Raw genomic sequence first — 57671 nt, 5'->3', positions numbered from 1 at the left:
CCAATGACAGCTTATCAACTAGCTGGATTAACATCAGCAGGTAGCATAAATATAATTGAGATTGTATTATTCATAGTATTTACACTAGCTCTATTATGTGCAGTAATATACTTATCATTAGCAGAGAGAAGAGTACCAGTACACTATGCTGGTAAATCAGTTGGGAATAAAGTTTATAAAGGGCAAAATACTCACATTCCTTTAAGTATTATCGGAACAACAGTAATAGCAATTATATTTGCAATGTCAGTAATGAGTTTCCCTAGTGCGGTAGCAAGATTTTTCCCAAATAACTCAGTATCTCAATGGATAACAGCAGCTCAATGGAGCCCATTCAATGAGAGTGGGATACTTTATCCAATTTGTTATGCAGTATTGACTATTTTCTTTACATGGTTCTATACTCAAATAACTTTTAAGCCAGATGAAATGGCTGAAAATATGCATAAGTCTTCAGGATTTATACCAGGTATAAGACCAGGTCAAGAAACAGCAATCTATCTTGAGAAACTTTTAAATAGGGTTTCATTTATAGGTGGAATATTTGCTGCAATACTAGCAGTTATGCCAGTTGTGATAAATAATTATACTCCATTTAAAGGAGTACAATTTGGTGGAACATCATTATTAATTCTTGTTTCAGTATCATTAGAAATAATGAGACAACTTGAAACACAATTAACAATGAGACACTACAAAGGATTTCTTAAATAATAGAATGTATGGAGATGATGCCCGTGAAGATAGTATTATTGGGTCCTCCTGGTGCAGGTAAGGGAACACAGGCAAAATCAATAAGTAATAGATATTCTATTCCACATATATCAACAGGAGATATTTTCAGAAAGAATATTTCAGAAAATACACCATTAGGTATAGAAGCTAAAAAATATATCGACAATGGTCAGTTAGTTCCTGATGAAGTAACAATTAATATGGTTAAAGATAGATTAACACATGATGATTGTAGAGAAGGATATTTATTAGATGGTTTTCCAAGAACTGTTCAACAAGCGGAAGCTTTAGAGGAATTCCTTCATAATAGAAGTGAAAAAATAGATACAGCTCTTTTAATAGACGTTCCTATGAGTTTTATACTTGAGAGAATGACTGGAAGAAGAGTGTGCCCTTCATGTGGTGCGAGCTATCATGTAAAGTTCAATCCACCAAGCACTGAAGGCAAATGTGATGTTTGTGGAAGCGATGTTATTCAAAGAAAAGATGATACAGAAGAAACTGTATCAGAAAGACTTGATGTATATCAAAAGCAAACTCAACCATTAATAGATTTTTATAAAAATAGAGAACAACTTTCCGTAGTAGATGGAACAAAAGCAATTAATGAGGTCTTTGAAAGTATCTGTGATATCTTAGGGAGCGATAAATAATGATTACTATTAAAAATGAAATAGAAATCGAGCTTATGAGACGAGCAGGAAGAGTTGTTGGAGAAACACTTAACTTGCTAGAGCAGAATGTAAGACCAGGTATTACTACTGCAGAATTAGATAGAATAGCTGAAGAGTTTATAATTAAGCAAGGAGCAATACCATCCTTTAAAGGATTGTATGGTTTTCCAGCTTCAGTATGTATATCTGTTAACAATGAGGTAGTTCATGGTATACCTGGAGGATATACTCTAAAAGAAGGAGATATTGTTTCTCTTGATTGTGGTGCATGTCTTAATGGTTTCCATGGAGATGCAGCAAGAACATTCCCAGTAGGTAATGTATCTGAGGAAGCTAAAAAACTTATTGAAGTTACAGAAGCTTCTTTCTTCAAAGGTATAGAACATGCTAAAGTTGGCAATAAATTAACAGATGTATCTCATGCAATACAACAGTATGTTGAAGAAAATGGATTTTCTGTTGTAAGAGATTTTGTTGGTCATGGAATTGGCCGCAAAGTTCATGAAAGTCCAGATGTGCCTAATTTCGGAAGACCAGGCAGAGGTCCTAGATTAGTTGAAGGAATGGCTTTAGCTATAGAACCTATGGTCAATGTTGGTAAATATCACGTTGAAACAGCCAGTAACGATTGGACTGTATTAACTGTAGATGGTTCGCTTTCTGCACATTATGAAAATACAGTTGTAATATTACCAGACGGTCCTGAGATTTTGACACTAGTGAAATAATTCAAATGTGTTGCTTAGTTATAAATTCATATTTTATTTAAGTAGTATGTAATTTATGGCTAAGGTAATCGTTGAGGTGAACAGTTTGCAAAATAAAGACTTAATTGGCAGATTAGTTATATCAATTGCTGGAAGAGATAAAGGAAGCTGTTATGTTGTTCTTGAAAGTTTAAGCGATAATTTATTGCTTTTAGTAAATGGATCAAGCAAAACTATATTATTGCCAAAAAAGAAAAAGTTAAAACATTTAACATTAACTAATGTGATTGATGGCGAAGTAAGAGATTCAATTCTTTCACAAAGCAGAAATGCAGATTTAATAATAAAAAGATTTATAAAGCTAAATGGCACCAAGGAGGTTTGATTACCTTATGTCAAAAGAAGATGTAATAGAAATGCAAGGTACGGTTTTAGAAGCGTTACCTAATGCAACATTTAAAGTAAAATTAGAAAGTGGGCATGAAATAATGGCTCATATTTCTGGAAAGTTAAGAATGAACTTCATAAGAATTCTACCTGGTGATAAAGTTACAATAGAACTTTCACCATATGATCTTTCAAAAGGTAGAATAACTTGGAGAGCAAAATAAGGAGGGTTACCGATGAAAGTAAGACCATCAGTTAAGCCTATTTGCGAAAAGTGCAAGGTTATAAAAAGAAAAGGAAGAGTAATGGTAATCTGTGAAAATCCTAAGCACAAGCAAAAACAAGGCTAAAATTTAAATAACCTTAATAATTTTTAGTTGAATTGGGAGTCAATTTTTATTGACTTTTCCATTAAACTAAAATATGATTATATAGGCGTTCTATTCAAATGAGTTAGTAAATTTTAGGAGCGGCTGAAATATCTTAATGATATTATCCTAAAATTTAATATATATTTATTATAAAAAACTACAATTACAAAAATTAATCGAATGATTAATTTTAAGCATTTCAATACCAGGAGGTGTAAAGATTAATGGCAAGAATAGCAGGTGTTGACCTACCAAGAGAAAAAAGAGTTGAAATAGGTCTAACTTATATATATGGTATAGGATTACCAACAGCAAAGAAAATTCTTGAAGTTACTGGAATAAACGGTGACATCAGAGTTAAAGATCTTACTGAAGATCAAGTTAATGAAATCAGAACTTACATCAACGGAAACTTCACAGTTGAAGGTGATTTAAGAAGAGAAGTAGCTCTTAACATTAAGAGATTAGTAGAAATTGGTTCTTACAGAGGAATAAGACACAGAAGAGGTCTTCCAGTAAGAGGTCAAAAAACTAAAACAAATGCTAGAACTAGAAAAGGTCCTAAGAAGACAATAGCTAACAAGAAGAAATAGTTAAGGAGGGAAGGCAATGGCAGCTCAAAAAGTTAAAAAGACTAGAAGAAGAAGAGACAGAAAAAATGTTGAGCATGGTGCTGCACACATCCAATCAACATTTAATAACTCAATAGTTACTTTAACTGATGAAAGAGGTAACGCATTAGCATGGGCAAGTGCTGGTGGACTTGGTTTCAAAGGTTCAAAGAAGAGTACTCCATTTGCAGCTCAAATGGCAGCAGAAACTGCAGCTAAAGCAGCTATGGAACATGGATTAAAAAGCGTAGAGGTTTACGTTAAAGGACCAGGTGCTGGAAGAGAAGCAGCTATAAGAAGCTTACAAGCAGCTGGATTAGAAGTTACTTTAATAAAAGATGTAACTCCAATTCCTCACAACGGATGTAGACCACCAAAAAGAAGAAGAGTATAGTAAGCTAACGGGAGGTGTAATTAATGGCAAGATATACTGGCGCAACCTGCAAACTTTGCAGAAGAGAAGGTATGAAATTATTCCTAAAAGGGGATAGATGCTACACAGATAAATGTGCATTCGTAAAAAGAAGTTACGCACCAGGACAACATGGGGCTAGCAGAAAGAAAGTTTCTGAGTACGGAATGCAATTAAGAGAAAAGCAAAAAGCTAAAAGAATATATGGTGTTTTAGAAACTCAATTCAGAAACACTTATGAAAGAGCTGAAAAAATTAAAGGTGTTACAGGTGAAAACCTATTAAGACTTTTAGAAATGAGATTAGATAACGTGGTATTCAGATTAGGATTCGCTTCATCAAGAGTTGAAGCTAGACAATTAGTTAACCACGGACATTTCTTAGTAAATGGTAAAAAAGTTGATATCGCATCATACAAAGTATCAGTTAATGATGTAATATCAGTAAGAGAAAAAAGTAGAGCAAGCGAAAAGTTCAAAACTTTCGTTGAAAATCCAAAAGCTTTACCTCAATGGTTAACAGCTAACTTAGAAAACTTTGAAGGAAAAGTTGTTGCTGAACCAAGTAGAGAAGACATTGACGTTCCAGTAAATGAAACTCTAATTGTTGAGTTATACAGCAAATAGTAATTAATTTAAAGATTAATTTAAGATGGATCAGTTGCCCTCAAATAAGGTTGCCATTTTAATATTAAGGAGGGTTTGCCAATGTTAGAAATCGAAAAGCCAGTTATTCAATGTATAGAGTCAAATGAAGATGGTACTTATGGTAAATTTGCTATAGAACCACTTGAAAGAGGATATGGAACTACTCTTGGGAATGCATTAAGAAGAATATTACTTTCTTCTTTACCAGGAGTTGCACCAACTTCTGTTAAAATTGACACAGTTCTTCATGAGTTTTCAACTATAGCTGGAGTTAAGGAAGATGTTACTGAAATAATATTAAACCTTAAAGCTTTAGCTTTAACAATGGAAGGTGAAGGACCAAAAACAATTTATATAGATGCAAAAGGACCAGGTGTGGTTACTGGAGCAGATATAACTACAGATGGAGATGTAGAAGTTGTAAATAAAGATTTACATATAGCTACATTAGATGAAGACGGTAAGTTATACATGGAGATAACAGTTAATAGAGGAAGAGGATATGTTACTCAAAACAAGAATAAAACAGAAGATCTTCCACTATCAGCTATAGCAATAGATTCTATTTATACTCCAGTAAAGAGAGTTAATTTTTCAATAGAAAATACAAGAGTTGGTCAAATCACAGATTATGATAGATTAACTTTAGAAGTATGGACTAATGGAACTATAAAAATAGAAGAAGCGATTTCTTTATCAGCTAAAATTCTTATTGAACACTTTAAATTATTCATGACTTTAACTGATAACACTAATGATGTTGAAATCATGATAGAAAAAGAAGAAGATAAGAAAGAAAAAGCTTTAGAAATGACTATCGAGGAACTTGACTTATCAGTAAGATCATACAACTGTTTAAAGAGAGCAGGTATCAATACTGTTCAAGAATTAGCAGCTAAGAGTATGGATGATATGATGAAGGTAAGAAACCTTGGTAAGAAATCTCTAGAAGAAGTAGAAAAGAAATTAATCGAATTAGGTTTAAACCTAAGAATAAACGAAGAGTAGTTAGGAGGTATAGCCATGGCAGGATATCGTAAGTTAGGTCGTCCTACAGATCAAAGAAGAGCTATGTTAAGAAATCTAGTTACTAGCTTTTTAAAGCATGGGAAGATAGAAACAACTGTAACAAGAGCAAAAGAAACTAGAAGTCTTGCAGAAAAAATGATCACTCTTGCAAAAAGAGGAGATTTACACGCTAGAAGACAAGTTTTATCATTCGTAACAGAAGAGGATGTAGTTAAAGATTTATTTGACAACATCGCTCCAAAGTACGCTGAAAGAAACGGTGGATATACTAGAATGTATAAAGTTGGTCCTAGAAGGGGCGACGCTGCAGAAGTAGTTATACTTGAATTAGTATAATATATAGGGGATTAAGTACTAACTTAATCCCCATTTTTGCAATTAAAAATACTTTAATTATAAAATAAATTGGTGAAATCTTAAAGGTTCAGTAATAATATTATTATAGTTACTTTGTAAACTAAGACTTAATTCAGATAGTGTTAAAATACTATCTGAATTTTAGTGAAAGTTATCTAGAGATGTGTGCCTGTTTATCTCCAATTTGTAGAAGATTGGAGCATTACAGGCACTAGTCATCAGATAAAATATAATTTTAAATAATTATTCTAATGCACTATAAGGTTTATATATGCCTAATTCTTCAAAAAATAGAATCAAGAATATATTAAGAAAAAGGAATTACCGTGTATATATAAGTAGTTATCTCTTTACAAAATAAAATTAAAAATAGTATTATTTTATAAGAAGATAATTTAATCTTAATTATTTCATATCTATCCAATCTAAAGTCCTATCTTTTTATAAGAGAAAAGTATTAATTATATAAGATACAATCTATTAAAAATTCAGTGAGAGTTTAAAAGTTTTGGATTTAAGATTAAAAGGAAAATGGAGTATTATAGCACATAGCTATTAGATAATTATTATCCGAAAAATTTGGAGGTGAAGAATTTAATGAAAAATATTATAGAGACTAAAAATTTAACCTTTAAATATATTAATGAAGAAGAAAAAAAGGAAAAAGTAGCTTTAGATTCAGTATCTATTGATGTTAAAGAAGGGGAATTTTTAGTTATATTAGGTCATAATGGTTCAGGAAAGTCTACTATGGCAAAACATATGAATGCATTATTAATTCCTACTGAAGGAACTATATATGTTGCTGGTTTAGACACAAAGGATGAAAATAATTTATGGGATGTTAGAAGTAGTGCAGGAATGGTATTCCAAAATCCTGATAACCAACTAGTAGCAACTATTGTTGAAGAAGATGTAGCATTTGGACCAGAAAATTTAGGTGTTCCACCAGAAGAAATAAAAAAGAGGGTGGAAGAAAGCTTAAAAAAGGTAGGAATGTATGAATATAGAGAACATGCACCACATTTATTATCAGGTGGTCAAAAACAAAGAATCGCTATAGCAGGTATATTAGCAATGATGCCTAAATGTATAATTTTTGATGAGCCTACAGCTATGTTAGACCCTTCAGGAAGAAAAGAAGTATTAAAAACAATGAAGGATGTAAATAAAAATCTAGGTATAACTGTAATACTTATTACACATTACATGGATGAAGCAGCTCAAGCAGATAGAGTTATAGTTATGGATCAAGGAAAAGTAAAGCTTACTGGAACACCAAGGGAAGTTTTTTCAGAGGTTAAAAAAATGAAAGATATTGGACTTGATGTACCACAGGTAACAGAGCTTGCTTATGAATTGCAACAGGAAGGTTTAAATATATCTACAGATATATTAAATATAGATGAGATGGTGAATGCGTTATGTCAATTAAAGTAGAAAATTTAACACATGTTTATATGCCTAAGAGTCCATTTGAAAAGGTTGCGTTAGATAATATAAATTTTGAAATAGAAGATGGTGATTTTGTTGCTCTTATTGGACATACAGGATCAGGAAAATCAACATTAATACAACATCTAAATGGATTACTTAAGGCTACATCAGGAAATATAATTGTTGATAATATGGACTTAAGTGATAAAAAAACTAAGCTTAGTGATATAAGAAAAAAAGTAGGGCTTGTTTTCCAATATCCAGAATATCAATTGTTTGAAGAAACTATAGAGAAGGATATAGAATATGGTCCTAGAAACCTTGGGTTAGAGCAAGAGGAAATTACAATTAGAGTAAAAAGAGCTATGGAAATGGTTGGTCTTGATTATGAAAAATATAAAGATCTTTCTCCTTTTGAATTAAGTGGAGGGCAAAAAAGAAGAGTAGCTATAGCTGGAGTTATAGCTATGGAACCTAAGGTTCTTATTTTAGATGAACCTACAGCAGGATTAGACCCTCATGGAAGAGATGAAATATTAGCACAAATAAAAAAATTACATGAGCAATATAAAATGACTGTAATATTAGTAAGTCACAGTATGGAAGATGTTGCGAAAATAGCTAATAGAGTAATTGTTATGAATAAAGGTAAAATAGCTTTAGATGGAACTGTTGCTGAAGTATTTAAAGAAATTGACACCTTAGAAAATATAGGTCTTGCAGTTCCTCAAGTTACGTATTTGATTAAAGCTCTTAGAGATAAGGGATTTAATATATCAGATGATATTTTTACTATTGAAGATGCAAAAAATGCTTTAGTTAAAATATTAAAGAGTGATAAATAGGAGGACGTAGAATGATAAAGGATATAACCATAGGTCAGTATATACCGGGAAAATCCTACATCCATAAATTGGATCCTAGAACAAAAATAATGATAACATTACTTTTTGTAATTGATTTATTTATTATTAATAAATTTTATGGATATATATTTATATTCTTATTTTTAGGAACTGCCGTAGCATTATCAAAAGTTCCAGTAAGATATTTATATAATGGGTTAAAACCTATATTGATATTAATAGTTATTACTGCAGTATTTAATATTTTTATGATAAAAGGAACTCCAGATACACTAATATGGCAATGGAAATTCCTACATATATATACTAATGGAATACGAGTTGCAATTTTTATGATTTTAAGATTAGTATTTTTAATAATGGGAACATCATTATTAACTTTAACAACATCGCCAATAGAACTTACTGATGGAATAGAAAATTTATTAAGTCCTTTCAAAAAAATAGGTTTTCCAGCACATGAGTTAGCTATGATGATGACCATAGCATTAAGATTTATTCCAACTTTAATAGATGAAACAGATAAAATAATGAAAGCACAAAAAGCTAGAGGTGCAGATTTTGAGTCAGGCAATTTAATTCAAAAAGCTAAGAGTTTAGTACCATTATTAGTACCATTATTTATTAGTTCATTTAGAAGAGCTGATGAATTAGCTATGGCTATGGAAGCTAGATGTTATAGAGGTGGTTCTGGAAGAACAAGAATGAAACAGCTTAAATATAGTAGTAGAGATGTTGTTTCATATATTGCATTAGTAATATTAATAGTAATAACAATAGGAATAAGATTTATATAAACTTATATAATAAAATAATAAATTTCAACTGAGTTTTTGTGCGACTAAGCATTCAGATGGAGTCAAAACTCCACCTGAATTAAGTCTACGTTTATCTAAGTGTTACTATAGATATACTAATTCTCAGTATTAAAAGCTAATTTGCTAAAATAGTCAAATGCATAAACTGATACTTAATTTGGATAGAGTTAAAGCATATGGACATTAGTAATTTAGCTTTTTTAATTTAATTGATAATATAAATTAAGACTTAATTTAGAGAGAGTTAAAGTTAAAGCTCCATTTGAATTTTAGAGAACGTTGTTTAGGAACTTATCTTTGTTTAGTTTTAAAATGGAGTGTTATAGATGCTAATTATAAGATAAAGGAGATTTAATATGAGAAATATCAAGTTAATAATAGAATATGATGGTACGAATTTTTGTGGATGGCAACGACAAAATGATCAAAGAACTGTGCAAGGTGTTTTAGAAAAAGCCATTAGTAAAATAATAAATGAAGAAATAGAACTTATAGGAAGTAGTAGAACAGATTCAGGGGTTCACGCTAAAGGATATGTAGCTAATTTTAAGACAAATTCCAAAATACCTGGAAATAAGTTTAAAGATGCTATAAATACTAAAATACCAGAGGATGTAGTTATTTTAGATTCAGAAGAGGTTTCAGAAGACTTTCATGCAAGATATTGTTCAAAGGGAAAAACCTATTGTTATACTATTTTAAATAGATATGAGCCATCAGCCTTAGAAAGAAATTATGTTAATCATTTTAGAGGAAGATTAAATATAGAAGCAATGAAGGAAGCGTGTACTTATTTTATAGGGAAGCATGATTTTGCAGCTTTTAGAAGTCTTGGCAGCTCAGTAACAACAACTACAAGAACAATTACTGATTTACATATTGAAATAGATGGAGAAAAAATAAAGATTTTTGTTTCAGCTGATGGGTTTTTATATAATATGGTTAGAATAATAGTGGGTACGTTAATTGCAGTTGGAATAGGTAAAATAAATGCAGAATCAATAAAGGATATAATTAATTCAAAGGATAGGAATAAAGCAGGAAAATGCGTTACTGGTCAAGGATTATGCCTTGAAAAAGTTTTTTATTAAAAATAAAATAAATTAGTTGACACGCCCGTAAGCGTGTATTATAATTGTATTTGTTTGTAAGAGAAGATCGTGAATTAAGATTAATAAAAACCTTAATCTTCACATATAAGAACGATTGATATGAAACTATTGAAAAAAATCTAGGGAGGGAAAACAATGAAATCATACATCGCGAAAGCACAAGACGTTGAAAGAAAATGGTATGTTGTTGACGCTGCTGGTAAACCACTAGGAAGAGTTGCTAGCCAAGTTGCTTCAATATTAAGAGGAAAAAACAAGCCAACATTTACACCAAATGTTGACTGTGGAGATTTCGTTATCGTAATCAACACAGAGAAAGTAGTTTTAACTGGTAAAAAGTTAGATCAAAAATACATGAGAAAGCACAGCTTACATCCAGGCGGATTAAAAGAAACTCCATATAGAGTTGTTTTAGATAAAAAACCTGAATATGCATTCGAAGAAGCTGTAAGAAGAATGTTACCTAAAGGTGTTTTAGGAAGAAAAATGTTAAAGAAATTAAAAACTGTTAAAGGTGAAGAGCACGGATTCGAAGCTCAAAAGCCAGAAGTATTAGAATTAAGATACTAATATAGACTCGGGAGGAGGAATTTCAAATGGCAAAAGTTCAATACATGGGAACTGGAAGAAGAAAAAAATCAGTTGCAAGAGTAAGACTTGTACCTGGAGAAGGTAAAGTTCTTATAAATAAAAGAGAAATCGAAAACTACTTTGGTTTAGAAACTTTAAGAGTTATAGTTAACCAACCATTAGTTTTAACTGAAACTAAAGATAAATATGATGTTTTAGTTAACGTTCACGGTGGTGGATTCACAGGTCAAGCTGGAGCTATAAGACACGGAATATCAAGAGCTTTATTAAAAGCTGACGAAAGCTTAAAGCCTGAATTAAAGAGAGCTGGATTCTTAACAAGAGACCCAAGAATGGTTGAAAGAAAGAAATACGGCTTAAAGAAAGCAAGAAGATCTCCACAATTCTCAAAGAGATAATTATATTCTTGCAAAAGAGAGGATTTTATCCTCTCTTTTTTTTATATAAATAAATTAAAATTTAATTTACATAGAGTGTTGAGACTCTATGTGAATTTTAGAAATAAGGAGTTAAAAAATAAGGTATTAGAGAAACTAATATATAATTCAAACAAAGTAGTAACACTATTGTGAAATTTAGTGTGAATTATTTAGGAATAATCTTAGATTGTGAAAAATTAAAGTTATAGGTATTAATATCCATCAGATAAATTTTAAAAAAGTAAAATATATATTGAAAAAATATATACTTTTTGAATAGTTAAGAAATTAAATTAAATTAATTTCGATTTTAATTTTCATGGCTTCTCAAAAATATACTTGAATTTTTAATTACAATACAAGGAACTTTTATATAACTAAATTTATTTTAAAAAGTCTAGTCTTTTATTAAGAATAATTAGTTAATGAATTAATTAATAAAGTATTAAAAAAATGTTTCTTGGAAGTTATTTGGAAATTTAATTACATTTATTCAAAGCCACTGATTTCGTAAGAAATATCCTAAATTTTGGTTTCAATATTAAGTTTAGGTTAAGAAATTTTGTAACTACTTAACAAAGAATTTTTCTTATTATAAACTATAGTTGGGAATTAAATTAGAATTTAGTTATGTGGAGGAGACTTACATTGAAAGATGGAATTTTTACTATAATAGAGCTTTTAGGAGGTCTAGGTTTATTTCTATATGGAATGAAACTTATGGGTGATGGACTAGAAAACTCCGCAGGGGATAAGCTGAAAAAAATTCTTGAAAAGGTAACTAGTAATCCTTTTATGGCTGTAACAGTAGGTGCTATTGTAACAGCGGTAGTTCAGAGTTCAAGTGCAACAACGGTAATGGTAGTTGGATTTGTAAATGCAGGACTCATGAACTTAGCTCAAGCAGCAGGAGTTATTATGGGGGCAAATATAGGGACAACTATAACAGCTCAGCTTGTAGCATTTAAATTAACTGATTATGCACCAATGTTTATAGCTATAGGTGCATTAATAGTAATGTCAGCAAAGGCAAAAAAGAGAAGAGAAATTGGTAATATAATTCTTGGATTTGGTATATTATTTTTAGGAATGTCCACAATGAGTGGAGCAATGAAGCCACTTGCTACATCACCAGTATTTTCAAATATGGTAGTTGCTATAGGAAACAACTGGTTTATTGGAATATTTGTAGGACTTGCTATGACAGCAGTACTTCAAAGCTCATCAGCAACAACTGGTATATTAATATCTTTAGCAACAGCAGGAGCTATAAACATACAAGCAGCTTTACCAATATTATTTGGATGTAATATAGGTACTTGTGTAACAGCATTATTAGCATGTGTGGGAGCAAATAAAACTGCTAAGAAGGCAGCAATAATACATTTATTATTCAATATTATAGGAACAATAATATTCGTACCATTTATTCCAATGATGGTTAAGGTAGTTATGCAAATAAGTCCTGGAGATGTTTCAAGACAAATAGCAAACTCACATACTATATTTAATATAGTAGCAACAATAGTAATGTTCCCATTTATTAAAGTATTAATTAATTTAGTAAATAAGTTAATACCAGGGGAAGATGAAATAGAAAAAGTTGGACCTAAGTATATTGATGATAAAATTTTAGAAACACCTGTAATAGCAGCAGGGCAAGTTATTAAAGAAACTATAAGAATGGCTAATAAGGCTAGACAAAATTTAGAATTAAGTATGGAAGCCTTTAATAATGATGATGATAAGTTAGTAGAAAAAGTTTATGAAAATGAAAAAATAATAAATGTTTTAGAAGAGGCTATAACAGCTTATTTAGTAAAATTATCAAAATGTGATTTATCAGATAAAGAAAAGAATATAGTTGCTGCTACATTCCATGTAATAACTGATATTGAGAGAATTGGTGACCATGCTGAAAATATAGCAGAATTAGCACTTCAAAAATCTTTTAAGAAAATAAAGTACTCACAGGAAGCAATAAAGGAACTAGAAATAGTTTATAATAATACATTAGAGGCATTAAGTATATCAATAGAAGCTTATGAAAATAGAGATTTATTAAAAGCTGATACTGTATATGGAGTAGAACAAAAAATAGATGTGAGCCAAAAGGAATATAGAGATAACCACATAAAGAGATTAAATGAAGGAAAATGTGGAGCTTATGAAGGTGCTATATTTGTTGATTTATTATCAAATTTAGAAAGAATTGGAGATCATGCAACTAATATTGCAGATAGTGTAATACAAAATAGTAAATAGATTCTTCAGTAGAAGATTAGAAGAAGAGGATGTATCAATTTTATGATATGTCCTCTTTTGTTATTTGTAAATTAAGACTTAATTTATATAAGCTTTTAATTTCATATGGATTTTACTAAAAATAATTTAGGGAGATGTGTTTATTTTATAAAAGTGAATTTCAACTTTAAAAAATAATAATAATATTTTTTTAAGGTTATACTAACCCTATAAATTTAAATTTATGGAGGTGATTAGAATGAAAAAAATTAAGGGTCTTGTTTCAATATTTTTATTAGCAATAATATTTACTTGTTTATTTAACACTGTATCCTTTGCTGATGATAAATCAAAGGTTATACTTATAGATCCAGGGCATGGAGGAATAGATGGTGGTGCTAGTTCAAAAGCAGGGGTTTTAGAAAAGGATATTAACTTATCAGTAGGTCTTAAACTAAAGAAAATTTTAGAGGAATCTGGATATACTGTATACATGACAAGAGAAGATGATTGTGGATTATATACAAAAGGAGCTACAGTAAAAGAAAAGAAAAGAGAAGATTTAGCTAATAGGTCTAAAATGAAAAAAGAAACAAATTGTGATGTTTTTATAAGCATACATCAGAATACATTCCCACAAGCCAAATATAAAGGAGCTCAAGTTTGGTATGCACCTAACAGTGATTTAAGTAAAAATTTAGCTAATATAATGCAAAATTCTTTAAAAGAGTACCTAGATAAAGAAAATAATAGGGTAGCAAAGGATGCTGGGAATGAAGTTAGAGTTTTAAGAAATAATAATCAAGGGGCATCTATACTTGTTGAATGTGGTTTCTTATCAAATGAAGAAGAAGCTAAACAATTAGCAAGTGAGGAATATCAACAGAAAATAGCAAGTGCCATAAAAGATGGATTAGAAAAGTATTTGCTTCAAAGTAAAGACAGTTCAGGTAAACCTTTTTTCTTTAGATAATTAAATTTTTACAAAGTTAAAGTGGGCAAGTAAAATTAACTAAGCCCACTTTTTTTAATCAATACTAGAGTCAGTACCTAAATAATTTATAGTTTTGTTAAAGGTAGGTTTAATAAACTCATCTACTTGAGGAGAAACATTTATTGAACCTTTAGGAATTGATTTAACTTTTTGTAATTTAAAAATTAAAAATGTTGTATGGATAGTAAGAATTAAAAGGACCATGGTAAGGAAAATTATTATGATATTTATATTAAACTTTTTCACGGTAATACTCCTTTTAAATGCTTATGTAAAAGTATATTGATAGACTAAGGTAAATATTACAAATATAATTAACAGATAAAGGGGATTGTTATATAATTAATTTATATAAAAGTATAATGAGTTAATTATAGATTGGAGGATTTTATGAGAGAGTTAGATGTTAAGGTAATAGAAGCTAAAGTTAAAGAGTTGGCTATAGAAGCTAATTATTATCTTCCAAGAGATGTAAAAGATAGAATAGAAATTTTAAAGAATGAAGAAAGTTATCCTTTAGCAAAGGATATTCTAGAAAAAATAGAGGAAAATTATAGAGTAGCAGAAAATGAGAAAAAACCATTATGCCAAGATACAGGTATGGCATGTGTATTTATAGAAGTTGGACAAGATGTTCATTTAATTGGTGGAAATTTAGAGGAAAGTATAAATAATGGTGTTAGGGATGCTTATGAAGAGGGATATTTGAGAAAATCTGTTGTTTCTGATCCTATAAAGAGAGTAAATAGTAATAATAATCTACCAGCTATTATAAATTACAAAATAGTAGAAGGAGATAAGATTAAAATAATATTTTCACCAAAAGGATTTGGCTCTGAGAATATGAGTGCTATTAAAATGCTTAAACCTTCTGAAGGTATAGAAGGTGTTAAAAATTTTATTATAGATACTGTAGTTAAGGCTGGAGGGAATCCATGTCCGCCAATAGTAGTGGGAGTTGGAATAGGTGGAAACTTTGATAAGGTTGCAAGTTTAGCAAAAACAGCTTTAATAAGAGATTTAGATAAAAGAAATGACGATAAGTTTTATAGAGATTTAGAAGAAGAGCTTTTAGAAAAAATAAATAGTTTAGGAATTGGTCCTCAAGGTTTTGGAGGTAGAACTACAGCCCTTGCAGTAAATATAGAAGTATTTCCAACTCACATAGCTGGATTACCAGTGGCAGTTAATATAAATTGTCATTCTACTAGACATAAAGAAGCTATAATTTAAAAGGAGTTTTGTATATGGAGATAAGATTAAAACTACCAGTAAAAGAAAGTGATTTAATAAAGTTGAAAGTAGGAGATAGAGTTTTATTAACAGGAACTATTTACACTGGAAGAGATGCAGCACATAAGAGACTTATAGAGACTTTAGAGAAAAATGAAAAGTTACCAATAGATTTAAAAAATGAATTCATTTATTATGTTGGACCTTCACCAGCACAACCAGGACAAGTAATAGGTTCAGCAGGACCAACAACAAGTTATAGAATGGATAGTTATACAAAAGCATTAATGGATTTAGGGCTTAAGGGAACTATAGGGAAAGGAAATAGAAGTGAAGAGGTTGTTGAAAGTATAATTAAAAATAAGGGGATTTACTTAGGGGCTATAGGTGGAGCAGCAGCATTAATAAGTAAAAGTATAAAAAGGGTAGAAATTATAGCCTATGAAGATTTAGGTACAGAAGCTATAAGAAAACTTTATGTAGAAGATTTTCCTGCTATAGTTGTAATAGATAGTGAAGGAAATAATTTATACAATTTAGGAAAAGAAGAGTATTTGAAATCTATATAATCAGTTAAAAAACTATCTTATAATAAACGTAAACTTTTGAAAGAAAAGGACTATCTCAAGGTGGAATAAAACTTCCTATTAGAGATAATCCTTTTTTGCTTGAATTTTATATTAAATTAATGCTTGGAATCCTCTTCCTTTAACCTCAGAAACTTCAACTATGTTTATGAAGGCTTTAGGATCTATTTCAAGTATTTTTGTTTTTAACAGTATCATTTGTCTAGTTGTAACTATGCAATACAACATTTTTCTTTTGCAGTGTGTGAATTCACCCTCTGCTAAAAGTGATGTTACTCCTCTATTAAGATTTGAAATTATGTATTCAACTACTTCATCTTCTTTATCAGTAATAATTAGAAGCATTTGTTTAGATCCAAGACCTTTAGTAACTTTATTTATAAGTATACTTTGCATTGTCATAGAAATTAAAGTATAAAGAGCAACAGGTAGTCCAAATATTAAGGAACCTACTGAAACTATGATTAAATTTAAAATTAAACCAAGGCTTCCTATATTAAAGTTAGAGTATTTCTTTTTTATTGCCATAGCAATTATATCAGTACCACCTGTTGAACCACTTCTAGAGAATACTAGGCCGTATCCAATACCACAAAGCACACCACCATATATACAATATAAAAGCGGATCATTTAAACTTATTAGATGTTTAAATTTAGCTGTAACAACAAGAAATAAGGATAAAGATAATGATCCTATAATTGAGTAAATTGTAAATTTCTTATTTAATTTTAAATAGCTAAGTATAAATAAAGGTAAGTTAATTAATAAAACAATTATACCTGAATTTATGCCAAACTTATATTCAAATATAAGACCTATTCCGGTAGCACCACCACTAAGAAGCTTAGCGTGAACTAAAAAAAGATTTACGCCTAATGAGGCAATAAAGCATCCCAAAATAATTGTTAAGGCGTCCACAACAAATACTTTTTGTTTTTTAATAAGGTTCATAATTTAATCTCCCAAATTTAATGCATAATATCTTGCAATTTATCAATACAATTATAAGGGATTTATGTAATTATATTAACTTGAAACTTTTATGATATTTTGCCACTAGAAAGCTAATTATATTTTTAGCTTTACAATACTTTATTTTTCACAATATTAATATGTATATCTATGGTGTTTAAATATAATTTTAAATTAAATCTGTTTTGCCTAATAATTAATATTTATAACACTCAAATTTTTTATAAAATGAAGATAAGTAGATATAGGTCTATAGCTAGATAACTTCGTAACTTCCACTAAAATTCACCTAAAATCAAAACTTTATGTGAATTAAGTTTATAAAAAAATAATAATAATTACTTGTTAATAATTATTAACTTTAATATTGATTGTAAAGATAGGATACTATATAATAATTAGTATCGAATTCTAGGAGGGAAGTTAAAATGGCAATAACATTTTTAGAATATCCAAAGTGTAGTACTTGTAAAAAGGCTAAAAAATGGCTTAAGGAAAATAATATAGAGTTTACAGAGAGACATATAGTAGAGGATAACCCAACTAAAGAAGAACTTAAAGAGTTTTATGAAAAGAGCGGATTAACAATAAATAAATTATTCAATACAAGTGGAATGATGTATAGAGAATTAAATTTAAAGGATAAAGTAAAAATAGCATCAGAAGATGAGCTTTTAGAAATCCTATCAACAAATGGAATGTTAGTAAAAAGACCATTACTTGTATTAGAAGATAAAGTTTTAGTTGGTTTTAAAGAAGACCAATGGAAAGAAATTTTAAATAAGTAGAGGCTAGGCATTAATATCAAAGAAAAAGATATTAATGCTTAAATTTTTGTCAACTGATGAATTTCTTGTTTAAAGCAGTGAAAAAAGAAAAAATAAAGAGTTTTAATAAACATATTCAAATAAATTTAAAAAAAAAAGGTTTTACAACAATGATTTAAATCTTTATAATTGATAAGTGCGGATGCAACATATTGTATCAAGATACGGAATAATAAAAAAAATATACTATATATTGTGGAGAGGGGAAAGGTTATGACTTTAATAGATAAAATGTGCAAGGAGGCAATGAGCCTTTTAAAGGATAAAGAATTATATAAAGAAGAAGCTTTAAAAGAAGCTTTAAAAAATATAATAAGAGATGAAAATGATGAGAATCATATAAAAGATTGTTTAATGCAATGTTCTCTAGAATTAACATCTCAAATAGAGCCAGAGTGGCAAAAAATAGCAGCAAATTATTATACAATTAAATTGAGGGAGCAAGTTAAAGTAAATAGAGGACTTAAAGAAGATGAGAACCCTTACTGCAATTTTTATAATTTCATAACTGATCTTACACAAAGAGGATTATACGGAAAATATATAATTGAAAATTATTCAAAAGAGGATATTGAAGATTTAGAAAAAGAGATAAAACCAGAGAGAGATTTTCTTTTTACATATAGCGGAATAAATCTTTTAGCAAAAAGATATTTGGTTCAAGATTATACTAGAGAAGTATTAGAACTACCACAACAAATGTTTATGGGAATAGCTATGCATTTAGCAATACCAGAAAAGAAGGAAAATAGAGTGGCTTGGGCTAAAAGATTTTATAATGTATTAAGTTCAATAAAGGCAACTATGGCGACTCCAACTATGTCAAATGCAAGAAAGCCTTTTTATCAGTTAAGTTCATGTTTTATAGATACTGTAGATGATAGTTTAAATGGAATCTATAAATCTTTAGATAATTTTTCAAAGGTTTCTAAATTTGGTGGTGGAATGGGAGTTTACATCGGAAAAGTTAGAGCTTTAGGGTCAAGTATAAGAGGATTTAAAGGTGCTTCAGGTGGAGTAATTCCATGGATAAAACTATTTAATGATACAGCAGTAGCTGTTGACCAATTAGGAGTAAGAAATGGTTCAATATCAATATGGCTTGATGCATGGCATAAGGATTTACCAGAATTCTTACAATTAAGAACTAACAATGGAGATGACAGAAAGAAAGCTCATGATATATTCCCAGGACTTTCTTACCCTAATCTATTCTGGAAATTAGCAGAAGAAGATATAGATGCGAACTGGTATATGATGTGTCCTCATGAAATAAGACAGGTTAAAGGATATTCTCTAGAAGATTTCTATGGAGAAGAATGGGAAAAGAGATACTTTGACTGTGTAAATGATGAAAGAATAGAAAAAAGAGTTATGTCAGTTAAAGATATAGTTAGATTAATAATAAAGAGTGCTTCTGAAACAGGAACACCATTTGCTTTTTATAGAGATACTGTAAATGAAATGAATCCTAATAAGCACAAGGGAATGATATATTCTTCAAATTTATGCACAGAAATAATGCAAAATATGAGTGCTATGGAAATTGAAAAAACAGAAATAAAAGATATTAACGGTGATTTAATAGTAGTTGAAAAAACTAAACCAGGAGATTTTGTTGTTTGTAATTTATCATCAATGGTTCTTGGAAATATTGATGTTAATTCACAAGAAGAAATAGAATATATTGTTGAAACACAAATTAGAGCTATGGATAATGTAATAGACTTAAACTACTATTCAGTACCTTTTGCAGAAATAACAAATAAAAAATACAGAGCAGTTGGTCTTGGAACTTCAGGATACCATCATATGTTAGTTAACAACAAAATTCATTGGAATTCAGATAAGCATTTAGAATTTGTTGATAAAGTTTATGAAGATATAAACTATTATGCTATAAAAGCCAGTATGAAAATAGCAAAAGAAAAAGGCAGATATAACTACTTTGAAGGTTCTGATTGGGATAATGGAGAGTACTTTGAGTTAAGAAATTATAACTCAGATAGATGGAATGAATTAAAAGCAGAAGTAAAAGAACATGGTATGAGAAATGGATATTTATTTGCTGTAGCACCAAATGGTTCAACTGCAACTATAGCAGGAACATCAGAAGGTATTGATCCAGTAATGGCTAAATTCTGGTTAGAAGAGAAAAAAGGTAGCATAACACCAAAAACTGCACCTAATTTATCAATGGAAACATTCTGGTATTATATATCAGCCTATAATGTAGATCAACAATTATCAGTAAAGGCTAATGGAGTAAGACAAAGACATATAGACCAAGGGCAATCATTTAATCTTTATATAACTACAGATTTTACAATGAGACAAATAATGAATTTATATATAACAGCTTGTAAGAGTGGTGTTAAGAGTATATATTATGTTAGAAGCAAATCACTATCAGTGGATGATTGTGAAAGTTGTTCAGCTTAATTAAGAGAGGATGTTGAAGATGGAAATAACTAAAAAACCTTTGTTTAACGAGCTTGGAGATACAGAAATATCTAAGAAAAGAATAGTTAATGGTAATACTACAAATCTAAATGATTTTAATAATATGAAATATACTTGGGTTTCTGATTGGTACAGACAGGCAATGAATAACTTCTGGATACCAGAAGAGATTAATTTATCTCAAGATTTAAAGGATTATAAAAAACTATCTAAAAATGAAAAAACAGCTTATGATAAAATATTATCATTTTTAATATTCTTAGATTCTATACAAACAGCTAATTTAGGAAATATAAATAGTTACGTAACAGCATCAGAAGTTAATCTATGCTTAACTATTCAAGCTTTCCAAGAAGCTCTTCATTCACAAAGTTACAGCTATATGTTAGATAGTATATGTTCTCCAGAGGAAAGAAATGAAATTCTATTCCAATGGAAGGATGATGAAATTCTATTAGGAAGAAATAAATTCATAGGTGATTTATATAATAGATTTTTAGAAAATGAAACAATGCATAACTTTGTAAGAGCTGTTATGGCAAACTATATATTAGAGGGTGTATATTTCTATTCAGGATTTATGTTTTTCTATAACTTAGAGAGAAACGGAAAAATGCCAGGTTCAGCACAAGAAATAAGATATATAAATAGAGATGAAAATACTCATTTATGGTTATTTAAAAATATAATACTTGAGTTAAAAACAGAAAATCCAGAAATATTCACTGAAGAATTTGAAAAAGAATTAGTAGATATGGTTAAGACTGGAGTAGAAAATGAAATTGCTTGGGGTCATTATGTAATAGGTAATAATATAGAAGGAATGAATAAAACTTTAATAGAAAACTATATAAAATATATAGGTAACTTAAGATTAAGAAGTATAGGTCTTGAAATATTATATCCAGAACATACAGAAAATCCAGCACCATGGGTAGACGTTCATGCAGATGCAAACCAAGTTAAGACAGATTTCTTTGAAGCTAGATCAACAGCTTATGCTAAAGCAACAGCTCTAGTAGATGATTTATAAAATAATTTAAAGAAGTAGAATAAGAATAAAAGAGGATGTATCAAATTACAGATACATCCTCTCTGCCTTTTATCTAGCTATATAGGTTCATCATTTGTGACCACTCACCTACGTAAAAAAGCTCTAATATTTTTTCTACAACAGTTTCTGAAATTTCCAAACTCATTTTGTTTAACTGATAGTCCAAATCTGTGATTTGGTAACTAGAAGTTACTCAGTTCGTTTAGCACTGAGCTTCTTTTAAAAGGAAACTCGACTCGCATTGCTTGCTGAGTAAGTTCCTATAACTAAATCAAGATTTAGATAGTCACTTACGAAACTGTTGTTCAAAAATAAAGAGCTTCTAGTACTAGTTCAATGGTCACAGCATTTTGTACCTATATAGCTATCTTGGCAGATAAAAAAATATATTTATAAAAATAATATAAATTAAGGCGCTGATTTGATACATCCTTTTTATTTTCTATTTTTGAACTTCTATACCATACTTTTTACATTTTAGTGAGATGGTTCTATGGGTTAGACCTAATGCCTGGCCTGTTTTATTAAAGCTCTTATATTTTCTTAGAGCTGTTTCTATTATTTTCTTTTCATACTCTTCAAAAGTTAGTATATTGTTTTCATCAATTTCAAAGGTTGTTTCTGTTAAGTCATTATTAGTATTTAAGTATGATGGTAAATCTAAGAGAGTTATTACATCACTATCACAAAGGTTTATAGCCCTCTCTATTATATTTTCTAATTCTCTTATATTTCCTGGCCATTCATAGTTTTGTAAGGCTTTTAAAGATTTTTTATCTATAGATTTAACTGATTTATTAAGTTTATTATTTATTTTTTCTATAAAGTGTTCTGTAAGTGAATTTATATCTTCTTTTCTATGACGAAGAGGAGGTAGTGATACTGATAGAACATTTAGTCTATAATATAAGTCCTCTCTAAATTCTCCTGAAGACATCATTTTTTCTAAATCTCTATTAGTGGCAGCTATAATTCTAACATCAATTTTTTGAGGTTTTATAGCACCTATACTTTCTACTTCACGTTCTTGAATAACCCTAAGTAACTTAACTTGCATGGACATAGGCATATCACCTATTTCATCAAGAAAAATTGTACCTCCATTAGCTATAACAAATTTACCAGGTTTAGATTTTATAGCCCCAGTGAAAGCTCCCTTTTCATAACCAAAAAGTTCACTTTCTAATAAATTTTCTGGAATGGCTGCACAGTTAACTTTAACAAAGGGTTTGTTTTTTCTAGCACTATTATTATGTATAGCCTTTGCAATAAGTTCTTTACCAGTTCCACTTTCGCCACGAATTAGAACAGTGGAAGTACTTTGTGAAGCTTTCTCACATATATAAATAGCATCTTTTAAACCACTATTATAGCCTATTATATTTGAAAAAGAGGAAAGTGAAGAGATATTTCTAAAGAATTCATCTTTGTAATATTTTAATTCTTCACGAGACTTTTCAAGTTGAGCTATTACTTTTTTTAATTCATTTATTGGTTTTGAGGTTGAAATAACTCCTTTAAATTTATTATCAACAAATATAGGAACTACTTTTGTTATAATATCTATACCTTCTTTATTATGGATTACATTATTTATAGTTTTTTTCTCAGTAAAGGCTTTGGCTCTATAGCCCTTTGGAGAAATTGAGAAAATATCTTTTCCAATAATATTTTTACATGAACTTTTAAAGTGTTTTTCATAGGCTGGGTTTATGTAGTTTATTTTGCCATATTCATCAATAAAACAAATTAATTCACTAGAATTTTCTAATATTCTTGTGAACTTTTCATTTAGCTCTTTTAATCCTACCATTTGAGATATATCTTGTATTACAGCTGTAGCTCCAATTAAGTCACCATTATGATAGAGTGGACTTCTATTAACGATGGTTGTTCTATTACCTATATATAAAATTTTTCCTATTTCTTTAATTTGAGTTTTTAGCAAGTCAGGAAGTTCTGTATTAGGAATTATATTTCGTATATTATTTCCCAATACTTTTTCTTCTGGTAAGTTTAAAATTTGTAAAGCATATTTATTTACTTTAGTTATGCTAGAATTTAAATCTATAGCTATAACACCAATAGGTAAAACATCAAAGAGTTGTTCATTGGCTAAACTATTTTCTTCAATAAAATCATCTATGGCTTCCATAGGTTCAGTTGAATTATTTATATTATTATTTATATAGTCGATTAAAAGATTAATAGAAAGTTTTCCTATCATACCTACATTTTCAGTACCTATAGTAAGAATTTCATCTTTAGCAACTTTTAAGGCTAAAAGACCAAGCATACTTATTTCGAGCCAATCAGTATAATTAGCTTTTTTTATATAAAATTTTACTTTATATTTATAAGAAATTTCAGAAGCTTTATTTACAAGCATTGCTGAATATCTAGTGTGTAAGCCAGAATCAACAGTTATTTTTATATCTTCATAATACATATATAGCTCTCCTTTAATAAATATTTGATAAAAAATATCAAGAAAAGTACATTAAATTAAATTATAAAAGAAAGAATTGATAAAAAGTATCGAAAATACACTTTATATAATAAATTTTATCAACTATTTTACTTTTAATCAAATTATAGAGTATAAAAAATATTGTTAATAAATTGATAATAATCTAAATTTCATATTTTTACTTTAATAAATCATTATATAATAGAAATTGGTGAAAAAATTAGGAATTAATCTTAAAAAATAACATAAATTTCTTGAAGAAATCATAAGAATTTAGAGAGTAAAGGAAAGAAGTATATTTTTTAGTAAATGGCATATAAATTGCTTTAAATATATATTATAGATTTACAGTGTAAAATTTTGATTACTTTAGGTTTAAGAAAAGTATGATATTAATTTAAGATTAAGGTTTGAATTTAAGGAGGATATACATATGTTAAAAGGTATAGCAGCATCAAAAGGATATTCAATAGGAACAGTATTACTACAAAAACATGAAGAGATAGTAATAAGTGATGAAAAAATTACAGATATAGAAGCTGAAAAGGCTAAATTAGATGCAGCTTTAGAAGCTTCAAAAACTCAATTAGTTGCAATTAAAGAAAAAGCAGCAAAAGAAATGGGAGCAGAAGAGGCAGAAGTATTTGAAGCTCACTTAACATTATTAGATGATCCAGAATTTGCGGGGGCAATGACTTTAGCTATAGAAAATGAGCAATTAAATGCTATGAAAGCAGTTGAAAATACAAAAAGCACTTTTGTTATGATATTTGAATCAATGGATAACGATTATATGAGAGAAAGAGCAGCTGATATAAAGGATGTGTCAAATAGAATAATAGCTAACTTAGCTGGTAAAGCTGTTAATCCATTTGAAAATGCTCCAGAAAATACAATAGTAGTAGCACATGATTTAACTCCATCAGATACAGCACAATTAGATAGAAGCAAAGTTGTTGCTTTCTTAACTAATATAGGGGGAAGAACTTCACATTCAGCTATAATGGCAAGAACATTAGAAATACCAGCAATAGTTGGGCTTGGAAATATAACTGAATCAGTTAAAGATGGTGATTTAGTAATCGTTGATGGTATAGAAGGAATTGCTATAGTAAATCCTTCAGAAGAAGTTGTTAATGAATACAAAGCTAAAAAAGAAAAATTCCAAGCTGAGCAAGAGGAATTAAAGAAATTAATAACTGTTAAAACAACTACTAAATCAGGTAAAAGAGTAGAGGTTTGTGGAAACATTGGTAAACCAGAAGATGTTGACCAAGTTATGCAAAATGGTGGAGATGGTGTAGGATTATTTAGAACTGAGTTTCTATACATGGATAGAGATTCAGCTCCAACAGAGGACGAGCAGTTCAATGCTTATAAATATGTTTTAGAAAAAACAGAAGGAAAGCAAGTAGTAATAAGAACATTAGATATTGGTGGAGATAAAACTCTTCCATACTTACCATTACCAGAAGAGATGAACCCATTTTTAGGATATAGAGCAATAAGACTTTGCTTAGATAGAAAAGAAATATTTAAGGTTCAATTAAGAGCTTTATTAAGAGCATCTGTATATGGTAAATTAGCAGTAATGTTCCCAATGATATCAGGTTTAGAAGAATTCAACCAAGCTAAAGAAGTAGTTGAAGAGTGTAAAGCTGAATTAAAAGCTGAAGGAATTTCTTACTCAGAAGATATTCAATGGGGTATCATGGTAGAAATCCCAGCAGCAGCAGTTTATGCTGATGAATTAGCTAAACATGTAGATTTCTTCTCAATAGGAACAAATGACTTAATTCAATATACATTAGCTGCAGATAGAATGAGTGAAAAAGTATCATACTTATATAATCCAATGCATCCAGCTGTATTAAGATTAATAAAAATGACAATAGATGGAGCACATAAACATGGTAAATGGGTAGGAATGTGTGGAGAAATGGCTGGAGATGAAGCAGCTATACCAACATTAGTAGAATATGGATTAGACGAATTCTCAATGAGTGCAAGCTCAATATTAACAGCTAAGAAAATAATAATGGAACAAGAATAAAAGTTTTAATATATTTATGGGGATGTATCGAAATTAGAGATACATCCTCTTTATATTTTAGGAGAGATATTTTCTTGGAGAGAGAAATAAAGTCATCAGGTAAAGTTTTAACTCTAGCTAAACATTAGTATTCTTATCTAGAGATATGTGTCTGTTTGGCTTTAGCTTATAGAAAATTGGAGTAGTATAGGACACTAGTTATAAAATAAATTTTAAAATCCATTCTAATAACTCTCATTCTTTATTAAAATATTATTAAAGGGTTAAGGGGGAATGAGAGTATGAAGAAAAAATTAATATTAACAACAACATTTTTTGTTATTTTACTATTTGGAGCATTGCTTGTGTATAATAATACTATTGGAAAAATTCCAAGATATATAGCAAAGTCTATAATGGATACTTATAATAAGGAAGATGAATTTGAAAAATCAACTTTAGAAAATTCAAAGCTATGTGATGAAATAATTAATAATTACAAAAATACTATAGAAAATATTAATTTAGAAAAAGCCAATATAAAGGATGAAAATTTAAATTCAGTCTTAAGAAAATATATAGCAGGGCTAGAAATAAGAATTAGAGCTTATGAAGCTTATAAAGAAAATAACTTAAATGAATTTGAAGATTTATTAAAACAATCAGATGAAGAGATAAATCCAGCACTTGTAACTTTAGTGGAAGATTATAATTTAGGAATTAAAGATACAGAGTATTATAAATTTATAACAGTAAATAAGTAGTGGCGAGATTAAAATTTTAGATTGGACGTGATTTCATGACTTTAGAAGCCATTGATAATGTAACTTTTATTAATGAAGTAAATGTAAGAGCCATGAATATAGATGGTTACTTTAAAAGATTTAAAAATGGAATTCTAACATTACATCATAAAAAACTTACGGTAGAAGAGGAAAATACTTTTAAAGAAGAAGTAATTTCTAAAAATTTTAAAGACATTGAAGAGGTGTATATAAATTTTATAAAGCAATGTTATGTATTTAATAAAGGAAAGTTAATAATTGATTTCTATGTAAATAGGTTAGACAGTAAGGCTATTTCTAAAATATTAAAAGTTTTAGATGAAAAAGAACAGAAAGAATTTTTAGAGCTTATAAAAAGTATAGATAAAGATAAAATTTATTTTAAAGTAGTTAATGAGGATATTTTGGATGTTATAGTTAAATTAAATACTAGAAATATGTTTTTTACTACTTTTTATTTTTTAGAAAATGAATTAACTTTATGGGGAAATTATGATTTAAAGTTCCCTATATTTTTTAAAGAATATGATGTTTTAGAAGGATATAAAGAAATAGCAAAGAAAAATGAATTAAATATTATAGAGAATTAAGTTTAAAAATTTTAATTTGTAATTTTTAAAAGTACTTTCATGGGTATAATAGAATAAAAAATAGTTTAGGGGGAGTTTTTTGAAAAATTTTAAGGGGATTTTTTTTGGAGTTTTAAGTTTTTGTAGTTTTATTTATTTTTTAGTTATGAAAATGGTAGTTCAAGAATTTAGTTTTAATTATGTGTTTTTAGTTTTAGCTATTTGTTCTTTATGTTATTCTATAGCTTTATTTAAATTTTCTAATAATACTATTTTTAAAAGAATAAATAGATTTATAAATTTCTTTATTGTTTTAGTTATTGCGGTGATTATTATAGATGGGAGTATTATAGGCATTTTTGCTATGAAAAAGAATAAAAATAAGAGTGATTATATAATTGTTCTAGGTGCTGGACTTTTAAATGGAGACCAAATAAGTGCTACTCTTAAGAATAGATTAGATACAACTTTAGAATATATAAATAATCACGATAGAAATGAAACTATTGTAGTTTCAGGTGGCAAGGGAAATGATGAAAGAATATCTGAAGCTGAAGCAATGAAAAGATATTTAGTCAGTCATGGTATTAAAGAAAATCGTATATTAATGGAGGATAAATCAACTAGTACCTTTGAAAACTTTAAGTTTTCTAAATCTATTATAGAAGAACATAGCCAAAAAGAAGTTAAAGATATAAGTATAAAAATAATAACAAATGGATTCCATTGTTTTAGAAGCAGCTTTTTGAGTAAGAGAGTTGGCTTTGGACAAAGTGAAGTATATAGTGCTAAAACACCATGGTACTTAATACCAGCTTATTATAGTAGAGAGTTCATAGCTATAGGAAAATCAGCTATAGTAGACAAATGAGGAGGAAAGTCATGATAGTAGATATTACACAAACTACACTTTTAGGAAAGGTTTATAGATATGGCTCAGAGCCTTTAAAGGTAGAGAGAGTTATAAGAAATTCTAGAAGTGGTAGTGAATATACAACAACTAAATTTTCTTGTGATGTTCACAATATGGGAACACATATAGATGTTATGGGACCTGATGTGGTAATTGAAAATGAAAGATTAATTGGAGAAGGAATAAAATTTGATCTTTCAAATGTAAATGAAAAGGAAATAAAATTAAAGGATTTAGACCTGTCATTAGTAAAAGAAGGAGTATATGTATTTTTCCAAACTAACTGGGATAAGTATTTAGATGACGATGAAAAGTATAGTAAACATCCAGAAATATCTATGGAAGTTATAGAGTTCTTAGTTAGTAAAAAGGTAAATATGATAGGAATTGATACATTAGGCTTTGGGATTTCTAGGAACCACGGCATAATAGATGAATATTTAGGAAAGCATAAAACCTATGCAATAGAGAATCTAAGTAATTTAGATAAGATTCCAACAAAGGGTTTTAAGGTTTATTGTTTACCTATGAAAATTGAAGCAATAGATGCACTACCAGCAAGAGTATTAGTTGAGTTTTAAGTAAAAATATAGCTATATGGAATAGATTAATTTTAGGTTAGTCTATTTCATATAGCTTTTTTAGTTCAAGAAAATATTGATTTTCAATAGCGGAAAACACTATAGGAATAATGAGTAGATAAAAATTTAGATTATAGAATATTTGAGTATTACAAATTCTATAAATTAGATTAGTTCTTATATTAACTAAAAATTTACATAAAAAAGCATATTATAACAACTAGAAATGTAAAAAATTGTTATAATATTTATAGGGATTTTTTAAATATTTTAGTTAGGAAGTGCTTTAAAAACAGGGGGATTTTTAAATGAATAATTCTATGAAAAACTACAATAAGGCAGTAGAAAAATTTCAAGTAGGAAATATTGAGAAAGCTTTAGAATATTGTGAAGAAGCTGTAGCTTTAGATATAAATAATAAAGCTGCTTTGAACCTTAAGGGAATGATTCTCTATTTAAAGGGTAATTTACATGCAGCACAGGCAAGTTGGAAAGTTAATGTGAATATAAATAATGATGGTATAGCTAAGTCTTATTTAGATAATATCAAGGATGATTTGCTTAGAGAGAAATTATATACAAAAGCATTAAAGAAAATTAAAGATTTTAATTTAGATGAAGCAGTAGTACTTTTAGAAAGTGCTAAAGAAAGTGATTTTAATGCTATTAATGTGTATAATGCATTAACTTATTGTTATATAAAGCTAGGTGATAAAGAAAAAGCAAAAGAATGTATAGAAAAGGTTATATCAGTTGAAAGAAACAATAAAGTAGCAAATGATTATATTAATGAGCTAGGTCTTAAAGGAAGAGGTTTTAGCAATATAATAAATAAAAAAGTAGCTTTAGCAGGATCTATAGCTATAGGTCTTGTTGTAATAGGTGGTGCTTTAATGCTTTCAAATAGTGCGAACTTTAAGAAAAATACAGAAAGTAAAAAGCCACAAAGTGTAATTTCACAAAATGATGAAAGAAATAAAAATGACAATAAAAATAATGAAGAAACTAATAGTAAAGATAGTGAAGAAAAGAAAAAATATAATTTAAAAGAATTAATTGAAAAAGAAAATTATGATGAATTAATTGTAGCTATGGAGAAAAATAGAGAGAGTATTACAGAAGAAAATCAAAAGGAGTTTGAACTAGCAAAGGAACTATTAGAAACAAAGGGAGTAAAATATTTTTACGATGAAGGATTAAATGAATTTAAAAACGGAGAATTTGGGAAAGCTAATAAAGAATTTCAAAAGGGATTCAAATACGCAAAAGGTAGTTATTTGGAAAATCATTTAAATTATATGATTGCTGTAAGTTTTGAAAAGTTAGATGACAAAGACAATGCTATAAAATATTATAGCGATTATGAAAAGAATTTTAAAGAAAGCGAATATTTAGAGGAGGTGTTATATAAATTAGCAATATTAAATAAAGATAGGAATATTTCTGAAAGTAAAAAATATGCTGAGAAATTGCAATATAAATTTAATGATTCTATTTATAATAACAACAACATAAAAAGTATTTTAGAAAGTGAATAGGATGTGATTACCTATGATAAAAGTTATAAAGTCAGCTAAAGTTTATTGTCCTGAATATGTTGGAATTAAGGATGTAGTCATAGTAGGAAATAAAATTGAAGGAATCTATGATGAAATTGAAGTTCCCCAAGACTTTATAAATATAGAAGTAATAGACGGGGAGGGAAAATTATTAGTACCAGGTTTTATAGATTCACATGTTCATATAACAGGTGGCGGTGGTGAAGGTGGATTTAATACAAGAACTCCAGAAATAAAGTTATCAGATTTAATTTATGGAGGTGTTACCACTGTAGTTGGAGTAACAGGAACAGATGGTGTAACTAGAAATATCGTTACATTACTACCAAGTGTCTATTCCTTAGAGGAACAAGGTGTAACTGCATATTGCTATACTGGTTCTTATGATGTACCACCTATAAAAACACTAACAAGTAGCGTAAAAGAAGATATAATGCTAGTTGAGAAAATAATAGGTCTTGGAGAAATAGCCATATGCGATCATAGAGGAAGTCAGCCAAGTTTTGAAAAGTTTTTATCAGTTGTAGCTGAAGCAAGAGTTGGTGGACTTTTATCAGGCAAAGCAGGAGTGGTTAACGTCCACTTAGGAGATGGAATAGGCAAATTCAATTATTTATTTAGACTCTCTGAAGAATCAGAAATTCCAATTGAACAAATATTACCTACACATGTTAATAGAACCTTATCTCTATTAAAAGAGGCTATTAAATATACAAGAATAGGTGGAAATATTGATTTAACTACATCTAGTAATATTGATTGTTTAGATGAAGATGAATATAGAGCTGGTCTTGCAATAAAGTACCTTTTAGATAATGGGGTATCTATAGAGCAAATAACTTTTTCTTCTGATGGAAATGGAAGTATGCCTGTATTTAACGATAAAAAGGAATTAATTGGATTGGAAATTTGTTCAGTAGGTACATTATTTAGGGAAATTAAATATGCTATAAGTATAGGAGTAGCTTTTGAAGATGCCATAAAGGTAGTAACTTCTAATGTTGCAAGAATACTTCACTTAAATGAAAAGGGAGAAATAGCACCAGGAAAAGATGCTGATTTACTTTTAATAGATGAAGAAAAACTAGAGATAGAATGGGTAGTGAGCAAAGGAAAAATTCTTATGGAATTTGGCAAACCTACAGTTAAAGGAAACTTTGAATAATTTTCGAAATACTATCTTATGTGGTAAGGTCACTTATGTTGACTGTTTTTAAATACTATAATATAATTATAAGAAAAGATACCCATGAGGGGTATATAGGAGGAGTAATTTTATGGTAAAGCATATAGAAGATAAAAATTTTGAACAAGAAGTTATAAATAACAATGGAGTAGTACTAGTAGATTTCTGGGCAACTTGGTGTGGACCATGTAAAATGATAGCTCCAGTTATAGAAGAATTAGCTGGTGAAATGACAAATGTTACATTTGCAAAAGTTGATGTTGACCAAAACCCAGGAACTGCAACTAAATATCAAATAGCAAGTATTCCAACATTAAAAATATTCAAAAATGGTGAAGTTGTAGATACATTAGTTGGTTTTAGACCTAAAGCTGAAATAAAAGCTATTTTAGAAAAACACCTTTAATAAAAAGGAGCAGAATTAAAGTGAGTGATAGATACGATATAGCTATTGTTGGAAGTGGTGCAGCTGGACTATCAGCAGCATTAAATGCAAAAATAAGAAACAAAAAATTTATTATATTTGGAAATAAAAATCTAAGTAATAAAATAGTTAGAGCACCTAAAATAAATAACTATCTTGGATTTTATGGTATGACAGGACCGGAAATAAAAGAAAAATTTCAAGAACACTTAGATTATATGGGAATAGAAATTACAGAGGAAAGAGTAAACAATATATATGCTATGGGAGATTACTTTGCTTTAATGGTTAATGATAAAACTTATGAAGCAAGTGCCTTAATATTAGCAACTGGAATGGAATATACTCAACCACTAAAAGGAGAAGAGGAATTCATAGGTAGAGGTGTTGGATACTGTGCAACATGTGATGCACCTTTATATAAAGAAAAAGTTGTTACTATAATAGGTTATAATAAAGAAGCTGAAGAAGAAGCTAATTTCGTAAGTGAACTAGCAAGTTTAGTTTATTACATTCCTATGTATAAAGGACCATTTGAGTTAAATGGAAATATTGAAGTAGTTGAAGATAAACCAGTTGAAATAAAAGGTGGAATGAAAGTAGACACTTTAGTACTAAAGGACGGAGAATTAAAAACTGATGGAATATTTGTCTTAAAGGATAGTATATCACCAGGTCAATTAGTTCCAGGACTAAAAATAACAGATGGTCATATTGAAGTTGATAGATTAATGCAAACTAATATAGAAGGATGTTTCGCAGCAGGAGATTGTGTTGGTAAACCATACCAATATATAAAAGCTGCTGGAGAAGGAAATATCGCTACATTAAGTGCAGCATCATATCTAGAAAAGCTAAAAGCAAAAAATAAAAATAAATAATAATCTATAGATTAGAAAAGGGACTGCATTTGCAGTCCCTTTAATTTTATTAAACTTTAAAAAATACATGTTGACCTATGCTTTTTACATTTTTTTTGGATACATTTTTCATCCAATTACAAGTTGCAATTTTAGGATTATAAAAATACAATGCTTGATTTGTTGGGTCTATTCCTCTTATAGCATCTTTAACAGCATTATAACTATCACTGTTGGGGACAACATTTATTTGACCATTAACAACACATGAAAATGCGTTTTTTTGTTTTACAACACCTTCAACTGTGTCTGGAAAACCTGGGGAAACAACTCTGTTTAAAACTACAGAGGCCACAGCAACTTTACCAGTGTAAGGTTCCCCTTTACTTTCTGCATGAACTATTTGAGCTAATAAATCTATATCACTTTGAGAAAGGGAAATAGATTTATCATTTGATTTGAAAACTTGAACAGTATCTTCATTTTCTAGATAAAGTTCTTTAGATTCATTATTAGAGCCATTTGCTACTAATAATGTAGTATTGATTTTATTTATATTCTTTTCATTGTTTACTCCTTTTAAATTAGTTGGTTTAGTTGTTAAGGTATTAAAAAATAAATTAGTGATAATTATTAAGCTGAAGGTTAAGAGAAAATTAAAAAAATATTTTTTCTTCATAGAAACCTCCTTTTGACTCTTTCCTAGAGTATTTTAACCAAAAAAAAACTTTTAATACCTAAATGAAAACAAACAGACATTAATATCAGATAAAGTAAAATCTAATTCAAGTAGAATATTAAAGTAATTATTTGTCTAAATTAAGTCTATATTTATGAGAAGGACTAATCTTTTTCAATAAAATATTACTTTATGCTATCATTATTTAATTCAGATTTAAACTCAGCAATAGATTTATTTAAGTTTTCATAGTTATTTTTAGATGTGTTAAATAAGCTAGGGTCTGAACTATTATTAAGTTCATGAAGAACATAATTTCTAAGTGAATTTATATAGGTATCATAATTACCAAAAACAGTTTTTAAAGAATTAAAAGAATTAATAAGATCAATAGGAACAGATAAGGCATAAAGTTCTGAGTTTAAAGTGTTAAAAGTAGTTATTTTTTTATTTATGTCATCTAATACTGTAGATAATGATCTATTTTCTTTTTTCATAGTATCAATTATTAAAAATAAGTCTTCATTTAGCAGAGAAAGTTGATTATATATATTATCAATTTGGGCTATATAAGTAGCACTTTGATTATTTGTAATATCCTTATCTCTATTAAGCTTTATAATTTCATTTATATAATTTAAAGAAGCATAAGATAATGCATTTGAATCTTTACCTAAAGAAACAGGTAGTTTAAGGTCATTGCATTGTTTAAATATTAAGTTAATATCATTTTTTAATTGTATAGCTTCTTTGTTTTTAGATGATAATATATCATTATTAGGTATTTCAAAGAGAGAAGCTAAATTACTATGAAGCTCAATGTTTTTCTTTAGCCCTTCTAATAATAAATCTTTATGTTTTGTATACTTATTAGATGGCTGAAAAGAAGTTAATGAATTTTCTATTTCTTTAAGTTCAGATACTGTTTTAGATAGTGTATTACCTAAGGATTTAGAAGATAATTTAGATTTTTCTATTGAAGTATTATTTATTTCACTTATACTATTACTAAAAGATATAAGAGTTTTAAAATCTTTACTTACTAAGTTTTGTCTTATAAGTACTATGAGAAGTAAAATTATTAATATAATAAAACTCATACTAAATTGATTAGAAAAGAAAGATTTAACTTTAGAATAATTCATATATACCTCCCCTATAATTAATTAGTTAATTTTAAAATTATCTTTAAATTATATGTGAGAATGTGGATTTACATTACAAAAACTTATGTTAAATAGATATTTTTTTATAATATCTTTTGATGTATAATTTAATAAGAGTAGCGTAAAGAGGTGAAAGAAATGCAAGGAATTGCCTGGTTAATATCAAGCACCCTAAAAGATATGCATATATCTTCTATAGTAGATATACTGGTGGTAGCTTATATTTTTTATAAGGGATATTCTCTAATAGAAAAAACAAGAACAGAACAACTGTTAAAGGGAATATTTTTAGTTCTTATATTAATCCCTATAAGTGCGGTATTACACTTAGAAATGTTATATTTTATTTTAACAAAAACATTAACTATTGGATTACTATCAATAGTAATTATATTCCAACCGGAAATTAGAAAGGCTTTAGAGCACATAGGGAGTAGTAGCTTTAATGATTTTCATAGGCAAGCAGATGATATAGCTCTAGAAAACTTAGTATCAGAAATAGTTGAAGCTGTAGGAAATATGGCAAAAACTAAGACAGGTGCTTTAATAGCCATTGAACAAAAAGTTGGTCTTGGAGACATTATAAAAACAGGGACAAAAATAGATGCAGTAGTAAGTGATTCTCTTGTAGAAAATATATTTGTTAAAAATACTCCACTTCATGATGGAGCTATGATAATAAGAAATGATAGAATAAGTTCAGCCGGATGTGTATTGCCGTTAACTGCTGAACAGAACATAAATAAACTCTTAGGAACTAGACATAGAGCAGCTTTAGGACTTTCGGAAGTTTCAGATGCCTTAGTAATAGTGGTTTCAGAAGAAACAGGTGCTATATCTTTAGCTGTTAAGGGAAGACTTACAAGAAATTATGATAAGGAAAAATTAAAGAATATTCTTTTAAGAATACTTAGAAATAGAAGAGATAAAAGTGAAATATCCCTTAAAGGAAAGGTGAAATCATGGTTAAGCAAGATAAGAAAAGAAAAATCTTAATACAAGCACTTTGCCTTTTACTTTCATTTGGATTATGGTGTTATGTAAATGCTGTTGAAAATCCTACTGGACAAAAAACTATCAAAAATGTTCCAGTAGAGATACTTAATACAGGAATCTTAGCAGAAGATGGTTTGGCTCTAGCACCTAATCAACATATTACTGTTAATTTAAATATACAAGGTTTAAATGAAAATATATATAATTCAAATGCAAGTGATTATAAAGTAATACTTACATTAGGAAATACTCAATTAGCTGCAGGTAGTAACTGGCTTACAGCTCAAGTAGAAAGTAGTCCTCAAGGAATAACTGTTACTAATCAGCAAATTAAAGTAAATTTACAGTTAGAACATTTAATAAAGAAAGAATTTACTGTTCAATCTAATTTAGATATAGGGACAGAACAAGGTGTTTATGTTAAAAATATAGCCTTTGATCCAAGTTCCGTAATGGTTGAGGGGGCATCTAGTGCAGTTAATTCTGTTGCTAAGGTTGTAGCTACAGAAAAAATTTATAATTTAAGTCAAAATCAAAATGTTAGTGCAAAATTAGTAGCATTAAATGCACAAGGGCAACAAGTAAAAGATGTTGATATATATCCAGGTACTACTAATGCAAAAATAAGTATTTCAAATGGAAAGGCTGTTCCTATAAATGTTGTAACAACAGGTACAGCACCAAGTGGAGTTAATATAGAATCTTTAATTCCAAATATAAAAAATGTAGAAGTAATAGGTGATGCTGATGTAATTAATAAGATTTCAAGTATTAACACAGAACCTATTAATTTATCTAATATAAGAGCAAATACTACTATTCCAGTAAAGCTAGTTATTCCAAATGGTATAACTATAGGGAATGAAGTTAATTCAGTTAATGTTGCTATTACTTTAGCTAATGTTAATATTAATAATGAGAATAACAAACCGAATAATAGTGCTAATGAGAGTAATAACGCAAATCAAGGAAATGAGAGCTCCAATAATCAGGAAGGAACTACTGGGAATCAAGTTGAAAAAACTTTTACAGTACCTATAAAAATGACAGGAGAGAAGGCCGGCTATAAATATACTCTAAGTAGCAATACAGTTTCCGTTGTTCTAAAGGGAAGCAAGAATGATATAAATAATGTAAATATATCAAGTTTAATTTCAACCATAGATGTATCTAATATAGAAAATACAGCTAATGTTAAATTAAATTTTAATGCAGAATCAGGATTATCTGTAGTTTCAGTAACACCAAACGAAGTTACTGTAACTGTTACTAAAGAAGAAAATAATACTAATTCGGGAAAATCAAGTAGCCCAGAAAAATCAATTAGTTCAGAAAAATCAGGGAGTTCAGTAAGTGAGCAAACACAAGTTTCAAATTAAATTCTTTATAAATGGCACAAAATATATGAAAATGATATAATAGAGATAATCTAAAAGAGGCTGATTTTTATTCAGCCTCTTTTTAATTAAAATTGATGCGGAGGAAGAGTTTATGACAATTAGGGTAAACAATATAAGTCTTGGTCTAGATGATGATATAAGTTTATTAAAGAAAAAACTAGCTAAAAAATTAAAGTTAAAAGAAAGTAAATTAGAAAAATATAAAATAATAAAAGAGTCTTTAGATGCTAGAAAGAAAAATAATATAAAGCTTAATTATGCAGTAGAAGTAAATTTAGAAAATGAAGAAGAACTTGTTGCAAAATTAAAAGATAATGATGTTAGAATAGATACTTCAAAATATGAGCCGGATTTTGAAATGGGAAGTGAAGAATTAAAGCATAGACCTATAGTAGTTGGAATGGGACCCGCTGGTTTATTTGCAGCACTTTTTTTAGCGAAAAAAGGTTATAAGCCTTTAGTTGTTGAAAGAGGAGAAGATGTTGATAGTAGAACTAAAAGGGTTGAAAAGTTTTGGAAGACTGGAGAACTTAATAGCAATTCTAATGTTCAGTTTGGAGAAGGTGGAGCAGGAACATTTTCAGATGGAAAGTTAACTACAAGAATAAAAGATAGAAGATGTGATTTTATATTAGAAGCCTTAGTTGAACATGGAGCTCCAAATGATATAACTTATAAAGGAAAGCCTCATGTAGGAACAGATATATTAAAAGATGTAGTAAAAAGTATAAGAGAAGAAATTAAAGCTTTAGGTGGTGAAGTAAGATTTAATTCATTATTATCAGGAATTAAGACAGAGAATGGTCGTCTAGTTGGAGCTATAGTAAATGGAGAAGAAATTCCTTGTGAAGAATTAATTCTTGCTATAGGACATAGTTCAAGAGATACTTATGAAATGTTACATAATGAAGGTGTTTTAATGATACCAAAAGCTTTTGCTATGGGAGTTAGAATAGAGCATTTACAAAGTCTTATAAATGAAAATCAATATGGAGAATGTAATAGACATCCAAAGCTTAATGCAGCTGAATACATGTTAACTTATCAAGCTAAAGAAAAAAATAGAGGTGTCTATTCATTTTGTATGTGTCCTGGAGGAGTTGTTGTTGGAGCTTCATCAGAAGAAGGAAGATTATGCGTAAATGGTATGAGCTATCATGCTAGGGATAAGGAAAATGCTAATGCTGCTATGGTTGTTACAGTATCACCAGAGGATTTTGGGTCAGAACATCCACTTGCAGGTATGTACTTCCAAAGACATTATGAAGAATTAGCTTATAAATTAGGTGGTGGGGATTATACAGTTCCTGTTCAATTAGTTGGTGATTTCTTAGAAGACAGAGTATCAACAAAACTTGGCAGAGTGACTCCATCAGTAGGTCCTAAATATGCATTTAGAGATTTAAGACAATGCCTACCAGACTTTGTGGTTGAATCATTAAAAGAGGGATTAAAAAACTTTGATAGAAAAATAAAAGGTTATGCAGCTGAAGATAGTGTAATGACAGGAATAGAAACAAGAACATCAGCTCCAGTAACATTAAAAAGAACTGAAAATCTAGAAAGTGAAACTTTAAAAGGATTATATCCAGCTGGAGAAGGGGCAGGATTTGCTGGTGGAATTATATCAGCAGCAGTAGATGGAATGAAAGTTGCAGAAAAAATAATGATGAAATATAAACCTTTTAATAGTTAATAAAAAGATTGAGAGAAAGTTATACTTTTTCTCAATTTTTTTATGTAGAATTTTTTCATAGATAGACAATAGATAGTTAAATTTGATAGAATATAATAAGGGTTTAATTTCTATAATTAGAAAAATATGAAAAATAAGAGGTGTCTTATGAGTAAGAATTTTAATGAATTATTTGAAAGATTAAAAACAGTAAGAAAAAAGAAAGTTTCTGTTGCAGTGGCACAGGATGAACCAGTTTTAATGGCACTTAAGGCTGCTATAGATAAAGGCATAGTTGATGCTATTTTAGTTGGACATAAGGAAGAAATAGAGGAAATTGCAAAAAACATAGATTTTGATTTAAGTAGAGTTAAAATCGTTAATAAAGTTGATAGTAAGAAAGCAGCACTAGAAGCTGTAAGATTAGTTTCTTCTGGAGAGGCTGATATGGTTATGAAGGGACTTGTTGATACTGCAACTTTTTTAAGAAGTGTACTTAATAAAGAAGTTGGACTTAGAACTGGAAAACTTATGTCACATGTAGCTGTTTTTGATATAGATGATTATGATAGATTATTATTTTTAACTGATGCAGCTTTTAATACTTATCCAGACCTAAAGGCAAAGGTACAAATGATTAATAATAGTGTTACAGTTGCGAATGCTTGTGGAGTAGATACGCCAAAAGTTGCAGCGGTATGTGCAGTTGAGGTAGTTAACGAAGATATGCAAGCAACTGTGGATGCAGCTATTCTAGCAAAGATGAATGATAGAGGTCAAATAAAAGGATGTATAGTAGATGGTCCATTTGCTTTAGATAATGCTATATCTGAAGAGGCTGCACATCATAAAGGAATTCATGGAGAAGTTGCAGGAAAGGCAGATATATTACTATTACCAAACATAGAAACTGCTAATGTTATGTATAAGACACTAACACTTTTATCTAAAACTAGAAATGGAGGATTACTAGTTGGTACATCAGCTCCTGTAATTCTTACATCAAGAGCAGATAGTTTTGAAGTTAAGGTTAATTCAATTGCTTTAGCAGCACTTGTTGCTGAAAGTTAATTTTATAAAAATTATTTTTAATTTTAAGGGGGAAATTGAGAATGGCACATAAATTATTAATTATAAATCCAGGTTCTACTTCAACTAAAATTTCTATTTTTGAAGATGAAAAGGAGCTTTTAACAGAAACTTTGAGACATGAAACAACAGAAATACAAAAATATAAAACTGTTTCAGATCAATTAGGATTCAGAAAGGAAATAATATTAAATATATTAAAAGAGAAAAACTTTGATATAAATTCTTTAAATGCTGTAGTAGGTAGAGGTGGAATGCTTAAGCCTATGGAAGGTGGTACTTATGAAGTTAATGATCTTATGATAGAAGATTTAGAGGTTGGAGTTCAAGGTGAACATGCCTCAAATTTAGGTGGAATATTAGCAAGTGATATAGCTAGTTCAGTAAATGTGAAGGCTTATATAGTAGATCCTGTTGTAGTTGATGAACTTGATAGTGTTGCAAGAATTTCTGGAGTACCTGAATTACCAAGAAAGAGTAAGTTTCATGCATTAAACCAGAAAGCTGTTGCTAAAAGATATGCTATGGAAAAGGGAAAAAAATATGAAGATGTAAATTTAATAGTAGTTCACATGGGCGGTGGTGTTTCTGTTGGAGCACACAAAGGTGGAAGAGTTGTTGATGTTAATAATGCCTTAGATGGAGAAGGACCATTTTCACCAGAAAGATCAGGTGGAGTACCTGTAGGGGATTTAATAAGATTATGTTATAGTGGCAAATATGAAGAAAAAGAAATATATTCAAAAATAGTTGGAAAAGGCGGATATGTTGCGTACTTAAATACTAATGATGCAAGAATAGTAGAAGGAAAGTATATTGAAGGGGTAAAAGAATATATAGATATTCAAGATGCTTTTGTTTATCAAGTTGCAAAGGCAATTGGAGAAAGAGCTGTTACTTTACAGGGAAAAGTAGATTCAATTATTCTAACTGGTGGTATAGCTTATGGAAAATTAATAGTAGATAAAATAAAAGAAATGACAGGATGGATAGCACCAATAACAGTATATCCAGGAGAAGATGAAATGCTAGCTTTAGCTCAAGGGACTTTACGAGTATTAAATAAAAAAGAAGAAGCTAAGGTTTATGCTTAATAGGAAATTTTTATTAAGGATTTAGTTAAAACCTTTATTTTGCCTAAATTAAATTTTGATTTGAATTTTAAATAATTTTATAATTAATATAATTACAAAGTTAATAAAAAATATTAATTTTTATGTAATATTTATAGTTGTTATTCAAAAAAAGTAGTAAAGTAGTAAATGTTTTACACAATTAATTAATTTCTAAAAAAATAATTAAAAGTATGTTAAAATAAAATAGAATTAGATTTTAATAACTGGGGATAAGTATATAGTTGGAGGGAAAACATGAGTAAAATTACAATTAATGATAAGATAATTGAATTCGAGGGAGTGCCATCTATTCTTAAATTAGCAAAAGAAAATGGCATAGAAATACCTACACTTTGTTTTTTGGAGGATTGTAACAACTTAGCTCAATGTGGAGTTTGTTTAGTTGAAATAGAGGGACAAGATAGACTTGCTAGATCCTGTGCAATTAAGGCTAAAGATGGAATGATAGTAAGAACTAATACTGAAAGAGTAACAAATGAAATAAAAGAATGTGTTTCAGCATTATTAGACAAGCATGAGTTTAAATGTGGACAATGTAATAGAAAAGAAAACTGTGAGTTTTTAAAGCTTGTAATAAAAACAAAAGCTAGAGCGCATAAACCTTTCTTACCACAAGATAAGAGTGAACTAATAGATGATAGAAGCGAATCTTTAATTATAGATAGATCAAAATGTGTTACATGTGGTAGATGTGTTGCAGCTTGTAGAACTAAAACAACAACACAATCTATAAAATTCTATAGAGATGAAAATGGAAATAGATATGTAGGACCTAAAGATGGACAAGTATTTGATGAAATTGGATGTATTTTATGTGGACAGTGTCTAGTAGCATGTCCAGTTAATGCTCTTCAAGAAAAATCACATGTTGAAAGAGTAGAAGAAGCGTTAAATGATCCTAATAAACATGTAATAGTAGCTATGGCACCATCAGTAAGAACTGCTATGGGTGAATTGTTTAATATGGGCTACGGAGTAGATACAACAGGAAAGTTATATACAGCTTTTAGAGAATTAGGTTTCGATAAAGTTTTTGATATAAACTTTGGAGCTGATATGACAATAATGGAAGAAACAACAGAGTTCCTTGAAAGAGTGAAGGCTGGTGGACCATTCCCTATGTTTACTTCATGTTGTCCAGGTTGGGTAAGACTTGCTGAAAATTATTATCCAGAAATTCTTAATAATTTATCATCTGCTAAGTCACCACAACAAGAATTTGGTGCTGCAAGTAAAACTTATTATCCACATATAACAGGATTAGATCCAAAATCAATATTTACTGTAACAATTATGCCATGTATAGCTAAGAAATATGAAATAGCTAGAGAAGGCATGGAGTTTAATGGATTAAGAGAAATAGATGCAGTTTTAACAACAAGAGAATTAGCAAGACTTATAAAGAAAAATAAAATAGATTTTGTAAATCTAGAAGATGGTGAAGTAGATCCAGCGATGGGAGAACATACTGGTGCTGGTGCTATATTTGGAGCAACTGGTGGAGTTATGGAAGCTGCATTAAGAACTGCTAAAGATTTTGTTGAAGGAAAAGACCTTGAAAATGTTGATTATACAGCAGTAAGAGGAATTGATGGAATAAAAGAAGCCACAGTTGAAATTGGTGGCGCAGAATATAAGGTTGCAGTAGTAAACGGGTCAGCAGCTTTATTTGAATTTATGAAGTCAGGAAAAATAAATGAGGGATATCATTTCATTGAGGTAATGGCTTGTAATGGAGGCTGTGTAAATGGTGGTGGACAACCACATGTTAAAGCAGATGATAGAGCTACTATGGATATAAGAAAAATAAGAGCTTCTGTTTTATATAATCAAGATGCTAAAGTTTTAGAGAAGAGAAAATCACATCAAAATAAAGCCTTATTAAAAATGTACGAAACATATATGGGTGAACCAGGTGGAAGTAAAGCTCATGAGCTTTTACACATCCATTATGGAAAAAAACATTAATTAATAAAAAAATAATATAAAAAGTAAACCACTTTTATTGAATATAATTCTCTAAAAGTGGTTTACTTTTTTAGTTTAAATTATTAAGTTTTGATATATAAGAAAGGGTAATTATATTCCTATAATACTTAATTCCTTAAACCTTTTTTTTATCTTTTACTAATGCATTTACAAATATTCCAATGGTAATTATAATAACTCCTACTAAAGATAAGCCTTTTGGATAAGAAGTATGTAGTAATATCATTGATCCTATTATAGTAAATATTATTATTGCTGACTGTGTTGATTCTACTGCTGCTAATAAAGATAAATTGTGTTTAGCTTTATCTGTAGCATAAAAGAATGTAATAGTAGCAATTACTCCAGAACATAGAGCTAATATTATAGCTTGTATAAATTGATTACTAGTAGGAATGCCTGATTGTGCATAACCATAGAAAGACAATATAATACATAAAGGCATACTTACTAAAGATACTCCAAATGATCTTTGGAAACTATCTACTTCGCCAGCACAAACATCCATTAACTTTCTATTTCCTAAAGGATATAAAAATGTTGATATAGCAACTGGAATAAATCCTAAAAGTAAGCTCTTAATACTAATACTACCAGCAGCGTTAATTTGCATTAATGCTACACCTAATAATATAAATAATGAAATTATCAATCTATTTACAGGAATCTTCCCTCTAACTTTCTTTTTACCATTTGGAGTATCTATAACAGTATAAAATAATGGTGAAAGAAGTAACCCTGCAACAATAGTTAATTGCCATGATGCAGCTACAAGCCATGCAGGTGCAAATAGTGAGGCAAAACTTAAGAAGAAGTAAAATCCTACTCCAGCTAAATTTCCCCATAAAAACCAAGCCCAAAAATGTTTTTTCATTGATGAAAATAAACTTTTAAAATTACTTTTTGCTAATACTACTAAAAATAAAAAAGGTAATGCTAACATAAATCTAAGTGCAGCTGTCCATGCCCAGCTAGTTCCATCTACCCCCATTAATTTAGTAACTAAAAAAGTGGCTGAAAAGAATAATGATGATATAAGTCCTATAAGTATTGCAGCCATATAAATTCCTCCTTTGTTTTTTATTTATTTAAATCCGATTTGTGTATATTAAAGTTTACCTTATGTATATTTAAGTTACCTTATGTATATTATAATATACTTAAAAGTTAAAAATGTAAAGTAAAATATCAAAAAATATAAAATTAATTCAACAACAACAGCCAAAGCATCTAAAAAAACTGTAAATTTAAAGAGGATGTATCTGTAATTTGATACATCCTCTTTATAGAACAAAGTATTTTATTAAATCATTTTATATATTACAGACATATGAATTACTGATTCATCGTCATTTAAATTTTTATATGAATGTTTTCTATCTGCCTTAAATTTTAAGGAATCATATTCTTTTAGGATAAATTCCTCATCTCCTATATTTATAGAGATTTCTCCTTTCATAACTGTTGCTATTTCTACAGTGCCTCTGTTGTGTTCCTCTGTGAACATTACTCCACCCTTAGACAAATAAGTTCTATAAAATTCTGTAGTGGTAGAAGAGTCTTCTCTAAAAATTAATTCTATTCTAAAAGATTTATCATCACTTTCTATTCCTACACTATCATTAGCTCTTGATAATTTAATATCTTCATTTACGTCAAATAATTGTGCAAAAGGTATTGATAAAGCTTCGCAAATTTTCCACATAATATTTATAGTTGGATTTGCTTCTCCTTTTTCTATTTTTGATAATGTTAATCTACTTACATTTATTTCATTTGAAAGTTCTTCTAAGCTTAACCCTTTTTCATGTCTTACTTTTCTTATAGATTTTCCTGCTTCGATAATAAAGTTTTTTGATGAAATGCTAGCTAAATTGTCCATATTTCTCACCTTTCTTTATTTATTTTATGTAAAAATACACATTAGTTCTCTAATTATATTATACATAATGTAAATTAAAATTATCAAACAAAATATTTATATTCAAAATGAAATACGATATCTATATTGTTGTGTAGTTATGTATCCAATTCTATTAAGTTAGAGATAGAAAAATTTAGGAGAATACCTTTTATACTATTCACTTTATTGTTAAAATACTTTATTATAATAAAGTAATGAAATATTAAAATGTTTAATTAAGAACTTTACTAGAGGTAGGTGTTTAAAATTATGGAACCTTATAATTCAAAGTTAAAAAGCAAGGAATTAGATTATTTTTTTGAAGGCATTTTAAAGTTACAAGATATAGAGGAATGTTATAGATTTTTTGAAGATGTTTCAACTATAGCAGAAATAAAATCTTTAGGACAAAGATTACAGGTTGCAAAAATGCTAAAAGAGAAACAAACATATATAGAAATTGCAGAAGTAACAGGGGCATCTACAGCAACTATAAGTAGAGTTAATAAGGCTCTTATTTATGGAAGTGATGGTTATAATATAGTTTTAGATAGATTAATGGAAAAGTAATATAAATTAAATATTATTTTTAAAGCATAATTATCTAAAAATTAAAGGGATGTATCTATAATTTGACACATCCCTTTGATTTTTTATTTTTCTTTAATTTCTTTTATTTGTTTATTAACTTCAAATAGTTCATCTTGGACAGTTTTTATTTTAGTTTTATTATTTGAAATTCTTGATTTTATATCTTCAATTATATTTTGGTAGTTTTCTATTATATCTTCAGCTTTTTCTCCAGGTCTTACATTAAATAATCTACCTTTGAAATCTTCAAGTCTTTCTTCATCTTTTTTAACGAAGCCTCTTAGCTTAGCTATGAACTCTTCCTTATTTTTAACTAATGAATTTAAGAATTCAAGTTGTTTTTCATTTCTTGAACTATTAACTTGATCGAAGTATTCTTGTCTTAAAGCATAGAATTTATCTCTAGCTTCTTTAAATTCATTTATTAAGCTTTCATTTACATCTTTACCACAGAAACCAACTTTAAAGAATTCATCACTTAGGGCTTTTACTTCTTTAGAAGCTTCTTTCCAGCTTTCATTAACATAAAGAGTTTTTAATTTCTCAATAAGTTCTTTTCTTTTTATAATGTTAACTTCATTAGAAGCTTTAACTTCATCAAAGAATTTTTGTCTTTCATTAAAGAATGCATTTTTAGCATTTGCATAAGCTTCTGATATTTCATCATTTTCTTCTTTACCAGAGAAACCTATTGATTTAAATTCATCGCAAAGTTCATTAAATTTTACAGTTGCTTCTTTCCAGTTTTCATTATTAACTAAAGCTTCAAGAGCCTTTATTATTTCTTTTTTCTTATTTCTTTTACTTTCAAATTCGCCTTCAAGTTCTTTGAAGATAGATTTTCTTTCTTCTCTTAATTTATTTCTAAGTTCATTAAATTTATCAAAGATAGTATCATTTTCTTCTTTACCAGCAAAACCTATATTAAAGAATTCTTTAGTTAAATCCTTTATGTGTTCATCAACTTCTTTATAGTTGTTATTTATATAAGAAGTTTCTTCAAGCTTGCTTAAGATTTCTTTTTTCTTATTAGCGTTCTCTTTGAAGTTTTCTTGTGATTTTTCAAAGAAGGCATTTCTTTTATCATAGAATAAGTGTTTTGCTTCACTTAGCTCTCTATTAATAATGCTAAGTTCTTCAGCATCAGAGCAATAGATTTCTTTAAACTCTTCACAAAGTTCATAGAATTTTTTATTGGCTTCTTTCCAATTGGTAGCTGTGTTAGCTAATTCTTTTATTTCTTCAACAATAGCTCTTCTTTTTTCAAGGTTTTCTTTTTCTTGAGCAAGAAGCATAGCTCCAAATTCACTATCTATGTAAATAGATTCGTCTGTCTTTTTCATGGTAAAAATCCCCTTTCGAATTACACTCTTAATTCTATTTTAAATGTCTATAAAATGTATGTCTACTATAAAGTTAAACTTTATTTTTATAAAGTAATGTTCAAATAGCTTATGACAATAACTTAGAATAAAATCAATCTATAGTATTTTTTACTTTCTTTTAAATTGTATGTTAATAAAATTTAAATATCATAAGAAATAAATAAAAATATATTTAAGGGTATTAACATCAAAAATTATGCAAAGTAATTGAAATTAGATAGAATTGACAAAGAATTATAGATGGTTTATATTTAAAATGCGAAAAATAAAAGCTTTATAGTATTTAACTTTAAAATTTTATATGGAAATAATTTTAAATTGAACATATATATATTTATGAAAAGTTAAAAAAAATTATGATTGAAAAAGTAGAATTTATTTAATAATTCACTTAAAAAAAACTAAGGTATAGAATATAAATAAGTAAAAATAAAATAAATCAAGAGGTGATTGATTTGGCAAGATTATTTGGAACAGATGGAGTAAGAGGTATCGCTAATACTGAATTAACAGCGAATTTAGCATATGATTTAGGAAGAGCAGGAGCATATGTTTTAACAGAAGGAACACATAAGCCTAAAATATTAGTAGCCAAAGATACTAGAATATCAGGTGATATGTTAGAAGCTGCATTAGTAGCTGGTATTTTATCTGTTGGAGCAGAGGCTGTAGTTTTAGGAGTAATACCAACTCCAGCTGTAGCACACTTAATAAGAGAATATGGTGCAGATGCAGGAGTAATGATATCTGCTTCACACAATCCAGTAGAATATAATGGAATAAAATTCTTTAATTCAAAAGGATACAAGTTAAAGGATAGTTTAGAAGATAAAATACAAGAAGTTATAGAAAGTGGTTTTGAAGGAGTTCCTTCACCAGTTGGAACAAAACTAGGAAGAGAAATTTTAGAAGAAAATGCTAGTGATGATTATGTTAAATTTGCAAAGGAAAGTGTAAATCATAACTTTGAAGGATTAAAAATAGCTTTAGATTGTGCAAATGGAGCTGCTTATAAAGTTGCAGAGAAAGCATTTAAAGAATTAGGAGCAGAGGTTTTAGTTATACACAATACTCCTGATGGAACAAATATAAATGAGAAATGTGGTTCAACTCATCCAGAAGATTTAATGAAGTTTGTTAAAGAAAATGGTTGTGATGCTGGATTTGCTTTTGATGGAGATTCAGACAGATGTTTAGCTGTAGATGAAAAAGGAAACTTAGTTAATGGAGACTTTTTATTAATGATAACAGCTAAATACTTAAAGGATAAAGGTCTTTTAAAAGATGATACATTAGTTGTAACAGTAATGAGTAACTTAGGATTAATGTTAGCTTGTGAAAGAGAAGGAATAAAAGTAGTAACAACAAAAGTTGGAGATAGATATGTTCTAGAAGAAATGGTAAAAGAGAACTATACATTAGGTGGAGAACAATCAGGTCATATAATACTTTTAAATAGAAATAGTACAGGTGATGGAGTAGTAACAGCACTTCAAGTAGCAGAAATCTTAAAGGACACAGGAAAATCATTAAATGAATTATCAAAAGTAATGCAAGAGTTACCACAGGTATTAGTAAATGCTAAAGTTCCAAATGATAAAAAAGATATTCATGAAAAAGATGAAGAAATTATAGCCGAAATCAAAAAGATAGAAGCAGCTCTTCAAGGAAAAGGAAGAGTATTAATAAGACCTTCAGGTACAGAACCTTTAGTAAGAGTAATGCTAGAAGGTGAAAATCAAGCAGAAATAGATAAAATGGCACATGATTTAGCTAATATGATAATTGAAAAAGTAAAATAATATTTTAATTTGAGAGGATGTATCGAATTGTAGGTACATCCTCTCTGCCTTTTATCTAGCTATATAGGTTCACCATTTGTGACTACTCACCTATTCTTTTTTGTGGAATTTCGTAGGTTTAGTGTTATTATTAATATATGGAGGTGAAGAACCATGGAAGATAAATGGCTTACATGGGCAACTAGACTTCAATCAATTGCCCAAGCTGGACTTGAGTATTCTAAAGATAAGTATGATATTGAAAGATTTGATGAAATAAGAAATATATCAGCTGAAATAATTTCAGAATATACAGATTTAAGTATGAGTAAAGTGAAGGATTTATTTTGCAATGAGAAAGGCTATCAAACTCCAAAAGTAGATGTTAGAGCTGCTATTTTTAAAGATGAAAAGATTCTTTTAGTAAAGGAAAGTTTAGATGGAACTTGGTCTCTTCCTGGGGGATGGGCTGACATTGGTTTATCTGTAAAAGAAAATGTTATAAAGGAATCTTTTGAAGAAGCTGGGGTAAAGGTAGAACCAGAAAGAATAATAGCAATACAAGATAGAAATAAAAACAATAAGCCTATAAGTCCATATAGTATATATAAAATATTTGTATTATGTAAACTTATAGAGGGAGAATTTAAAGAAAATATAGAAACAGAAGAAAGTGGATATTTCAAATTAGAAGAACTGCCGAAGCTTTCAGAGGGAAGAAATAATAAAGAACAAATAGAGCTATGTTTTAAGGCGAAAAATAATTCTAATCAAGAAGCTTATTTTGACTAAAATAGAAAATAATTATTATTTAAAATATTTATAAAGAATTAAGTTTAAGGAGAAACTCTATAGAAACTTAGATTATTCTAAGATTCTATAGAGTTGAATTAAGTTTTAGTTTGTGTCAGTGATTAAGTGTTTAGTCTAGATACAGTATTAATTAGTGTTAAGAGGGCCATAACAATCTTTATCTAAAAATAGTAAGATTCTAGTTAGCTCCTCTACATGCTCAATTTCATCATTTATAATTTCCCTAAGCATAGCTTTAAGTACTGGATCGGTTAATTTTTGAAAAACATCTTCATAAGAAATAATAGCTTCTAATTCACCTTTAATGTCAAATCGAATAGCATTCAAAAGAGTAGAGCAATTTTTACCTTTTTCTGTTGTATACTTAAGAGGTTTACTCTTTATAGAAGGTTGTTCATTAACTTCTTCAGCTTTTTCAGCTTGTGCTTTATCAACTTTTCTAAGGGCATTTAAAAGCATACCATAGTGTTTTTTTTCTTCCTCAAGAATATGATGTAAAATTTTATTGACTTCATCTAAATTACATAAATGTATATGTTCGCTGTAGTCATTAATAGCAACTAGTTCACCAATCATTGTTTCTCTCAAAAAATTACCTACAGAAAAGGCTGTTCCTTGAGGTTGTCTATTCGTTGTATAAGACATAAAAACTCCTTAAAACATAAACTTTATATTTATAATATTCAAGAAATACAATCAATGATACAAGGAAAAAAGAAGAACTTGTCTATACAACTAGATGTTTAGATATTAATACAGAGAAAAACGGAGAAAACAGAAGAAAAATAAAAATAATTCTTTTAAATAGGAAATTTTGAACAAAAAACTTGCAAAGAGAATATAATATGGTATAGAATAGATTCAGAAGTTGATAAAAACTTCATTAAAAGCGCCAGAACTCAGAGAGAAGAGTTGACGAGGATAGGGAGTATCGAAATTATTCGGCGGATGCCCTACGGTATAAACACTATCGTAAGAAATTGATTAAAGCTAAAAAGTGATTTTTAGTACAAAGTTGATTTTGTGTTTAACAAAAGAGTACAAAGAAGAGGAAGGAAAATAAATTTATGTGCGGAATAGTTGGATATTTAGGAAAAGAACAAGCAAGTAATGTGCTTATTAATGGATTATCAAAACTTGAATATAGAGGATACGACTCAGCAGGAGTTGCTATTTTAGAAAATGGTGAAATCAAGGTTGATAAGCGTAAAGGTAGATTAAAAAATCTAGAAGAGAACTTAGAGAAGAGTCCTATTTTAGGTAATATAGGAATAGGACATACTAGATGGGCAACACATGGTGAGCCATCAGACAGAAACTCACACCCTCATAGCAATGGAGATCAAAGTATAAGTGTAGTTCACAACGGAATTATCGAGAACTACCTAGAGTTAAGAGAGTGGTTAGTATCAGAAGGATATAGCTTTAAGTCTGAAACAGATACAGAAGTAATACCAAACTTAGTTGATTACTACTATGATGGAGATTTATTAGATGCTGTAATAAAAGCAACTAAAAAATTAGAAGGAGCTTATGCAATTGGAGTTATTTGCAAAAATGAGCCAGATAAATTAGTAGCAGTAAGAAAAGATAGTCCATTAATAGTTGGATTAGGAAAAGAAGAATACTTTATAGCTTCAGATATTCCTGCTGTTTTAAACTATACAAGAGATGTTTATCTTTTAGAAGATAATGAATTTGTAGTTATGACAAAGGACGGAATAAAAGTATTAACTGAAGATAAAAAAGAAATAAATAAAGAAGTTTATAATGTAACTTGGGATGCAGAAGCAGCAGAAAAATCAGGTTATGAAGACTTTATGTTAAAGGAAATAAATGAGCAACCAAAAGCTATTAGAGACACAATGGCTGGAAGAATAGTTCTAGGAAAGAATGTTAACTTAGATAAAATAGAGTTAACTAAAGAGCAATTAGAAAATGTTGATAGAATATATATAATTGCTTGTGGAACTGCTTATCATGCAGGTTTAATAGGTAAACATGCTATAGAGAAGTTATGTAGAATTCCAGTAGAAGTAGAAGTTGCTTCAGAATTTAGATATAGAAATCCAATAATAACAGATAGAACATTACTAATGGTTGTTAGTCAATCTGGAGAAACAGCAGATACTTTAGCAGTTTTAAGAGACGGTAAGAAAAAAGGAGCTAGAGTACTTGCAGTAACAAACGTTGTAGGAAGTTCAATATCAAGAGAAGCAGATGATGTTCTTTACACATTAGCAGGTCCAGAAATAGCAGTTGCATCTACTAAGGCATATGTAACACAATTAATTGCAATGTATATAATTGCTTTATACTTTGCAGAGTTAAAAGGAAATTTAGCTAGTGATGAAATAGAAAAAGTAAAAGAAGAAATGCTTAAATTACCTGAAAAGGTTGAAGAAGTATTAAAGAATGAAGAAAAAATAAAGTCATTTGCAAAAGAAGTAGCTAAAGAAAAGGATATGTATTTCTTAGGTAGAGGACTTGATTATGCAGTAGCTTTAGAAGGATCATTAAAATTAAAAGAAATATCATATATTCACTCAGATGCATATGCAGCTGGAGAATTAAAACATGGTCCTATAGCATTAATAGAAAAGGGAATAAAAGTTGTTGCATTAATGACTCAAGAAAGTTTACTAGATAAAATGGTAAGTAATGTACAAGAAGTAGTTACAAGAGGTGGTTCAATCTTAGGAGTAGGAACAAAGAGTGAAGGACTACACGAAACTATGATGGAAAGTATGATATATATTCCTGAAACAATGGAAATATTAACACCAGTATTATCAGTAATACCATTACAATTATTATCTTATTATGTAGCTAAGGAAAAAGGTTGTGATGTAGATAAACCAAGAAACTTAGCTAAGTCAGTAACTGTTGAATAATTTTTAAATTAATAATAGGGGTTGAATACAATGAGAGAAGAATTATTAGTAAAACTATTAGAAGAATATAAAGAGACAGAAAGATGTCTAGAAATGGGTATGGAATGGCTTAAAGATAAGGATTATGCCACAGGGAAACTAGATTTAATTAAAGTAATAATAAAGGATTTAGAGAGATTAGAAGCTATAGAATAATTAAATAAAATTATTTAGAGAACTCTATATAGATTTGTGTATAACATTTCTATATAGAGTTTTAATATTTATATGATAATAAGTATTATAGCTTTTAGCTGTGAAATAAGATTTAAAATAGTATATACAATCATTGTATTTTGAATGGATAAAAATTAAATTTAAATAGATAATAAAATGTTAATAAAGTGAAAAAAAATTAAGAGAAGTAAAAGTATAATGAAAAATATGGTATTATGTAAAATATAGGTAAATATTATTGGTATAGAGGGTAGAGAGATGAGGTTAGATGTGAAAAGAAAGCTAATTCTTATAGGGGCATCTTTTGTTATTACTTTGGGAGGTATATATTACTTTATAAACCATGGGTATATTGATTATAAATTAAATAAGACTATTAAAGAGAAGAATTCGAAGTTAGAATCAGAAATAATAAAAGAAATAAAATTAAGCTTAGAAGAATTAAGTAAAGATGATTCTATTAAAAAAAATAATGGGGAGAATTACTCTGTTTATGAAATTGATGAAGGAAATGTAAAAAAAGTTCAAGGAAAATTAGTTGTTGATAAAAATACTATATTCAATATAGTTAAAGAAGAAAAGGATATGGGAATAATAATTAGGGAGGGAAAATTATTATTCTTAAAAAAATATAATAATTTAATTTGTTTAGAAGAAATAAATTTAATAAGTAATAAAGAGAATATAAGTTATGATTATTTATCTTCTGATTTACAATATTTAGAGTCATATAATGAAATTAGTGTAGATTCTGAGATTTTAGATATTAAACTCTTAGAGAAAAAAAGTAATAATTTAGATAAAGTTTTATTAATAGAGGATTTCCTTAATAAAAATAATTATATAACTTTAAGAGTAAGTCATGGAGCTATAAGTAGTAGCATAGTTAAAAATATAGTAATGAGTATATTATTTATTTATGGTGTTGTAAGTTTAATTTTCCTTATTTTAATTTTTAAAATAATAAATAAAGAATTTTTTCATAAAATTCAGTGTTTAGAAAATAGAATAAAAGGACTTTTAGGAGAACCTTATAAGCCAAGGGAAATTATAAAAGAATTAAACACAGATAGTATTGATTATATTGAGAATAACATTAATAATATAATAAGCTCTGTACATGAATATAAGGAAATAGTAGATTATTATTCTAAATATGATAGTTTAACATCTCTTATAAATAGGGAGACCTTTATAAAAGAAGGAGATGTAGAGATAAAAAATGAGAAGGCTTTAGCTTTAATTTATATAAATTTAGATGGATTTTCTTATTATAATAATAATTTTGGTTATGTAAAAGGTGATGAAATTTTAAGAGAAGTATCGAGAGTAATCTTAAAATATAGTGGAAATAATATGGTTGCAAGAATTGGTGGAGATGAGTTTGCAATTTTAATTAAGGATGAAAAGATATTTAGTGATTTACAAAATTACATTGAAGGATTAATAGAAGGAATAAATGAAATTAAAGTACATGATAAGGGAAGTTTTATATCAGCTAGTATAGGAATAGCTATAAAGAGTAAAAAAGATAAAAATACAACAGAGTTAATAAACAATGCTTATTTAGCTATGGTCAGTGTTAAGGAAAAAAGGAAAAATGGTTATGAAATTTTCACAGTTTCTCATAAAAAAGAGATAACTATAGATATGATACAAAAAGCATTATACAACGGAGATATTCAAGTACATTATCAACCAAAGGTCAATGTGAAAACTAATGAGATTGATGGAGCAGAGGCTTTAGTTAGATGGTTTGACAAAGAAAAGGGTTACATATCTCCAATGGAATTTATAAAGGTAGCAGAAGATACTGGTTTTATAATAACTTTTGGTGAGTGGATATTTAGAAAAGCTGTTCGAGATATAAAGAAAATGAACGATGAATTAGGTAAAGAAATATCAGTAGCTATAAATGTATCTCCAATTCAATTTATGCAAAAAAACTTTGTAGACAAAATAAAGAAAATATTAGCAGAAGAAGAAATGGACTTTAAAAATGTTGAAATAGAATTAACTGAAAGTATAGGAATTTTTAATTCAACATATGTTGTTAATGTTTTTGAACAATTGAATCAATTAGGTATATCTGTTGCCATAGATGATTTTGGAACAGGATATAGTAGTATAAAGTACTTAAAAGAATTTAAAATAAATACTATAAAAATAGATAAAACTTTTGTTCAAGGTGGAGATAAAAATATAAGCATAATAAAATATATAATAGATGTTTCTAAAATTTTAGGATTTTCAGTTGTGGCAGAAGGAATTGAAGAATATAGACAAGCAAGAATATTAAAGAATTTACGTTGTGATTATATGCAAGGATATTTTTTTTACAAACCTATGGCTATTCAAAAGTTATATGAAGTAGTAAAAAATGATGAAACTATAAAAATAAATTAAAAAATAATATATACTTTTTTAGGAGGTGAGTAAGGGGAAGGTACCCTATAAATATTATGAGTAAAAAAGAGTTAAGAAGTATAATCATGGATAAAAGGCAATATGTTGAGATAGGTAATAAAAAAATATGGGATGAAAATATAAAAAAGAACCTTTTAAATAGTGAAGAGTATAAAAAAGCAGACACTGTATTTATATATGTGAGCATGAGTGATGAAGTAAATACTATAGATATAATAGAAACTATGCTTAAAGAAGGAAAGCGAGTAGCTGTTCCTAAGGTAATAACAGGATTAAAAGCAATGGAGGCTTTGGAAATAAAGGGCTTTTCTGATTTAAGTGAAAGTGGTGCTTTTGGCATATTAGAACCAACTATGGATGCAAAGAATATAAGTAATGAAATAGACTTGTCTATAGTACCTGGTCTTGCCTTTGATTGCAAAAAAAGAAGACTTGGATATGGCGGAGGATTTTATGATAAATTTTTTGCTAAATATGATAAGTCAATAAAAATTGCATTATGCTATGAGTATCAAATTTTAGATGAAATAGAAGTAGAAAATTTTGATAAGGAAATGGATATTTTAATAACAGAAAAAAGAATAATAAAATAATATAGTAAGCAAAGAGAAGAGTATGAAATAAAGATGCTTTTCTCTTTTTTAATTATTAGTAATAAATGGTTGAACATTTTGAAGTTTTAGCATATAATAGTATTAAGTTAATAAAGGTCTTTTATCAAGAAAGGTGGAGGGACTGGCCCTATGAAACCTAGCAACAGCTGATATCATAAATCAGAATTGTGCTAAATCCTGCGAAGGAGTTTATTCCTTTGATAGATAAAAGAGATTGTTTCCTAGAATAAAGCTATTTCAATCTCTTAGATTAAAATAGTTTTTTTTGTTTTGGGATTATCTAGCATTAAAGTTGCACTTGTATAATAGGCCACCTAAATTATCACTTGGGTTTTTATCCTAAGTAAAAAGTAAAAAGGGGGCTTTTTTTATGAGTAAAAATTTAAAGGAAGGAACAATTTGTGTTCAAGGAGGGTATTCACCAAAAACAGGTGAACCAAGGGTGCTTCCAATATATCAAAGTACTAGTTATAAATTTGATGATCCAGAAACTGTAGCTAATCTTTTTGATTTAAAGGAAGAAGGACATCTTTATAGTAGAATTAGCAATCCAACATTGGATTCTTTAGAAAAGAAATTTTCAGAACTAGAACATGGGGTAGGGGCAGTAGCAGTATCCTCTGGACAATCAGCAGTTCTTTTATCCATATTAAATCTTTGTAAGGCTGGAGATAATATTATTTCATCAGTTACTTTATATGGTGGAACTTTCAATTTATTTAATATAACATTAAAAAATTGGGGAATAGAAACAAGATTTTTTGATCCAGAAGCAAGTGAAGAAGAAATAAGTAATTTAATAGATGAAAATACTAAAGCAATCTTTGGAGAAACAATTGGAAATCCTGGTTTAAATGTTTTAGATTTTGAGAAGCTTGCTAAAGTAGGAAGAGATAATAAAATACCTTTTATAGTAGACAATACAATAGCTAGTCCATGTCTTTGTAATCCAATAGATTTAGGAGCTAATATAGTTGTTCATTCGACATCTAAATATTCAGATGGTCATGCAACAGCTTTAGGTGGAATTATAGTTGATGGTGGAAATTTCAATTGGGATAATGGAAAGTTTTTATCACTTGTAGAACCAGATCCAAGCTATCACGGAATTAAATATATAGAAAATTTTGGAAAGGATGCTTATATTACGAAATTAAGAGTAACATTGCTTAGAGATTTTGGATGTATATTAAGTCCTTTTAATGGATTTTTAACGAATTTAGGCTTAGAGACATTACATCTAAGAATAAAAAAACATAGTGAAAATGCTCTTGCATTAGCTAAATATTTAGAGAATAACCATAATGTGAATTGGGTTAACTATCCTTTCCTAGAAAGTAATAAGAATTACAGTAGAGCAAAAGAAATCTTAAAGGGTGGAGCATCAGGGCTTTTGACCTTTGGAATAAAAGGTGGAGTCTTAGGTGCTAAAAAATTTACAAAAGCATTAAAGTTAGTTACTTTAGTTGTTCATTTAGGTGATGCAAGAACAACCCTTTTACATCCAGCAAGTACAACACATAGTCAATTAACAGAGGATGAACAAATAGCATCAGGTGTATTACCTGATTTAATAAGAGTTTCTGTGGGCATAGAAGATATTGAAGATATAATAAATGATTTCGAGCAAGCATTTAAGGCAATAGGAGAGTAAAAATGGCTATCTATACATCTAAAAATTTAGAGGGGATAAAACCTCTTAAAGAGAGATTTAATATAAAAGTTAGAGAAGAATTTGAAGATGGAATAAAAACCATAGGAATCTTAAATTTAATGCCAACAAAATGTGAAACAGAAACTCAAATATTAAGACTTCTTTGTGAAACAGAAGAAAATCTTAGAGTAGAATGTATAAAATTAAATACCTATAAACCTAAAAATATATCTTATGAATATATTTGTGAAAATTATGTTAGCTTTAATGAAATAAAGGAAAAATTAGATGGAATCATCATAACAGGTGCACCACTTGAAAAATTAAAATTTGA

Annotated in this window: 57 protein-coding genes and 1 riboswitch (2 of these 58 cut by a window edge); of the genes, 48 read left to right on the top strand and 9 right to left on the bottom strand. The window is 28.6% G+C overall.

Annotated elements, in window-relative coordinates; translation table 11 throughout:
* From secY to cwlD, 19 genes are all read left to right on the top strand, one after another.
* Nucleotides 1–714, top strand: the 3' portion of a protein-coding gene (secY, locus tag ARA19_RS14575; RefSeq protein ID WP_055071669.1) for a preprotein translocase subunit SecY. 564 nt of this gene lie to the left of the window's left edge; only the last 714 of its 1278 coding nucleotides appear in the window; its start codon lies off the left edge, out of view; it ends in the stop codon at nucleotides 712–714.
* A gap of 23 nt (nucleotides 715–737) precedes the next feature.
* The gene (locus tag ARA19_RS14570) at nucleotides 738–1388 is read left to right on the top strand and encodes an adenylate kinase (RefSeq protein WP_055071668.1); all 651 of its coding nucleotides are present in this window, start codon (nucleotides 738–740) and stop codon (nucleotides 1386–1388) included.
* Entirely contained in the window at nucleotides 1388–2137 is a 750-nt protein-coding gene (gene map, locus ARA19_RS14565) for a type I methionyl aminopeptidase (RefSeq protein ID WP_055071667.1), read from the top strand. The genes ARA19_RS14570 and map overlap by 1 nt, the downstream gene beginning before the upstream one ends.
* A gap of 55 nt (nucleotides 2138–2192) precedes the next feature.
* The gene (locus tag ARA19_RS14560) at nucleotides 2193–2501 is read left to right on the top strand and encodes a hypothetical protein (protein ID WP_055071666.1); all 309 of its coding nucleotides are present in this window, start codon (nucleotides 2193–2195) and stop codon (nucleotides 2499–2501) included.
* 7 nt (nucleotides 2502–2508) lie between these two features.
* Nucleotides 2509–2727 carry a translation initiation factor IF-1 gene (infA, locus tag ARA19_RS14555; RefSeq protein WP_055071665.1) on the top strand — a complete coding sequence of 73 codons (219 nt, stop codon included), beginning with the start codon at nucleotides 2509–2511 and terminating at the stop codon, nucleotides 2725–2727.
* Nucleotides 2728–2739: 12 nt separating this feature from the next.
* Nucleotides 2740–2853 (top strand): 50S ribosomal protein L36, encoded by a 114-nt coding sequence (gene rpmJ, locus ARA19_RS14550; protein WP_003373491.1) that lies wholly within the window; start codon nucleotides 2740–2742, stop codon nucleotides 2851–2853.
* 245 nt (nucleotides 2854–3098) lie between these two features.
* Nucleotides 3099–3467 (top strand): 30S ribosomal protein S13, encoded by a 369-nt coding sequence (gene rpsM / locus ARA19_RS14545; protein ID WP_055071664.1) that lies wholly within the window; start codon nucleotides 3099–3101, stop codon nucleotides 3465–3467.
* 16 nt (nucleotides 3468–3483) lie between these two features.
* A complete protein-coding gene (rpsK, locus tag ARA19_RS14540) occupies nucleotides 3484–3879 on the top strand; it encodes a 30S ribosomal protein S11 (RefSeq protein ID WP_055071663.1) in 396 nt (131 codons plus the stop codon).
* A gap of 23 nt (nucleotides 3880–3902) precedes the next feature.
* On the top strand, nucleotides 3903–4523 hold the full coding sequence (rpsD, locus tag ARA19_RS14535) for a 30S ribosomal protein S4 (RefSeq protein ID WP_055071662.1): 621 nt from the start codon (nucleotides 3903–3905) through the stop codon (nucleotides 4521–4523).
* An 81-nt stretch (nucleotides 4524–4604) separates the two neighbouring features.
* Nucleotides 4605–5552 (top strand): DNA-directed RNA polymerase subunit alpha, encoded by a 948-nt coding sequence (locus ARA19_RS14530; RefSeq protein WP_055071661.1) that lies wholly within the window; start codon nucleotides 4605–4607, stop codon nucleotides 5550–5552.
* Nucleotides 5553–5567: 15 nt separating this feature from the next.
* Complete coding sequence (rplQ, locus tag ARA19_RS14525) at nucleotides 5568–5909, top strand: 50S ribosomal protein L17 (RefSeq protein ID WP_055071660.1); 342 nt, start codon at nucleotides 5568–5570, stop codon at nucleotides 5907–5909.
* A 618-nt stretch (nucleotides 5910–6527) separates the two neighbouring features.
* Complete coding sequence (locus ARA19_RS14520; RefSeq protein WP_055071659.1) at nucleotides 6528–7370, top strand: energy-coupling factor transporter ATPase; 843 nt, start codon at nucleotides 6528–6530, stop codon at nucleotides 7368–7370.
* Complete coding sequence (locus ARA19_RS14515) at nucleotides 7355–8212, top strand: energy-coupling factor transporter ATPase (protein WP_055071658.1); 858 nt, start codon at nucleotides 7355–7357, stop codon at nucleotides 8210–8212. Before ARA19_RS14520 ends, ARA19_RS14515 begins: the two co-directional genes overlap by 16 nt.
* Nucleotides 8213–8223: 11 nt before the next feature.
* Entirely contained in the window at nucleotides 8224–9030 is an 807-nt protein-coding gene (locus tag ARA19_RS14510; RefSeq protein ID WP_055071657.1) for an energy-coupling factor transporter transmembrane component T family protein, read from the top strand.
* Between the two features lie 377 nt (nucleotides 9031–9407).
* Complete coding sequence (truA, locus tag ARA19_RS14505) at nucleotides 9408–10142, top strand: tRNA pseudouridine(38-40) synthase TruA (RefSeq protein ID WP_055071656.1); 735 nt, start codon at nucleotides 9408–9410, stop codon at nucleotides 10140–10142.
* A gap of 156 nt (nucleotides 10143–10298) precedes the next feature.
* Nucleotides 10299–10733, top strand: a complete 435-nt coding sequence (rplM, locus tag ARA19_RS14500) for a 50S ribosomal protein L13 (RefSeq protein WP_055071655.1) — start codon at nucleotides 10299–10301, stop codon at nucleotides 10731–10733.
* 26 nt (nucleotides 10734–10759) lie between these two features.
* Nucleotides 10760–11152: a 30S ribosomal protein S9 gene (rpsI, locus tag ARA19_RS14495; protein WP_055071654.1), complete on the top strand. Its 393-nt coding sequence runs from the start codon at nucleotides 10760–10762 to the stop codon at nucleotides 11150–11152.
* Nucleotides 11153–11821: 669 nt separating this feature from the next.
* Nucleotides 11822–13438, top strand: coding sequence for a Na/Pi cotransporter family protein (locus ARA19_RS14490; RefSeq protein WP_278321703.1), 1617 nt, complete (start codon nucleotides 11822–11824; stop codon nucleotides 13436–13438).
* Nucleotides 13439–13676: 238 nt separating this feature from the next.
* Entirely contained in the window at nucleotides 13677–14390 is a 714-nt protein-coding gene (gene cwlD / locus ARA19_RS14485) for an N-acetylmuramoyl-L-alanine amidase CwlD (RefSeq protein ID WP_055071652.1), read from the top strand.
* A gap of 54 nt (nucleotides 14391–14444) precedes the next feature.
* Here the strand turns inward: cwlD and ARA19_RS14480 are convergent, their stop codons facing one another.
* Entirely contained in the window at nucleotides 14445–14657 is a 213-nt protein-coding gene (locus tag ARA19_RS14480) for a hypothetical protein (protein WP_055071651.1), read from the bottom strand.
* A gap of 144 nt (nucleotides 14658–14801) precedes the next feature.
* On the opposite strand from ARA19_RS14480, the gene ARA19_RS14475 reads away from it, so the two are divergent.
* Entirely contained in the window at nucleotides 14802–15644 is an 843-nt protein-coding gene (locus tag ARA19_RS14475) for a fumarate hydratase (protein ID WP_055071650.1), read from the top strand.
* 14 nt (nucleotides 15645–15658) lie between these two features.
* On the top strand, nucleotides 15659–16213 hold the full coding sequence (locus ARA19_RS14470) for a Fe-S-containing hydro-lyase (RefSeq protein WP_055071649.1): 555 nt from the start codon (nucleotides 15659–15661) through the stop codon (nucleotides 16211–16213).
* A gap of 111 nt (nucleotides 16214–16324) precedes the next feature.
* Here ARA19_RS14470 and ARA19_RS14465 read toward each other — a convergent pair whose 3' ends face one another.
* The gene (locus ARA19_RS14465; protein WP_055071648.1) at nucleotides 16325–17185 is read right to left on the bottom strand and encodes a YitT family protein; all 861 of its coding nucleotides are present in this window, start codon (nucleotides 17183–17185) and stop codon (nucleotides 16325–16327) included.
* Between the two features lie 449 nt (nucleotides 17186–17634).
* On the opposite strand from ARA19_RS14465, the gene ARA19_RS14460 reads away from it, so the two are divergent.
* The 3 genes from ARA19_RS14460 to ARA19_RS14450 all read left to right on the top strand — a co-directional run bounded on the left by ARA19_RS14460 (nucleotide 17635) and on the right by ARA19_RS14450 (nucleotide 21529).
* Nucleotides 17635–17994 carry an arsenate reductase family protein gene (locus ARA19_RS14460; protein ID WP_055071647.1) on the top strand — a complete coding sequence of 120 codons (360 nt, stop codon included), beginning with the start codon at nucleotides 17635–17637 and terminating at the stop codon, nucleotides 17992–17994.
* A gap of 252 nt (nucleotides 17995–18246) precedes the next feature.
* The gene (locus ARA19_RS14455) at nucleotides 18247–20475 is read left to right on the top strand and encodes a ribonucleoside-diphosphate reductase subunit alpha (RefSeq protein ID WP_055071646.1); all 2229 of its coding nucleotides are present in this window, start codon (nucleotides 18247–18249) and stop codon (nucleotides 20473–20475) included.
* 19 nt (nucleotides 20476–20494) lie between these two features.
* Nucleotides 20495–21529, top strand: a complete 1035-nt coding sequence (locus ARA19_RS14450) for a ribonucleotide-diphosphate reductase subunit beta (protein WP_055071645.1) — start codon at nucleotides 20495–20497, stop codon at nucleotides 21527–21529.
* 463 nt (nucleotides 21530–21992) lie between these two features.
* On the opposite strand, the gene ARA19_RS14445 is transcribed toward ARA19_RS14450, so the two are convergent.
* Nucleotides 21993–23999, bottom strand: coding sequence for a sigma 54-interacting transcriptional regulator (locus ARA19_RS14445; RefSeq protein ID WP_055071644.1), 2007 nt, complete (start codon nucleotides 23997–23999; stop codon nucleotides 21993–21995).
* Nucleotides 24000–24453: 454 nt separating this feature from the next.
* Here ARA19_RS14445 and ptsP point away from each other — a divergent pair, with 454 nt between their 5' ends.
* The 9 genes from ptsP (at nucleotide 24454) to ARA19_RS14400 (ending at nucleotide 32950) form a co-directional block, all read left to right on the top strand.
* On the top strand, nucleotides 24454–26073 hold the full coding sequence (gene ptsP, locus ARA19_RS14440) for a phosphoenolpyruvate--protein phosphotransferase (protein ID WP_055071643.1): 1620 nt from the start codon (nucleotides 24454–24456) through the stop codon (nucleotides 26071–26073).
* Between the two features lie 281 nt (nucleotides 26074–26354).
* Nucleotides 26355–26816 carry a hypothetical protein gene (locus ARA19_RS14435; protein ID WP_055071642.1) on the top strand — a complete coding sequence of 154 codons (462 nt, stop codon included), beginning with the start codon at nucleotides 26355–26357 and terminating at the stop codon, nucleotides 26814–26816.
* A 35-nt stretch (nucleotides 26817–26851) separates the two neighbouring features.
* Nucleotides 26852–27427 carry a hypothetical protein gene (locus ARA19_RS14430; RefSeq protein ID WP_055071641.1) on the top strand — a complete coding sequence of 192 codons (576 nt, stop codon included), beginning with the start codon at nucleotides 26852–26854 and terminating at the stop codon, nucleotides 27425–27427.
* A gap of 79 nt (nucleotides 27428–27506) precedes the next feature.
* Nucleotides 27507–28277 (top strand): YdcF family protein, encoded by a 771-nt coding sequence (locus tag ARA19_RS14425; RefSeq protein ID WP_055071640.1) that lies wholly within the window; start codon nucleotides 27507–27509, stop codon nucleotides 28275–28277.
* A gap of 11 nt (nucleotides 28278–28288) precedes the next feature.
* The gene (locus ARA19_RS14420; RefSeq protein ID WP_055071639.1) at nucleotides 28289–28900 is read left to right on the top strand and encodes a cyclase family protein; all 612 of its coding nucleotides are present in this window, start codon (nucleotides 28289–28291) and stop codon (nucleotides 28898–28900) included.
* 308 nt (nucleotides 28901–29208) lie between these two features.
* A complete protein-coding gene (locus tag ARA19_RS14415) occupies nucleotides 29209–30438 on the top strand; it encodes a tetratricopeptide repeat protein (RefSeq protein WP_055071638.1) in 1230 nt (409 codons plus the stop codon).
* Between the two features lie 13 nt (nucleotides 30439–30451).
* The gene (iadA, locus tag ARA19_RS14410; protein WP_055071637.1) at nucleotides 30452–31624 is read left to right on the top strand and encodes a beta-aspartyl-peptidase; all 1173 of its coding nucleotides are present in this window, start codon (nucleotides 30452–30454) and stop codon (nucleotides 31622–31624) included.
* A 112-nt stretch (nucleotides 31625–31736) separates the two neighbouring features.
* Nucleotides 31737–32051 carry a thioredoxin gene (trxA, locus tag ARA19_RS14405; RefSeq protein WP_055071636.1) on the top strand — a complete coding sequence of 105 codons (315 nt, stop codon included), beginning with the start codon at nucleotides 31737–31739 and terminating at the stop codon, nucleotides 32049–32051.
* Between the two features lie 20 nt (nucleotides 32052–32071).
* Nucleotides 32072–32950: an NAD(P)/FAD-dependent oxidoreductase gene (locus ARA19_RS14400; RefSeq protein WP_055071635.1), complete on the top strand. Its 879-nt coding sequence runs from the start codon at nucleotides 32072–32074 to the stop codon at nucleotides 32948–32950.
* A gap of 49 nt (nucleotides 32951–32999) precedes the next feature.
* Here the strand turns inward: ARA19_RS14400 and ARA19_RS14395 are convergent, their stop codons facing one another.
* Nucleotides 33000–33608, bottom strand: coding sequence for a cell wall hydrolase (locus ARA19_RS14395; RefSeq protein ID WP_055071634.1), 609 nt, complete (start codon nucleotides 33606–33608; stop codon nucleotides 33000–33002).
* A gap of 185 nt (nucleotides 33609–33793) precedes the next feature.
* Complete coding sequence (locus ARA19_RS14390; protein ID WP_055071633.1) at nucleotides 33794–34753, bottom strand: hypothetical protein; 960 nt, start codon at nucleotides 34751–34753, stop codon at nucleotides 33794–33796.
* Between the two features lie 159 nt (nucleotides 34754–34912).
* Between ARA19_RS14390 and cdaA the strand changes: the two genes are divergently transcribed.
* From cdaA to ARA19_RS14360, 6 genes are all read left to right on the top strand, one after another.
* Entirely contained in the window at nucleotides 34913–35770 is an 858-nt protein-coding gene (cdaA, locus tag ARA19_RS14385) for a diadenylate cyclase CdaA (protein WP_055071632.1), read from the top strand.
* Entirely contained in the window at nucleotides 35737–37149 is a 1413-nt protein-coding gene (locus tag ARA19_RS14380) for a CdaR family protein (RefSeq protein ID WP_055071631.1), read from the top strand. The genes cdaA and ARA19_RS14380 overlap by 34 nt, the downstream gene beginning before the upstream one ends.
* A gap of 112 nt (nucleotides 37150–37261) precedes the next feature.
* On the top strand, nucleotides 37262–38866 hold the full coding sequence (locus ARA19_RS14375) for an NAD(P)/FAD-dependent oxidoreductase (RefSeq protein ID WP_055071630.1): 1605 nt from the start codon (nucleotides 37262–37264) through the stop codon (nucleotides 38864–38866).
* A gap of 147 nt (nucleotides 38867–39013) precedes the next feature.
* Complete coding sequence (ptb, locus tag ARA19_RS14370; RefSeq protein ID WP_055071629.1) at nucleotides 39014–39916, top strand: phosphate butyryltransferase; 903 nt, start codon at nucleotides 39014–39016, stop codon at nucleotides 39914–39916.
* A gap of 41 nt (nucleotides 39917–39957) precedes the next feature.
* A complete protein-coding gene (buk, locus tag ARA19_RS14365; RefSeq protein ID WP_055071628.1) occupies nucleotides 39958–41028 on the top strand; it encodes a butyrate kinase in 1071 nt (356 codons plus the stop codon).
* A 276-nt stretch (nucleotides 41029–41304) separates the two neighbouring features.
* Entirely contained in the window at nucleotides 41305–43038 is a 1734-nt protein-coding gene (locus tag ARA19_RS14360; RefSeq protein ID WP_055071627.1) for a ferredoxin hydrogenase, read from the top strand.
* 136 nt (nucleotides 43039–43174) lie between these two features.
* On the opposite strand, the gene ARA19_RS14355 is transcribed toward ARA19_RS14360, so the two are convergent.
* Nucleotides 43175–44119 carry a DMT family transporter gene (locus tag ARA19_RS14355; RefSeq protein WP_055071626.1) on the bottom strand — a complete coding sequence of 315 codons (945 nt, stop codon included), beginning with the start codon at nucleotides 44117–44119 and terminating at the stop codon, nucleotides 43175–43177.
* A gap of 243 nt (nucleotides 44120–44362) precedes the next feature.
* The gene (locus tag ARA19_RS14350) at nucleotides 44363–44941 is read right to left on the bottom strand and encodes a helix-turn-helix domain-containing protein (protein ID WP_055071625.1); all 579 of its coding nucleotides are present in this window, start codon (nucleotides 44939–44941) and stop codon (nucleotides 44363–44365) included.
* A 291-nt stretch (nucleotides 44942–45232) separates the two neighbouring features.
* On the opposite strand from ARA19_RS14350, the gene ARA19_RS14345 reads away from it, so the two are divergent.
* Complete coding sequence (locus ARA19_RS14345; protein WP_055071624.1) at nucleotides 45233–45532, top strand: YerC/YecD family TrpR-related protein; 300 nt, start codon at nucleotides 45233–45235, stop codon at nucleotides 45530–45532.
* An 83-nt stretch (nucleotides 45533–45615) separates the two neighbouring features.
* Here the strand turns inward: ARA19_RS14345 and ARA19_RS14340 are convergent, their stop codons facing one another.
* Nucleotides 45616–46896: a DUF349 domain-containing protein gene (locus tag ARA19_RS14340; RefSeq protein ID WP_055071623.1), complete on the bottom strand. Its 1281-nt coding sequence runs from the start codon at nucleotides 46894–46896 to the stop codon at nucleotides 45616–45618.
* Nucleotides 46897–47393: 497 nt separating this feature from the next.
* Between ARA19_RS14340 and glmM the strand changes: the two genes are divergently transcribed.
* On the top strand, nucleotides 47394–48740 hold the full coding sequence (gene glmM, locus ARA19_RS14335; RefSeq protein ID WP_055071622.1) for a phosphoglucosamine mutase: 1347 nt from the start codon (nucleotides 47394–47396) through the stop codon (nucleotides 48738–48740).
* Nucleotides 48741–48893: 153 nt separating this feature from the next.
* Nucleotides 48894–49511, top strand: coding sequence for an NUDIX hydrolase N-terminal domain-containing protein (locus ARA19_RS14330; protein ID WP_055071621.1), 618 nt, complete (start codon nucleotides 48894–48896; stop codon nucleotides 49509–49511).
* 147 nt (nucleotides 49512–49658) lie between these two features.
* On the opposite strand, the gene ARA19_RS14325 is transcribed toward ARA19_RS14330, so the two are convergent.
* Entirely contained in the window at nucleotides 49659–50177 is a 519-nt protein-coding gene (locus tag ARA19_RS14325) for a ferritin family protein (RefSeq protein WP_055071620.1), read from the bottom strand.
* A gap of 422 nt (nucleotides 50178–50599) precedes the next feature.
* Between ARA19_RS14325 and glmS the strand changes: the two genes are divergently transcribed.
* The 6 genes from glmS to ARA19_RS14300 all read left to right on the top strand — a co-directional run.
* On the top strand, nucleotides 50600–52426 hold the full coding sequence (glmS, locus tag ARA19_RS14320; RefSeq protein WP_055071619.1) for a glutamine--fructose-6-phosphate transaminase (isomerizing): 1827 nt from the start codon (nucleotides 50600–50602) through the stop codon (nucleotides 52424–52426).
* A gap of 30 nt (nucleotides 52427–52456) precedes the next feature.
* Nucleotides 52457–52621, top strand: coding sequence for a hypothetical protein (locus ARA19_RS17800; RefSeq protein WP_197276602.1), 165 nt, complete (start codon nucleotides 52457–52459; stop codon nucleotides 52619–52621).
* A gap of 279 nt (nucleotides 52622–52900) precedes the next feature.
* Complete coding sequence (locus ARA19_RS14315) at nucleotides 52901–55048, top strand: putative bifunctional diguanylate cyclase/phosphodiesterase (RefSeq protein WP_055071618.1); 2148 nt, start codon at nucleotides 52901–52903, stop codon at nucleotides 55046–55048.
* 56 nt (nucleotides 55049–55104) lie between these two features.
* Entirely contained in the window at nucleotides 55105–55662 is a 558-nt protein-coding gene (locus ARA19_RS14310) for a 5-formyltetrahydrofolate cyclo-ligase (protein ID WP_055071617.1), read from the top strand.
* 118 nt (nucleotides 55663–55780) lie between these two features.
* Nucleotides 55781–55894, top strand: a riboswitch (SAM riboswitch).
* Between the two features lie 159 nt (nucleotides 55895–56053).
* Nucleotides 56054–57337, top strand: a complete 1284-nt coding sequence (locus ARA19_RS14305; RefSeq protein ID WP_055071616.1) for an O-acetylhomoserine aminocarboxypropyltransferase/cysteine synthase family protein — start codon at nucleotides 56054–56056, stop codon at nucleotides 57335–57337.
* A 2-nt stretch (nucleotides 57338–57339) separates the two neighbouring features.
* Nucleotides 57340–57671 carry the beginning of a homoserine O-acetyltransferase/O-succinyltransferase family protein gene (locus ARA19_RS14300; RefSeq protein WP_055071615.1) on the top strand. Its footprint extends 526 nt past the window's final position, so 332 of the gene's 858 nt are visible here — the first part of the coding sequence; the start codon lies at nucleotides 57340–57342; its stop codon lies beyond the right edge, outside the window.

The sequence above is a fragment of the Clostridium massiliamazoniense genome, from assembly GCF_001403635.1.
In the GTDB taxonomy this organism is placed as follows: domain Bacteria; phylum Bacillota; class Clostridia; order Clostridiales; family Clostridiaceae; genus Sarcina; species Sarcina massiliamazoniense.
Note: the sequence above shows the minus strand (reverse complement) of the source record. Positions and strands in the feature narration are given on the sequence as shown.

What these genes read in the sequence shown, in the direction of transcription:
- ARA19_RS14345 (WP_055071624.1), top strand. Translation starts at nt 45,233, where the DNA reads ATGGAACCTTATAATTCAAAGTTAAAAAGCAAGGAATTAGATTATTTT.
- ARA19_RS14560 (WP_055071666.1), top strand. Translation starts at nt 2,193, where the DNA reads ATGGCTAAGGTAATCGTTGAGGTGAACAGTTTGCAAAATAAAGACTTA.
- infA (WP_055071665.1), top strand. Translation starts at nt 2,509, where the DNA reads ATGTCAAAAGAAGATGTAATAGAAATGCAAGGTACGGTTTTAGAAGCG.
- ARA19_RS14435 (WP_055071642.1), top strand. Translation starts at nt 26,355, where the DNA reads ATGAAGAAAAAATTAATATTAACAACAACATTTTTTGTTATTTTACTA.
- ARA19_RS14390 (WP_055071633.1), bottom strand. Translation starts at nt 34,753, where the DNA reads ATGAATTATTCTAAAGTTAAATCTTTCTTTTCTAATCAATTTAGTATG.
- ARA19_RS14470 (WP_055071649.1), top strand. Translation starts at nt 15,659, where the DNA reads ATGGAGATAAGATTAAAACTACCAGTAAAAGAAAGTGATTTAATAAAG.
- ARA19_RS14530 (WP_055071661.1), top strand. Translation starts at nt 4,605, where the DNA reads ATGTTAGAAATCGAAAAGCCAGTTATTCAATGTATAGAGTCAAATGAA.
- ptb (WP_055071629.1), top strand. Translation starts at nt 39,014, where the DNA reads ATGAGTAAGAATTTTAATGAATTATTTGAAAGATTAAAAACAGTAAGA.
- ARA19_RS14380 (WP_055071631.1), top strand. Translation starts at nt 35,737, where the DNA reads ATGGTTAAGCAAGATAAGAAAAGAAAAATCTTAATACAAGCACTTTGC.
- rpmJ (WP_003373491.1), top strand. Translation starts at nt 2,740, where the DNA reads ATGAAAGTAAGACCATCAGTTAAGCCTATTTGCGAAAAGTGCAAGGTT.
- rplM (WP_055071655.1), top strand. Translation starts at nt 10,299, where the DNA reads ATGAAATCATACATCGCGAAAGCACAAGACGTTGAAAGAAAATGGTAT.
- ARA19_RS14325 (WP_055071620.1), bottom strand. Translation starts at nt 50,177, where the DNA reads ATGTCTTATACAACGAATAGACAACCTCAAGGAACAGCCTTTTCTGTA.
- rpsI (WP_055071654.1), top strand. Translation starts at nt 10,760, where the DNA reads ATGGCAAAAGTTCAATACATGGGAACTGGAAGAAGAAAAAAATCAGTT.
- ARA19_RS14310 (WP_055071617.1), top strand. Translation starts at nt 55,105, where the DNA reads ATGAGTAAAAAAGAGTTAAGAAGTATAATCATGGATAAAAGGCAATAT.
- iadA (WP_055071637.1), top strand. Translation starts at nt 30,452, where the DNA reads ATGATAAAAGTTATAAAGTCAGCTAAAGTTTATTGTCCTGAATATGTT.
- ARA19_RS14455 (WP_055071646.1), top strand. Translation starts at nt 18,247, where the DNA reads ATGACTTTAATAGATAAAATGTGCAAGGAGGCAATGAGCCTTTTAAAG.
- rpsM (WP_055071664.1), top strand. Translation starts at nt 3,099, where the DNA reads ATGGCAAGAATAGCAGGTGTTGACCTACCAAGAGAAAAAAGAGTTGAA.
- ARA19_RS14395 (WP_055071634.1), bottom strand. Translation starts at nt 33,608, where the DNA reads ATGAAGAAAAAATATTTTTTTAATTTTCTCTTAACCTTCAGCTTAATA.
- ARA19_RS14430 (WP_055071641.1), top strand. Translation starts at nt 26,852, where the DNA reads ATGACTTTAGAAGCCATTGATAATGTAACTTTTATTAATGAAGTAAAT.
- ARA19_RS14450 (WP_055071645.1), top strand. Translation starts at nt 20,495, where the DNA reads ATGGAAATAACTAAAAAACCTTTGTTTAACGAGCTTGGAGATACAGAA.
- ARA19_RS14315 (WP_055071618.1), top strand. Translation starts at nt 52,901, where the DNA reads ATGAGGTTAGATGTGAAAAGAAAGCTAATTCTTATAGGGGCATCTTTT.
- ARA19_RS14520 (WP_055071659.1), top strand. Translation starts at nt 6,528, where the DNA reads ATGAAAAATATTATAGAGACTAAAAATTTAACCTTTAAATATATTAAT.
- ARA19_RS14445 (WP_055071644.1), bottom strand. Translation starts at nt 23,999, where the DNA reads ATGTATTATGAAGATATAAAAATAACTGTTGATTCTGGCTTACACACT.
- ARA19_RS14350 (WP_055071625.1), bottom strand. Translation starts at nt 44,941, where the DNA reads ATGGACAATTTAGCTAGCATTTCATCAAAAAACTTTATTATCGAAGCA.
- trxA (WP_055071636.1), top strand. Translation starts at nt 31,737, where the DNA reads ATGGTAAAGCATATAGAAGATAAAAATTTTGAACAAGAAGTTATAAAT.
- ARA19_RS14515 (WP_055071658.1), top strand. Translation starts at nt 7,355, where the DNA reads ATGTCAATTAAAGTAGAAAATTTAACACATGTTTATATGCCTAAGAGT.
- ARA19_RS17800 (WP_197276602.1), top strand. Translation starts at nt 52,457, where the DNA reads ATGAGAGAAGAATTATTAGTAAAACTATTAGAAGAATATAAAGAGACA.
- ARA19_RS14340 (WP_055071623.1), bottom strand. Translation starts at nt 46,896, where the DNA reads ATGAAAAAGACAGACGAATCTATTTACATAGATAGTGAATTTGGAGCT.
- ARA19_RS14475 (WP_055071650.1), top strand. Translation starts at nt 14,802, where the DNA reads ATGAGAGAGTTAGATGTTAAGGTAATAGAAGCTAAAGTTAAAGAGTTG.
- ARA19_RS14330 (WP_055071621.1), top strand. Translation starts at nt 48,894, where the DNA reads ATGGAAGATAAATGGCTTACATGGGCAACTAGACTTCAATCAATTGCC.
- map (WP_055071667.1), top strand. Translation starts at nt 1,388, where the DNA reads ATGATTACTATTAAAAATGAAATAGAAATCGAGCTTATGAGACGAGCA.
- rpsK (WP_055071663.1), top strand. Translation starts at nt 3,484, where the DNA reads ATGGCAGCTCAAAAAGTTAAAAAGACTAGAAGAAGAAGAGACAGAAAA.
- ARA19_RS14375 (WP_055071630.1), top strand. Translation starts at nt 37,262, where the DNA reads ATGACAATTAGGGTAAACAATATAAGTCTTGGTCTAGATGATGATATA.
- truA (WP_055071656.1), top strand. Translation starts at nt 9,408, where the DNA reads ATGAGAAATATCAAGTTAATAATAGAATATGATGGTACGAATTTTTGT.
- ARA19_RS14360 (WP_055071627.1), top strand. Translation starts at nt 41,305, where the DNA reads ATGAGTAAAATTACAATTAATGATAAGATAATTGAATTCGAGGGAGTG.
- ARA19_RS14415 (WP_055071638.1), top strand. Translation starts at nt 29,209, where the DNA reads ATGAATAATTCTATGAAAAACTACAATAAGGCAGTAGAAAAATTTCAA.
- cwlD (WP_055071652.1), top strand. Translation starts at nt 13,677, where the DNA reads ATGAAAAAAATTAAGGGTCTTGTTTCAATATTTTTATTAGCAATAATA.
- ARA19_RS14355 (WP_055071626.1), bottom strand. Translation starts at nt 44,119, where the DNA reads ATGGCTGCAATACTTATAGGACTTATATCATCATTATTCTTTTCAGCC.
- rpsD (WP_055071662.1), top strand. Translation starts at nt 3,903, where the DNA reads ATGGCAAGATATACTGGCGCAACCTGCAAACTTTGCAGAAGAGAAGGT.
- buk (WP_055071628.1), top strand. Translation starts at nt 39,958, where the DNA reads ATGGCACATAAATTATTAATTATAAATCCAGGTTCTACTTCAACTAAA.
- ARA19_RS14460 (WP_055071647.1), top strand. Translation starts at nt 17,635, where the DNA reads ATGGCAATAACATTTTTAGAATATCCAAAGTGTAGTACTTGTAAAAAG.
- ARA19_RS14510 (WP_055071657.1), top strand. Translation starts at nt 8,224, where the DNA reads ATGATAAAGGATATAACCATAGGTCAGTATATACCGGGAAAATCCTAC.
- ptsP (WP_055071643.1), top strand. Translation starts at nt 24,454, where the DNA reads ATGTTAAAAGGTATAGCAGCATCAAAAGGATATTCAATAGGAACAGTA.
- ARA19_RS14420 (WP_055071639.1), top strand. Translation starts at nt 28,289, where the DNA reads ATGATAGTAGATATTACACAAACTACACTTTTAGGAAAGGTTTATAGA.
- ARA19_RS14305 (WP_055071616.1), top strand. Translation starts at nt 56,054, where the DNA reads ATGAGTAAAAATTTAAAGGAAGGAACAATTTGTGTTCAAGGAGGGTAT.
- ARA19_RS14465 (WP_055071648.1), bottom strand. Translation starts at nt 17,185, where the DNA reads ATGAACCTTATTAAAAAACAAAAAGTATTTGTTGTGGACGCCTTAACA.
- rplQ (WP_055071660.1), top strand. Translation starts at nt 5,568, where the DNA reads ATGGCAGGATATCGTAAGTTAGGTCGTCCTACAGATCAAAGAAGAGCT.
- glmS (WP_055071619.1), top strand. Translation starts at nt 50,600, where the DNA reads ATGTGCGGAATAGTTGGATATTTAGGAAAAGAACAAGCAAGTAATGTG.
- cdaA (WP_055071632.1), top strand. Translation starts at nt 34,913, where the DNA reads ATGCAAGGAATTGCCTGGTTAATATCAAGCACCCTAAAAGATATGCAT.